Source organism: Stenotrophomonas lactitubi (assembly GCF_002803515.1).
Lineage (GTDB): Bacteria > Pseudomonadota > Gammaproteobacteria > Xanthomonadales > Xanthomonadaceae > Stenotrophomonas > Stenotrophomonas lactitubi.
On record NZ_PHQX01000001.1, the window covers coordinates 2,779,911 to 2,835,723 of the forward strand.

53 protein-coding genes and 1 tRNA gene (2 of these 54 only partly in view) are annotated in these 55,813 nt (G+C 67.4%); 29 read left to right on the plus strand and 25 right to left on the minus strand.

Annotation, left to right across the window (positions count from 1 at the left end):
* On the plus strand, window positions 1-158 hold the 3' portion of the coding sequence (locus CR156_RS13060; RefSeq protein ID WP_006381978.1) for an exodeoxyribonuclease VII small subunit. The gene continues 103 nt to the left of window position 1, outside the view; only the last 158 of its 261 coding nucleotides appear in the window; the start codon falls outside the window, past its left edge; its stop codon occupies window positions 156-158.
* A complete protein-coding gene (locus CR156_RS13065; protein ID WP_100553153.1) occupies window positions 148-1,026 on the plus strand; it encodes a polyprenyl synthetase family protein in 879 nt (292 codons plus the stop codon). Before CR156_RS13060 ends, CR156_RS13065 begins: the two co-directional genes overlap by 11 nt.
* Before the next feature lie 123 nt (window positions 1,027-1,149).
* Here the strand turns inward: CR156_RS13065 and CR156_RS13070 are convergent, their stop codons facing one another.
* Complete coding sequence (locus CR156_RS13070) at window positions 1,150-1,512, minus strand: DUF4870 domain-containing protein (protein ID WP_099818995.1); 363 nt, start codon at window positions 1,510-1,512, stop codon at window positions 1,150-1,152.
* 87 nt (window positions 1,513-1,599) lie between these two features.
* Window positions 1,600-2,967 (minus strand): metalloprotease PmbA, encoded by a 1,368-nt coding sequence (pmbA, locus tag CR156_RS13075; protein WP_100553154.1) that lies wholly within the window; start codon window positions 2,965-2,967, stop codon window positions 1,600-1,602.
* Between the two features lie 68 nt (window positions 2,968-3,035).
* On the opposite strand from pmbA, the gene yjgA reads away from it, so the two are divergent.
* The gene (yjgA, locus tag CR156_RS13080) at window positions 3,036-3,626 is read left to right on the plus strand and encodes a ribosome biogenesis factor YjgA (protein ID WP_100553155.1); all 591 of its coding nucleotides are present in this window, start codon (window positions 3,036-3,038) and stop codon (window positions 3,624-3,626) included.
* 41 nt (window positions 3,627-3,667) lie between these two features.
* Here the strand turns inward: yjgA and tldD are convergent, their stop codons facing one another.
* The 4 genes from tldD to CR156_RS13100 form a co-directional block, all read right to left on the minus strand.
* The gene (gene tldD / locus CR156_RS13085; protein WP_100553156.1) at window positions 3,668-5,113 is read right to left on the minus strand and encodes a metalloprotease TldD; all 1,446 of its coding nucleotides are present in this window, start codon (window positions 5,111-5,113) and stop codon (window positions 3,668-3,670) included.
* A gap of 64 nt (window positions 5,114-5,177) precedes the next feature.
* Entirely contained in the window at window positions 5,178-9,047 is a 3,870-nt protein-coding gene (locus CR156_RS13090) for a YhdP family protein (RefSeq protein ID WP_100553157.1), read from the minus strand.
* Window positions 9,048-9,077: 30 nt separating this feature from the next.
* Window positions 9,078-10,565 (minus strand): ribonuclease G, encoded by a 1,488-nt coding sequence (gene rng / locus CR156_RS13095; protein WP_100553158.1) that lies wholly within the window; start codon window positions 10,563-10,565, stop codon window positions 9,078-9,080.
* Window positions 10,558-11,166: a Maf family nucleotide pyrophosphatase gene (locus CR156_RS13100; RefSeq protein ID WP_100553159.1), complete on the minus strand. Its 609-nt coding sequence runs from the start codon at window positions 11,164-11,166 to the stop codon at window positions 10,558-10,560. Before CR156_RS13100 ends, rng begins: the two co-directional genes overlap by 8 nt.
* A gap of 130 nt (window positions 11,167-11,296) precedes the next feature.
* Here CR156_RS13100 and CR156_RS13105 point away from each other — a divergent pair, with 130 nt between their 5' ends.
* The 4 genes from CR156_RS13105 (at window position 11,297) to arcD (ending at window position 17,464) form a co-directional block, all read left to right on the plus strand.
* Window positions 11,297-12,034 (plus strand): SIMPL domain-containing protein, encoded by a 738-nt coding sequence (locus tag CR156_RS13105; protein WP_100553160.1) that lies wholly within the window; start codon window positions 11,297-11,299, stop codon window positions 12,032-12,034.
* Window positions 12,035-12,255: 221 nt separating this feature from the next.
* The gene (locus CR156_RS13110; RefSeq protein WP_100553161.1) at window positions 12,256-12,906 is read left to right on the plus strand and encodes an energy transducer TonB; all 651 of its coding nucleotides are present in this window, start codon (window positions 12,256-12,258) and stop codon (window positions 12,904-12,906) included.
* Between the two features lie 216 nt (window positions 12,907-13,122).
* Window positions 13,123-15,933, plus strand: coding sequence for a TonB-dependent receptor (locus tag CR156_RS13115; protein WP_100553162.1), 2,811 nt, complete (start codon window positions 13,123-13,125; stop codon window positions 15,931-15,933).
* A 109-nt stretch (window positions 15,934-16,042) separates the two neighbouring features.
* A complete protein-coding gene (gene arcD, locus CR156_RS13120; protein WP_100553163.1) occupies window positions 16,043-17,464 on the plus strand; it encodes an arginine-ornithine antiporter in 1,422 nt (473 codons plus the stop codon).
* A 49-nt stretch (window positions 17,465-17,513) separates the two neighbouring features.
* Here arcD and CR156_RS13125 read toward each other — a convergent pair whose 3' ends face one another.
* From CR156_RS13125 to CR156_RS13165, 9 genes are all read right to left on the minus strand, one after another.
* Window positions 17,514-18,482, minus strand: a complete 969-nt coding sequence (locus tag CR156_RS13125) for an alpha/beta hydrolase (RefSeq protein WP_409349553.1) — start codon at window positions 18,480-18,482, stop codon at window positions 17,514-17,516.
* 150 nt (window positions 18,483-18,632) lie between these two features.
* Window positions 18,633-18,709 (minus strand) — tRNA-Asn (locus tag CR156_RS13130).
* Between the two features lie 22 nt (window positions 18,710-18,731).
* Entirely contained in the window at window positions 18,732-19,202 is a 471-nt protein-coding gene (gene rlmH, locus CR156_RS13135; RefSeq protein ID WP_025879294.1) for a 23S rRNA (pseudouridine(1915)-N(3))-methyltransferase RlmH, read from the minus strand.
* A gap of 63 nt (window positions 19,203-19,265) precedes the next feature.
* A complete protein-coding gene (gene rsfS, locus CR156_RS13140) occupies window positions 19,266-19,679 on the minus strand; it encodes a ribosome silencing factor (protein WP_089236374.1) in 414 nt (137 codons plus the stop codon).
* 58 nt (window positions 19,680-19,737) lie between these two features.
* Window positions 19,738-20,403, minus strand: a complete 666-nt coding sequence (gene nadD, locus CR156_RS13145) for a nicotinate-nucleotide adenylyltransferase (protein ID WP_100553165.1) — start codon at window positions 20,401-20,403, stop codon at window positions 19,738-19,740.
* Window positions 20,404-20,406: 3 nt separating this feature from the next.
* Entirely contained in the window at window positions 20,407-21,444 is a 1,038-nt protein-coding gene (holA, locus tag CR156_RS13150) for a DNA polymerase III subunit delta (protein ID WP_100553166.1), read from the minus strand.
* A 12-nt stretch (window positions 21,445-21,456) separates the two neighbouring features.
* Entirely contained in the window at window positions 21,457-22,032 is a 576-nt protein-coding gene (locus tag CR156_RS13155) for an LPS-assembly lipoprotein LptE (protein ID WP_089236377.1), read from the minus strand.
* A gap of 139 nt (window positions 22,033-22,171) precedes the next feature.
* Entirely contained in the window at window positions 22,172-24,811 is a 2,640-nt protein-coding gene (leuS, locus tag CR156_RS13160; RefSeq protein ID WP_100554167.1) for a leucine--tRNA ligase, read from the minus strand.
* A 105-nt stretch (window positions 24,812-24,916) separates the two neighbouring features.
* On the minus strand, window positions 24,917-25,525 hold the full coding sequence (locus tag CR156_RS13165) for a DUF998 domain-containing protein (RefSeq protein WP_100553167.1): 609 nt from the start codon (window positions 25,523-25,525) through the stop codon (window positions 24,917-24,919).
* 153 nt (window positions 25,526-25,678) lie between these two features.
* Between CR156_RS13165 and trxA the strand changes: the two genes are divergently transcribed.
* From trxA to CR156_RS13190, 5 genes are all read left to right on the plus strand, one after another.
* Window positions 25,679-26,536 carry a thioredoxin gene (gene trxA / locus CR156_RS13170; RefSeq protein WP_100553168.1) on the plus strand — a complete coding sequence of 286 codons (858 nt, stop codon included), beginning with the start codon at window positions 25,679-25,681 and terminating at the stop codon, window positions 26,534-26,536.
* A gap of 107 nt (window positions 26,537-26,643) precedes the next feature.
* Entirely contained in the window at window positions 26,644-28,344 is a 1,701-nt protein-coding gene (locus CR156_RS13175) for a FecR family protein (protein ID WP_100553169.1), read from the plus strand.
* Window positions 28,341-29,975, plus strand: a complete 1,635-nt coding sequence (locus tag CR156_RS13180) for a CHASE2 domain-containing protein (RefSeq protein ID WP_100553170.1) — start codon at window positions 28,341-28,343, stop codon at window positions 29,973-29,975. Before CR156_RS13175 ends, CR156_RS13180 begins: the two co-directional genes overlap by 4 nt.
* Before the next feature lie 90 nt (window positions 29,976-30,065).
* Window positions 30,066-30,518 (plus strand): DUF4442 domain-containing protein, encoded by a 453-nt coding sequence (locus CR156_RS13185; protein WP_032975063.1) that lies wholly within the window; start codon window positions 30,066-30,068, stop codon window positions 30,516-30,518.
* 53 nt (window positions 30,519-30,571) lie between these two features.
* Window positions 30,572-31,291 carry a hypothetical protein gene (locus CR156_RS13190; protein ID WP_100553171.1) on the plus strand — a complete coding sequence of 240 codons (720 nt, stop codon included), beginning with the start codon at window positions 30,572-30,574 and terminating at the stop codon, window positions 31,289-31,291.
* Window positions 31,292-31,298: 7 nt separating this feature from the next.
* Here CR156_RS13190 and CR156_RS13195 read toward each other — a convergent pair whose 3' ends face one another.
* A complete protein-coding gene (locus tag CR156_RS13195; RefSeq protein WP_243381981.1) occupies window positions 31,299-32,570 on the minus strand; it encodes a hypothetical protein in 1,272 nt (423 codons plus the stop codon).
* Between the two features lie 84 nt (window positions 32,571-32,654).
* Here CR156_RS13195 and CR156_RS13200 point away from each other — a divergent pair, with 84 nt between their 5' ends.
* The 10 genes from CR156_RS13200 to CR156_RS13245 all read left to right on the plus strand — a co-directional run bounded on the left by CR156_RS13200 (window position 32,655) and on the right by CR156_RS13245 (window position 42,962).
* Window positions 32,655-33,338 (plus strand): DUF502 domain-containing protein, encoded by a 684-nt coding sequence (locus CR156_RS13200; protein ID WP_100553172.1) that lies wholly within the window; start codon window positions 32,655-32,657, stop codon window positions 33,336-33,338.
* Window positions 33,335-34,120, plus strand: coding sequence for a queuosine precursor transporter (locus CR156_RS13205; RefSeq protein ID WP_100553173.1), 786 nt, complete (start codon window positions 33,335-33,337; stop codon window positions 34,118-34,120). The genes CR156_RS13200 and CR156_RS13205 overlap by 4 nt, the downstream gene beginning before the upstream one ends.
* Before the next feature lie 96 nt (window positions 34,121-34,216).
* Window positions 34,217-36,172, plus strand: a complete 1,956-nt coding sequence (locus CR156_RS13210) for a DUF885 domain-containing protein (RefSeq protein ID WP_100553174.1) — start codon at window positions 34,217-34,219, stop codon at window positions 36,170-36,172.
* 16 nt (window positions 36,173-36,188) lie between these two features.
* The gene (locus tag CR156_RS13215) at window positions 36,189-37,259 is read left to right on the plus strand and encodes a serine hydrolase domain-containing protein (protein ID WP_100553175.1); all 1,071 of its coding nucleotides are present in this window, start codon (window positions 36,189-36,191) and stop codon (window positions 37,257-37,259) included.
* Window positions 37,256-37,660 (plus strand): SMU1112c/YaeR family gloxylase I-like metalloprotein, encoded by a 405-nt coding sequence (gene gloA2, locus CR156_RS13220; protein WP_100553176.1) that lies wholly within the window; start codon window positions 37,256-37,258, stop codon window positions 37,658-37,660. The genes CR156_RS13215 and gloA2 overlap by 4 nt, the downstream gene beginning before the upstream one ends.
* A 452-nt stretch (window positions 37,661-38,112) precedes the next feature.
* Entirely contained in the window at window positions 38,113-38,562 is a 450-nt protein-coding gene (locus tag CR156_RS13225) for a DUF2147 domain-containing protein (protein ID WP_100553177.1), read from the plus strand.
* Between the two features lie 102 nt (window positions 38,563-38,664).
* Window positions 38,665-40,743 (plus strand): methionine--tRNA ligase, encoded by a 2,079-nt coding sequence (gene metG / locus CR156_RS13230; protein ID WP_100554169.1) that lies wholly within the window; start codon window positions 38,665-38,667, stop codon window positions 40,741-40,743.
* A gap of 76 nt (window positions 40,744-40,819) precedes the next feature.
* On the plus strand, window positions 40,820-41,410 hold the full coding sequence (locus tag CR156_RS13235; RefSeq protein WP_025879084.1) for an HAD family hydrolase: 591 nt from the start codon (window positions 40,820-40,822) through the stop codon (window positions 41,408-41,410).
* A gap of 24 nt (window positions 41,411-41,434) precedes the next feature.
* Complete coding sequence (gene rnfB, locus CR156_RS13240; protein WP_100461287.1) at window positions 41,435-41,848, plus strand: Rnf electron transport complex subunit RnfB; 414 nt, start codon at window positions 41,435-41,437, stop codon at window positions 41,846-41,848.
* 739 nt (window positions 41,849-42,587) lie between these two features.
* Window positions 42,588-42,962 (plus strand): hypothetical protein, encoded by a 375-nt coding sequence (locus CR156_RS13245; RefSeq protein WP_100553178.1) that lies wholly within the window; start codon window positions 42,588-42,590, stop codon window positions 42,960-42,962.
* A gap of 83 nt (window positions 42,963-43,045) precedes the next feature.
* Here the strand turns inward: CR156_RS13245 and CR156_RS13250 are convergent, their stop codons facing one another.
* Window positions 43,046-43,393: a RidA family protein gene (locus tag CR156_RS13250; RefSeq protein WP_025879081.1), complete on the minus strand. Its 348-nt coding sequence runs from the start codon at window positions 43,391-43,393 to the stop codon at window positions 43,046-43,048.
* A gap of 193 nt (window positions 43,394-43,586) precedes the next feature.
* Here CR156_RS13250 and mprF point away from each other — a divergent pair, with 193 nt between their 5' ends.
* The gene (mprF, locus tag CR156_RS13255; protein WP_100553179.1) at window positions 43,587-46,151 is read left to right on the plus strand and encodes a bifunctional lysylphosphatidylglycerol flippase/synthetase MprF; all 2,565 of its coding nucleotides are present in this window, start codon (window positions 43,587-43,589) and stop codon (window positions 46,149-46,151) included.
* Window positions 46,152-46,277: 126 nt separating this feature from the next.
* Here the strand turns inward: mprF and CR156_RS13260 are convergent, their stop codons facing one another.
* From CR156_RS13260 to CR156_RS13275, 4 genes are all read right to left on the minus strand, one after another.
* Window positions 46,278-47,606: a virulence factor family protein gene (locus tag CR156_RS13260; protein ID WP_279324081.1), complete on the minus strand. Its 1,329-nt coding sequence runs from the start codon at window positions 47,604-47,606 to the stop codon at window positions 46,278-46,280.
* A gap of 96 nt (window positions 47,607-47,702) precedes the next feature.
* On the minus strand, window positions 47,703-48,320 hold the full coding sequence (locus CR156_RS13265) for a DUF998 domain-containing protein (RefSeq protein WP_100553181.1): 618 nt from the start codon (window positions 48,318-48,320) through the stop codon (window positions 47,703-47,705).
* Window positions 48,317-48,496, minus strand: a complete 180-nt coding sequence (locus CR156_RS13270; RefSeq protein WP_243381985.1) for an oxidoreductase-like domain-containing protein — start codon at window positions 48,494-48,496, stop codon at window positions 48,317-48,319. The genes CR156_RS13265 and CR156_RS13270 overlap by 4 nt, the downstream gene beginning before the upstream one ends.
* A 49-nt stretch (window positions 48,497-48,545) precedes the next feature.
* Window positions 48,546-49,148, minus strand: coding sequence for an HD domain-containing protein (locus CR156_RS13275; RefSeq protein ID WP_100553183.1), 603 nt, complete (start codon window positions 49,146-49,148; stop codon window positions 48,546-48,548).
* A 228-nt stretch (window positions 49,149-49,376) separates the two neighbouring features.
* Between CR156_RS13275 and CR156_RS13280 the strand changes: the two genes are divergently transcribed.
* Window positions 49,377-50,534, plus strand: a complete 1,158-nt coding sequence (locus CR156_RS13280) for a tetratricopeptide repeat protein (RefSeq protein ID WP_100554170.1) — start codon at window positions 49,377-49,379, stop codon at window positions 50,532-50,534.
* Between the two features lie 7 nt (window positions 50,535-50,541).
* Here the strand turns inward: CR156_RS13280 and CR156_RS13285 are convergent, their stop codons facing one another.
* Window positions 50,542-50,877, minus strand: coding sequence for a zinc ribbon domain-containing protein YjdM (locus tag CR156_RS13285; protein WP_099818962.1), 336 nt, complete (start codon window positions 50,875-50,877; stop codon window positions 50,542-50,544).
* A gap of 180 nt (window positions 50,878-51,057) precedes the next feature.
* Here CR156_RS13285 and CR156_RS13290 point away from each other — a divergent pair, with 180 nt between their 5' ends.
* The 3 genes from CR156_RS13290 to CR156_RS13300 all read left to right on the plus strand — a co-directional run bounded on the left by CR156_RS13290 (window position 51,058) and on the right by CR156_RS13300 (window position 53,137).
* Window positions 51,058-52,419 carry an Hsp70 family protein gene (locus CR156_RS13290; RefSeq protein ID WP_100461314.1) on the plus strand — a complete coding sequence of 454 codons (1,362 nt, stop codon included), beginning with the start codon at window positions 51,058-51,060 and terminating at the stop codon, window positions 52,417-52,419.
* Window positions 52,420-52,649: 230 nt separating this feature from the next.
* On the plus strand, window positions 52,650-52,943 hold the full coding sequence (locus tag CR156_RS13295; protein WP_051501656.1) for a YkgJ family cysteine cluster protein: 294 nt from the start codon (window positions 52,650-52,652) through the stop codon (window positions 52,941-52,943).
* A gap of 11 nt (window positions 52,944-52,954) precedes the next feature.
* Window positions 52,955-53,137 (plus strand): hypothetical protein, encoded by a 183-nt coding sequence (locus CR156_RS13300; protein WP_025879072.1) that lies wholly within the window; start codon window positions 52,955-52,957, stop codon window positions 53,135-53,137.
* 49 nt (window positions 53,138-53,186) lie between these two features.
* Here CR156_RS13300 and CR156_RS13305 read toward each other — a convergent pair whose 3' ends face one another.
* The 3 genes from CR156_RS13305 to CR156_RS13315 are packed head-to-tail and all read right to left on the minus strand — an operon-like array spanning window position 53,187 to window position 55,182.
* Complete coding sequence (locus tag CR156_RS13305; protein ID WP_100553184.1) at window positions 53,187-54,068, minus strand: DUF4097 family beta strand repeat-containing protein; 882 nt, start codon at window positions 54,066-54,068, stop codon at window positions 53,187-53,189.
* 11 nt (window positions 54,069-54,079) lie between these two features.
* Window positions 54,080-54,607, minus strand: a complete 528-nt coding sequence (locus CR156_RS13310) for a hypothetical protein (protein WP_100553185.1) — start codon at window positions 54,605-54,607, stop codon at window positions 54,080-54,082.
* On the minus strand, window positions 54,604-55,182 hold the full coding sequence (locus CR156_RS13315) for an RNA polymerase sigma factor (protein WP_100553186.1): 579 nt from the start codon (window positions 55,180-55,182) through the stop codon (window positions 54,604-54,606). The genes CR156_RS13310 and CR156_RS13315 overlap by 4 nt, the downstream gene beginning before the upstream one ends.
* A gap of 126 nt (window positions 55,183-55,308) precedes the next feature.
* Between CR156_RS13315 and CR156_RS13320 the strand changes: the two genes are divergently transcribed.
* Window positions 55,309-55,488 carry a hypothetical protein gene (locus CR156_RS13320; RefSeq protein WP_100553187.1) on the plus strand — a complete coding sequence of 60 codons (180 nt, stop codon included), beginning with the start codon at window positions 55,309-55,311 and terminating at the stop codon, window positions 55,486-55,488.
* A 35-nt stretch (window positions 55,489-55,523) separates the two neighbouring features.
* Window positions 55,524-55,813, plus strand: partial view of a mechanosensitive ion channel family protein gene (locus CR156_RS13325; protein ID WP_080353823.1) — the start only. It continues 304 nt past the right edge of the window; the window shows 290 of its 594 coding nt (coding positions 1-290); its start codon is at window positions 55,524-55,526; its stop codon lies off the right edge, out of view.

Here is a 55,813-nt window from a genome sequence, read left to right on the forward strand (position 1 = left end):
GCCTGGAAGCGTCGCTCAGTGCTTACGAACGTGGTGTCGGTCTGTACCGCCAGTGCCAGCAGGCGCTGGAGCAGGCCGAACTGCGCGTGCGCCTGCTCAGCGATCCGGCCCAGCCCGAAACCGCCGAACCCTTCGATCCGCCCAGCCATGACGGCTGAGGCGTTGTTCGCGCGCTGGCGCGACCGTATCGAAAGCCAGCTCGACGCCGCCCTGCCCTCACCGGCCGAAGCCCCGCAACGCCTGCACCAGGCAATGCGCTATTCCGTACTCGGTGGCGGCAAGCGCATGCGTCCCTTGCTGGTCTATGCCGCCGGCCAGGTGTTCGGCGCCCCGTTGGACAAGCTCGATGCTGCAGCGATGGCGGTGGAGCTGATCCACGCCTACTCGCTGGTGCACGACGACCTGCCGGCCATGGACGACGACGCCCTGCGCCGTGGCAAGCCCACCACCCACATCGCCTTCGATGAAGCCACCGCCATCCTCGCCGGTGACGCACTGCAGACCCGTGCGTTCGGCCTGCTGGCCGATGCGCCGCTGCCGGCGGCATTGCGCGTGGCATGCCTGCAGACCCTGGCCCACGCCTCCGGCGCGGCCGGCATGTGCGGCGGCCAGGCGCTGGACATCGATGCCACCGGCCAGCAGCAGTCGCTGGCAGCGCTCACCCGCATGCATGCGCTGAAGACCGGTGCGCTGATCCGCGCTGCCGTGCGCATGGGCGCGCTGTGCGGTGAAGCGCCCGAACCCGTGCTGGCCCAGCTCGACGGCTTCGCCGATGCGCTCGGCCTGGCCTTCCAGGTCCGCGATGACATCCTCGATGTCGAAGCCAGTTCCGAGCAGCTGGGCAAGACCGCCGGCAAGGACCAGGCCCAGGACAAGAGCACCTTCCCTGCCCTGCTCGGCATGGACGGCGCCAAGGCGCAGCTGCGCGAACTGTCCGCGCACATGCAGCAGGCGCTGGCGGGCTATCACGAAGAAGCCGATGCGCTGCGCGCGCTGGCCACGCTGGCGGTGGAACGCGACCACTGATCACAGCAATGGAGCTGCCGCGCTGCGCGCTCGCCGGGCCTGGCCCGGCGCTACCATACGCGCCGCATACGGAAACGCCCGGCATTGCCGGGCGTTTCTTTTTGCGTCGTTGATCGTTACCGCTTACTTGATCAGGCGCAGCGCGAACGGGTAACGGTAAGCTTCGCCGTTGTTGGCCTTGACCGCAGCGATGATGCTGAAGACCAGGCTGATCAGGCCGACGATCGGCATCAGGATCGCGCCGATGACCACGATGGTCAGGATGATGCACACCACCATTGCGATGGCCACGGTGATCTGGAAGTTCAGCGCTTCCTTCGACTGGTCAGTGACGAAGGCCTTGCTGGCGTCATCCTTGTTGATCAGCCAGATGATCAGCGCGCCGATGAAACCGGTGAAGATGCCCAGCAGGTGCGCTGCCAGGGCCATGGTGCGCTGGTCGGCAGGCACGCTGCTCGCCGCCGGGACGTTCTCGAATTCGCTCACGACAAAACTCCTTTTTATTGGGTGGTCTTGACCGACCGGCGGCAAGCCGGTCGCGTCAGGCGGGCCTAGCTTACGCCATCAATGGCATCAATCATTGCCGGCGATCGTCATCCGTCCCACCAGGATCGAGCCGGTGCGGATATGCGAGCGCGGATCGACGTCGCTGCCGACCGCCTCGATGGCCATGAACATGTCGCGGAGGTTGCCGGCGATGGTGATGCCGTCCACCGGATACTGGATCTGGCCGTCCTCCACGCGGAAGCCGCCGGCGCCGCGCGAGTAGTCGCCGGTCACCCCGTTCACCCCCTGCCCCATCAGCTCGGTCACCAGCAGGCCGTTGCCCATCTGCGCGGCGATCTCCTGCAGCGAACCGGCATTGGCCGCCAGCTGCAGGTTGTGCACGCCGCCGGCATTGGCGGTGGTCTGCAGGCCCAGCTTGCGTGCCGAATAGCTGCCCAGCACGTAACGCTGCAGCACGCCGTCGCGGACCAGGGCCGACGCACGCGTGGCCACGCCGTCGCCATCGAAGGCGGCCGAGCGCAGGCCACGGCGCAGGTGCGGCAGCTCCTCGATCTGCATCCAGTCGGGGAACAGCTGCTGGTCGACGCTGTCCAGCAGGAAGCTCGCCTGGCGGTACAGTGCGCCGCCGGACACCGCCGACAGCAGATGGCCCACCAGGCTGCGCGCTACTTCCGGCGCGTACAGCACCGGCATGCTGCCGGTCGGCAACGAGCGCGGCTGCAGGCGGGCGACCGTGCGCTCGGCGGCGCGGCGACCGACGCTGGCCGGATCTTCCAGGTCCTCGCGGGCCAGTGCGCCGGTGTACCAGCCGTCGCGCTGCATGCCATCGCCGGTGCCGGCAATCAGCGCACAGCCGATCGAATGATGGGTACCGCGCTCGCGGCCGATGAACCCATGCGAATTGGCGTAGACCGACACGCTCTGCATGCTCGACACCGAGGCGCCATCGGAATTGCGGATCTGCGCATCGGCTTCGCGGCCCGCTGCCTCGCAGGCCAGTGCCAGGTCCACCGCCTCGTCGGCCTGCAGCTCCCAGGGGTGCCAGCCGTCCAGTTCGGGGAAGTCGCGGGCCATCAACCCCGCCTCGGCCAGGCCGGCGGCCGGGTCGTCCTCGGTATGGCGGGCGATCGCGCAGGCCTGCTCGACGGTGGCCAGCAGGCTGGCCTCATGCAGGTCGGCGGTGCTGGCACTGCCCTTGCGCTGGCCGAAGTAGACGGTCACGGCAATGCCGCGGTCACGGGTGGACTGCACGGTCTCGACCTCGCCGAGACGGACATTGACCTCCAGCCCGCGGTCCTCGCTGCAGCTGACCTCGGCCTGGCTGGCGCCCAGCGCGCGGGCACGCTGCAGCAGCTGCTGGGAGATGTCGGCCAGCCGTTCCAGCCGGGCCGGGCTGTCGTCGCCGACGGCAACTTCAGGGGCGATCACGTTCAATGCTTTATCCTGTGCGGGTTGGGCCCGGCATCACGCCGGGCGACTTTTTTTGAAATCAGGTATGGACGATGCGCGGACGCGACGAAGAAACCGGTGAATTCCACGACAAGAGCCGCAGCCAGAACCGGCGCGATGCGCTCGACGTCCTGGCCCTGGGCGAGAAGCTGGTGTCGCTGACCCCGGCCCAGCTGGCGCGCCTGCCGATCCCGGAGGACCTGCTGCCGCACATCGCCGAGTGCAAGCGGATCACCGCCCATATCGCGCACAAGCGGCAGCTGGCGTTCCTGGCCAAGCACATGCGCCGCGAGGACGATGCCGCGCTGGACGCGATCCGCGATGCGCTGGACGCCAACAGTGACACCGGCCGCCGCGAAGTGGCGATGATGCACCGTGCCGAAGACTGGCGCGAACGCCTGATGAACGAGGGCGACACCGCGCTGGCCGCACTGCTCAACGATTACCCGCAGGCCGACCGCCAGCAGCTGCGCACGTTGGTGCGCAACGCCCAGGCCGAAAAGGCCAAGAACAAGCCGCCGCGCGCCTACCGCGAAATCTTCCAGGTGCTGCGCGCGCTGATGCTGCCGGCCGCGCTGGGCCTGAAGGCATCCGGTGAGGATGTCGAGGCGGACGCGCCGGTCGACGACACCGACGAGGACTGAGTCCCCGTCCGGCATGGCGGTGGCTGTGGCCATCGCCGTGCTCAGGCCTGGGTACCGCCGACGGTGATGCCCTCGATCAGCAGCGAAGGCTGGCCGACACCGACCGGCACGCTCTGCCCGTCCTTGCCGCAGATGCCCACGCCCTCGTCCAGGGCCAGGTCGTTGCCGACCATGCGCACCTTCTGCATGGTTTCCGGGCCGTTGCCGATCAGGGTCGCGCCCTTCACCGGAGCGGTGATCCGGCCATCCTCGATCAGGTAGGCCTCGGTGGCCGAGAACACGTACTTGCCGCTGGTGATGTCGACCTGGCCGCCGCCGAAATTGACTGCGTACAGGCCCTTCTTCACCGAACGGATCATTTCCTGCGGATCGTGCTGACCGGCGCGCATGTAGGTGTTGGTCATGCGCGGCATGGTCATGTGCGCGAACGATTCGCGACGGCCGTTGCCGGTCGGCGCCACGCCCATCAGCCGCGCGTTGAGGCTGTCCTGCATGTAGCCGACCAGGATGCCGTCCTCGATCAGCGTGGTGCACTGGGTCGGATGGCCTTCGTCATCGATGTTGAGTGAACCACGGCGCCCATCCAGGGTGCCGTCGTCGACGATGGTCACGCCCGCGGCAGCCACACGCTCGCCGATCCTGCCGGCGTAGACACTGGTGCCCTTGCGGTTGAAGTCACCTTCCAGGCCATGGCCGACCGCCTCGTGCAGCAGCACGCCCGGCCAGCCCGGCCCCAGCACTACCGGCATCACTCCGGCCGGTGCCGGCACCGCCTCCAGGTTCACCAATGCCTGCCGCAGCGCCTCGCGCGCGAAGGCTTCCGGGCGGCCATCGGCAAACAGCACTTCATAGCCGTAGCGACCACCGCCGCCGGAATAACCCGACTCGCGGCGACCGTTCTGTTCAACGATCACCTGCACGTTCAAGCGCACCAGCGGGCGCACGTCGGCGCCCAGCACACCATCGGTGCGGGCAACCAGCACGGTATCGACGCCACCGGACAGGCTGACCATCACCTGCTTCACGCGCGGGTCGGCCGCGCGCAGGTAACCGTCCAGGCGCTTGAGCACCTCGACCTTGGCTTCGTTGCCGAGGCCGTCGATCGGGTCCAGTGCCGGATACAGCACGCGCGCATCGCCGCGCAGCAGCGAGCGTCCGGTCTGTGCGCCACCTTCGCGCGAGATCGCACGTGCCGACTGCGCCGCCGCCAGCAGTGCACCGGCGTGGATGTCATCGGAATAGGCAAAGCCGGTCTTCTCGCCGGAAATCGCGCGCACGCCCACGCCCTGCTCGATGGAATGGGCGCCGTCCTTGACGATGCCGTCTTCCACGCTCCAGCTTTCGCGCCGGGCGTGCTGGAAGTACAGGTCGCCAAAGTCCACACCGGGGCCGAGCAGTTGGCCGAAGGTGCGCTCCAGGCCGGCGGTATCCAGGCCACCGGGGCGCAACAGGCGATCTTGGGCAAGCGTCAGGGCGTTGTCAGTCATGGTCTCGATCTGGGGGTGTGAAGGCGGCCAGGCAAGTCCGCCGGGGGAAACGGGGACGCCGGGCTCAACGCGGCGGCGGTGGTTCGGTGACGGTCGGCGGCACGGCCGGCAATGGTTGTATGCGCGGCGGCGGTGCCGGCGCTGGCTCTCGTTCGCGGCTGCGCTCGATCACTTCCACCTTGGGCTCCTTCCACGGGCCGGTCACCTTGTAGGTGCGGGCGCCGATCTCGCCCAGTGGCTTGGACAATACCGCATTGGTGGCGGCGCCCAGCGCCGCACCGACCGGGCCGCCGGCCACCGCGCCGACCACGGTCAGCAGGTTGCCCGCGCGCGGGTTGACGTCGATGGTCTGGTCGAACTGCTGCTTGCGCAGGTCGGCCTCGCCACGGATGGTGATGTTCGCTGCCGGCCCTTCGATCAGCACCTTGTCGGTACGCGCCATGCCCTCGCCGAACTGCACGCTGCCCTCGACCTGGTTGAACGCGAAGCCCTTGGAGAAGAAATCGCGGAAGTCGAACATCAGCCGTCGCGGCAGCTGGGCGACGCTGAGCAGGCCCAGCACGCGGCCGGCACCCGGTTCCAGCTCCAGCAGCTGGCCATTGCGGGCGTTCACATCGAGCTGGCCCTGCAGGTTGCCCAGCTGGAAATCGGAAGGACCACCGGGCCACGACGCCTGCAGCTGGGCGTGGCCGGAGCCGCCGCGCAGCTGGCCGCCGTAGTCGAGGTTCTGCAGCAACCCGCCCAGGTCTTCACTGCGCACCTGCGCATCAAGCGCGGTGCGCGAGCCGCCGCCCTTGCCGAGCCAACGACCACGGATGTCGATCTCCTGGCTGGGGGCACGGAAGCGCAGTTCTTCCACGCTCAGGCCATTGGCAACCGGCCGCGTGCGCAGCACTGCCTGGCCCAGCACGACCTTGCCGAACTTCAGATCGGCGATGTCCAACGCGAACGGCGGCAGTTTGGCCGGGTCCATGTCGTCGGCGCCGGCCTGCACCCGTGCCGGTGCCGCGGTCGCTCCGGGAAGGGTCGGCAACGATTGCCAGTACACCCGCTCAAGCTGGCCGCTGATGGTGCCGCCATCGGCGTTGGGTACGGTCAACTTGCCAGCCAGCGAGGGGCCATCCAGGCGCACGTCCAGCGCCTGCGGGCCGGGATGCAGCTGCAGGCGGGTCTGCTCGAACACGCCGCCGATCAGCATCAGCTGGCCGACCTGCACGTCCACTGCGCGCAGCGGCATCGGATCGCCATCGCCGCCGGCGCCACGGGCCAGGCCGATCCATTCCAGCGCATCCAGCGTCGGGCTGCGGCCATTGATGGTCAGCCCGCTGGGCGGCGGTTCGCGGTCAACACGGTCGCTGCCCAGGGTGACCTGCACGCCGGTCTGGTTGTTGTGGCTGCGCGCGGCCAGCGCCAGACGCTGGCCGAATGCCACGTCGATGCGGCCAGCGCCCATCGGCAACTGCGCGGCCACGGTGGTCGGCAGCGGCTCGCTGGCCGGCTTCTGCAGCGGTGCCGGCAGGTCCAGGCGGGTGCCCACCAGGTCCGAGCGCAGGCGCAGCTCACTCGGCGGCGCGGGCGCACCCGGTGCGACCTTCGGCAGGTTCACCGCGATGGTCCACGGCGAGGTGCCATTGATGTAGGGCTTCAGCCACGCCATTTCCGGTGCGCGGTCGATCAGCACGCCCGCGTCGAGCGTGGCGGCCAGTTCCGATTCGAAGGCCAGCTTGGGGTCACGCACGAAACCACCGGCGCGCAGGCTCAGCCGTCCGTCCTGGCCGAGGTGGCGCACCGCCAGTTCCTCGGCGGCGAAGCCGGCGTTGCTGTAGCGGGCCTGCCCGCGCATGTTGTCGAATTCCAGCTGGAAGCGCTTGTCGACCAGCTTCAGCCCAGCCAGGTCCACCGTGCCCTGCAGGTGGCCGCCGCCCTGGTCATGGTGCAGCGGTTGCAGCAGATCGAAATGCACGTTGGCCGGGCCGCTTGCCGCGAGGTTGTCCAGGGTGTCGCCGTATTCCTTGTGCAGCGGGCTCTGCCGCAGCATTGCCAGCAGCTTGCCGGCATCGCCCTGGCTGTCGGCGCGCACGTACAGCGGCTGCTGGCCGAAGTCCTGGATGCCGGCTTCGAACTTCTGTACCGCTACGCCGGCCAGATCGCCGCGGCCCTGCATGTGGAAGCCTGGGCCGATGAAGGCGACATCGGCGTCCACCTGGCTCATCAACGGCCAATCATGCTGGAAGCGGATGTCACCGTTGGTGATGTGGCCGGTGGCCTCGAAGCGGCCGTCGTTGTTGTCGAACGGCCAGTCGTCCAGATCACCGCTGACCAGGCCGATGCCGTTGCGCACCTGGCCACCGGCCAAGGCCATGTCCAGCCAGTCGGTGGCGCCCTTGCTCATTTTGGAATGGATCCAGAAACGTTTGGCGGCGGTCATCGGCACGTCGTCCAGCTTGGCCGCCAGCTGCATCCACGGCCGGGTGCCATCGCCCTGGAACCAGAGGCCACCGCGCACGTCGGCGGCGTAGTCGGTGCCTTCCACGCGCATCGCCGGGGTGCCGATGCGCCAGCCACCGGCCTCGTCGCGCCAACCGACGATCTGCCCGGCCAGGTGCAGGTCATGGCGCACGCCGAAACCGGTCGGCCAATCGAACTGCAGCTGACGTTGCGGTTGCAGCTGCAGGCTGAAGCCATCGGCATCGCCCTCGAAGCGGCCGCCCAGGCCGCGCAGGCCCGGCGAGTTGCCAACGCTGGCAAAGCCCAGCGACTGCAGTTCGCCCTGTACCCACAACGGGCCATCCTGCTGGCCGCGCACCTGCAGCTGCGCCACGTCCAGCTGCGGCTTGGCCAGGTACAGCCAATGGCGCAGGCCCGCATCCAGCCGGTCGCTGAGTGCCAGCGCGCGCAGCGCGAGACCCGCCTGCGCCGCCCCGGCCTGCACCTGCATCTGCTTGCCCATCCGCACTTGCAGGCCGTCCAGCTGCTGCTGGCTGCCCTCGGCCTGCAGGCGCAGGCGCGGCACCTGCAGCGCCCACCCGTCTGCGGTCCGCTGCCAGCGCAGGCGCGCCTGCAGCCGTTGCAGCTGCATCTGCGGACCCGCGATGCCGGGCATCGGTGCGCCTTCGATACGCAGATCGCGCAGGTCCGAATCGGTGGTCAGCGCCACCGGCGCGAAATCACGCAGGGTCAGCCACAGGTTGAGTTCGCCCTTGCCCTCGCGCAGGCGCATCCCACCGGCCGCCAGCAACGGCGACCAGGCGCGGAAATCAACCGGGTCGGCACCGAGCCAGGCCTGGCCGTTGCCGCGCTGGCGATCCAGGTCCAGCACCGCCGTCAGCGGCAAGGCGTCGATCTGTGCCCAGGCACGCACGCCCACCCGCAGGCGGTCGCCATCCACGCGCAGGCGCAGATCGATGCGTGGCAGGTTGGCGTCGACGCCCAGCGCAGGTGCATGCACGCCCAGGCGGCCGCCTATCACCTGCAGTTCGCCCAGCCGGCGCAACGCGTCCAGTGGATCGCCGCCAGCACTGGACTGCGGCAGGCCACGCACCGACCAGCGGCCATCGGCAGCCTGCTGCAGATCCAGTGCCAGGCCGCGCAGGCGCAGTTCGGTCAGCGAGCGGCCCGGCAGCAGGCCGCTGTACATCGACACCAGCACCTCGGCTTCGCCGATGGCCAGGCCCTGGCCCGCGCCGATGCGCAGGCCCTTCAACTGCAGCAATGGACCGCGTCGGGTCCAGGTAGTGTCCAGGCGTTCAAAGCGCACCGGTTGTCCGGCGCGCGCGCTCAGCCAGGCCGCGATCCTGTCCGGATGGCGCTCAGCCAGCGGCAGCAGCTGGCTGAGGGTACCGACCAGCAGGGCAAGCCCGACCAGGCCGACCGCGCATGCGGCGATGAAATGACGGCGGATCCTTCGCAGTCGCAGGCGCGGCGGCGCGCTCATCGGCCACCGAAAGCAGACAGTCGGCCTGGATCAGAGCAGAACAACATCGAACTGCTCCTGCAGGTACTGCTCATCCGCCTGGAAGCGGATGCTCTTGCCGAGGAACTCCTCCAGCTCGGCCACCGCCGTGGATTCCTCATCGGTGATCCGCGCCACCACCTTGCTGGAGGCGATCACCAGCAGGCGCGCGGCATCGAACTGGCGCACCGCACGGGTGATCTCGCGGAAGATTTCATAGGTCACCGTTTCGGTGGTCTTGATGGTGCCGCGGCCACTGCACTGCGGGCAGGTCTCCGACAGCTGGCGCTCCAGGCTTTCCACCGTGCGCTTGCGGGTCATCTCCACCAGCCCCAGCGGCGAGAAGTCGTACACCGTGGTCTTGGCATGGTCGCGGGCCAACGCCTTTTCCAGCGTGCGCAGCACCTGGCGGCGATGCTCGGCATCATCCATGTCGATGAAGTCGATGATGATGATGCCGCCCAGGTTGCGCAGGCGCAGCTGCCTGGCCACCGCCTGCGCGGCCTCCAGGTTGGTGCGGAACACCGTCTCTTCCAGGTTGCGCTGGCCGAGGAACGAGCCGGTATTGACGTCGATGGTGGTCATCGCCTCGGTCTGGTCGATCACCAGATAGCCACCCGACTTCAGCGGCACCTGCTTGTCCAGCGCACGGCCGATCTCGTCCTCGACCCCGAACATGTCGAAGATCGGACGATCGCCGCTGTACAGCTCGATCTTCTCGGCCAGCACCGGCATGTACTTGGCCACGAAGGCCTGCAGCTGGGCGAAAGTCTCCTTCGAGTCCACCTTCACCTTGTCCACGTCCTTGCGGATCAGGTCGCGCACCGAGCGCAGCGGCAGGCTCAGGTCTTCATAGATGTTGCTGCACGACGCCGCCTCGCGGCCGCGACGCTCGACCACGTTCCACACCCGTGACAGGTAGGCGATGTCTTCGGCGATGGCCTCGGCCGGCTGGCCCTCGGCATTGGTGCGCACGATGTAGCCGTAGCCGCCGTGCTGGGCCGACAGTTCGGTCACCAGCGTCTTCAGCCGTGCGCGCTCGCCTTCGTCCTCGATACGCGCCGACACGCCCACCACCTTCGATTGCGGCAGCAGCACCATGTAGCGCGAGGGAATGCTGATCTGGGTGGTCAGGCGTGCGCCCTTGGTCCCGATCGGATCCTTCACCACCTGCACCACGATGTCCTGGCCGTCGCGCAGCAGTTCCACGATCGGCACGCTGGACGGCGGCGGCAGGGTCGTGTTCTCGGTATCGGCACTGGCCACCGGCGCCGGCCGCACCACGTCGTTGGCGTGCAGGAACGCGGCGCGGTCCAGCCCCACTTCGACGAAGGCCGCCTGCATGCCCGGCATGACCCGCTGCACCTTGCCCTTGTAGATGTTGCCGACCACACCCCGGCGCCAACCGCGCTCGATGTGCAGTTCCTGCAGCATGCCGTTCTCGATCACCGCGACCCGGGTTTCGCGCGGGGTCACATTGACCAGGATTTCCTCAGACATCGGCAGCCTCCCTGGCGGCATCAGCAGTTGGGGCCAGCACGCCGCAGCGGGCCAGCAGACGATCGGTATGCAGCAACGGCAGCCCCATGACACCGGAGTAGCTGCCGGAAAGGTGTTCGATCCAGCGCTCGGCGCCGCCCTGGATGGCATAGGCGCCCGCCTTGTCCAGCGGCTCGCCGGTGGCGACGTAGGCGGCGATGTCGGCGGCACTGATCGGGGCGAAAGTGACTTCGGAAACGACCAGTTCGCTGTCCAGCCCCTGCGCGTCCACCACCACCACGGCGGTCATCACCTGATGGGTGCGCCCGGCCAGCCGCGCCAGCATCGCCCGCGCGTCGGCGGCATCGGCCGGCTTGCCGAATACGTCGCCATCGAGCACCACTTCGGTATCCGAGCCCAGCACCCGCGCCTGCGGGTCCTCGGCCAGCACCCGCGCCAGGCCGGCGCGCGCCTTGTCGGCGGCGACCCGGCACACATAGTCCTGGGCACTTTCAGAGGCCGCGCGCTGCTCGACGACCTCCAGGTCCAAGGCCTGGAAAGGGCGTCCGAGTCGGGCCAGCAGCTGGTTGCGTCGGGGGGAGCGGGAAGCAAGATAGAGCATCGACACAGCATAACCTGACGCCGGTACCTGAATCGTCGGACAATCCTTCCCCGGCGCCTGCAACCCCGAACGGACTCACAGCGCGTTCATCGCTACGACACCACCCTCACCGCCACAACAAGGAGATCCCATGCGCCGCACCGCCACCCCGCTGCTGCTTGCCCTGTCCCTCGCTCTTGGAGCTTCGATGACCGCCCATGCCGACCCGTCGTCGCCGTCGATCGCCGCTGCGGCCGAAGGCACGCTGCTGAACATCTCGGCCAACGCCGAAGCCACCCGCGTGCCGGACGTCGCCACCCTGTCGGCCGGCGTGGTCACCCAGGCCGCCGACGGCAACAGCGCGATGCGCCAGAACGCCCAGCAGATGGACAAGGTACTGGCCGCGATCAAGGCCGCCGGCATCGCCGAGCGCGACGTGCAGACCAGCGGCGTCAGCCTCAACCCGCAGTACCGCTATGCCGACAACGAAGCACCGAAGATCACCGGCTACCAGGCCAGCAACACCGTCAGCCTGAAGGTCCGCGACATCGCCAAGCTCGGCAAGGTGCTGGACGCGCTGGCCGCGCAGGGCGCCAACCAGATCAACGGCCCGCAGTTCGAGATCGACCAGCCCGAACCGGTCTATGACGAAGCCCGCCTGGCGGCACTGAAGAAGGCCCAGGCCCGCGCCCAGACCTATGCGAAGTCGCTTGGCCTGCAGGTGCGCCGTATTGTCAGCATCTCCGAGAACGCTGGTGGCGGTTTCCGCCCGCCGATGATGATGCGATCGATGGCAGCGGGCGCGGCGATGGACAAGGCCACCCCGGTCGCCCCGGGTGAGTCGACCGTCTCGGTCAACCTGGACGTGGTGTTCGAACTGGGCCGCTGAAGCCCCTGCCCGCTTCCTGCAACGGCGCCCTGCGGGGTGCCGTTTTCGTTTCCGTCGTCGCCGTGCCCGCCCCGCTAGATGAAGGCCAGCTCAACGCTGCCGCCCCTGCCTCTAGGCAGTGGTAGAGGCGGCGCGCTAATGATTGACTGCCAGCCGCGTGCGGCAACCCCGATGGCGGCCCTGGTGCGTTGAGGACTTCGACACTGGCATGGAGGTGGACCATGGTTCGTACGTATCCCGTAGTACCCCTGCACTTCGATCCTGCCCGCGTTGCCGCCTGGAGTGCGGCCATCGCCCTGCATCTGCTTGCGTTCCTGATGTTGCTGATTCCGGCGACCTACCAGGCCGTCACCGCACTTCCCCGCGACCAGACCACGATCCGGTTCATTCCGAAGGAAGACCCGAAGCCGCCGGTACCGCTGCCGACCGAACCCGAAAAGGTGGAGGTGGTGCACAAGCGGCAGGCCACGCCGGTGCCCGCACCGCTGCCGACGCCTACCGCCACCGTCGAGGAGGCCCAGGGCATCATCCTGCCGGCCGCCGAGCCGACAGTGGTGCAGACGGCGCCGACGATCGCCCCGTCCACGCCGTTGGCCGGTGCCCAGCTGCAGTACCGCAGCAACCCGCCGCCCAGCTACCCGATCCAGGCCCTGCGCAACCACGAGCAGGGCACGGTGCTGCTGCGGGTGGAAGTGGACCCCAGTGGCCAGCCGGTGAATGTCAGCATCGAACGCAGCAGCGGTTCCCGCAGCCTGGACCAGGCCGCGCGCCAGCAGGTGCTGCGCCACTGGCGTTTCGTGCCGGCCGAGCGTGATGGCATGGCCGTTCCGGCGATCGGCATGGTGCCGGTGCAGTTCTCCCTGCCCGACTGAGTCAGAGGCCGGCCCGGCAGCGCGCCGGGCCGGCCACAACGGTGAATGGGCCGGAACAGGGCCAATCTGCCCGGTTATTTGAACTTCGTTGGAAAACCGTTACGAATTTAGTAAAACTTCACACCTCCGTCACCTGCCGGAAACCTAGATTGACGCGTCCCGGGACACACCGGAGACAGCCCTCAATGCTCGAGTTTTCCAGTCAGGAGAGAAGCTGTGAAACACCCGATCCAACGGCCCGCCAGCCGCCGCCGCAACCACCTGGCAACATCCATCACCCATATCCTCACCGGCGGCGCCCTGCTGCTCGCCGGCGCCGTGGCCTCCTCCTCTGCATTCGCACAGGAACAGGCCACCAACCTTGACCGGATCACCGTCACCGGTTCGAACATCCCGCGCACAAACACCGAGACACCGTCACCGGTGCAGGTGGTGACCCGCCAGGAGATCGATCGCACCGGCAAGACCACACTTGCCGAGTACCTGCAGACCATCACCGCCGATGGCGCCGGCTCCATCCCCAAGACCTTCGGCAACGGCTTCGCCGGTGGCGGCGCCGGCATTTCGCTGCGCGGCCTGGGCGCCGGCTCGACACTGGTGCTGTTGAACGGCCGCCGCATGGCCACCTACGGCCTGGCCGATGACGGCCAGAAGGTGTTCACCGACCTCAGCACCATCCCCCTCGATGCCGTCGAGCGCGTGGAAGTACTGAAGGACGGCGCCTCGGCGATCTATGGTTCCGATGCCATCGCAGGCGTGGTCAACATCATCCTGCGCAGCGACTTCCAGGGCGCGATCCTGCGTGCCTCCTACGGCACCTCCGGTGATGGCGACGGCGATGCCAAGAAGGCCACCCTGACCGCCGGTACCGGCGATCTGGCTACCGACGGCTGGAACGCTTTCTTCAGCCTGGATGTCGGCAAGACCGACGCCATCAAGATCAGCGACCGCAAGAACCGCAAGTGGATCGGTACCGGCGATACCCGCCCGTGGGGCTACGACGCAGCCGACTCGCAGTTCCTGGGCGGCGCGTATCTATCCAAGGGCACGGCAGGCGGCGTCGGCCCCAATGGTTCGGTCTTCGACGACCGCAATGTAACCAAGGACAATCCTGCCTTCCTGGTTGCGCTGCCGGGCTGCGCGAACCTCACCACCATTCCGGGCCAGACGGATGCAAGCGCGCAGGCGCAAGGCTGCCTGTGGGATCCGGCGCAGCAGTATCGCGACCTGACTCCTGAAGAGAAGTACATCAACGTGTTCGGCCGTGCCAGCTTCGCTTTCGGCGAAGGCGGCGAGATCTACACGGAGATCGGCTACTCGAAGAAGGAAACGATCTTCAGCAACACCCCGTCAGGCGCTGCGGGTACCTGGGGCTATCCAGGCGGCGTCGTCACCGCGAACAGTGGCTCCAAAGCCACCGTGCTCGGCCCGAACCATCCTGACAACCCGATTCCCGGCCAGGCCTCCAGGCTGCGCTATTCGGCGTGGGATGTCGGTCCGCGCGTGACCAACAACACCAACGAGTTCAACCGCTTCCTGGTGGGCGTCAAGGGCAACTGGGGTGACTGGAGCTACGACACCGCCTACCTGCATTCGGCGACCGACCTGGTCAACAAGCGCACTGGTTTCCTGCGCTACAGCGCCGTGCAGTGCGCGCTGGGCAATCCGAACTGCGCAGGTGGCGTGTGGCGCATCGGCGACAATGCCAATCTGAATTCGCAGGCGTTGTACGACTACATCTCACCAACCATCAGCGCCCGTGCGAAATCCGGCCTGGACATGTTCGACTTCACCGTGTCGCGCAGCCTGATGGACCTGAAGGGTGGTCCACTGGGCCTGGCAATCGGCACGGAATGGCGCAAGACCAGCAACAGCCTGACCCCGCAGACCTACACCGACACGGGTGACATCATCGGTCTGGGTTACTCGGCCTACGACGGCACCCAGAACGTGTATGCCGGTTACGTCGAACTGTCCGCACCGGTGCTGGAACAGCTGGAACTGTCTGGTGCCCTGCGATACGACAAGTACGAAAGCGGTGAAGGCAAGGCCACGCCGAAGCTCGGCGTGAAGTGGACTCCTGCCGACTGGATCGCACTGCGTGCCAGCTATGCTGAAGGCTTCCGCGCACCGAACCCTGCCGAAAATGGTGACGGTGGCCTGGCTGCATTCTCGAACGCATCCGACCCGGTTCGTTGCGCCATCGACGCCGGCGAATGTACCGCCCGTACGGTAGCGATCATCACCCGCCCGAACAAGGATCTGAAGCCGGAGGAATCCAAGAGTTACTCGGTGGGCATCGTGCTGCAGCCGACGTCCTCGACCTCGTTGACCGTCGATGCGTGGCAGATCAAGCGCACCAACGAAATCGCCCAGGGCAGCACGACGGCAGCGATCCGGGCCGGCAATGTGGTGCGTGACATCAACAACATCGGCGGCGTTCCCAACAGCGGCAACATCCTCGCGGTCAACACGGCCTACGTGAATGCCAACTCTTCACGTGTTCGCGGCATCGATACCGATATCCGCCAGACCTTCGACATCGGTCCGGGCCAGCTGGAAATGGACCTGCAGTGGAGCCACGTCCTGAAGTTCGAGCGTACCGAAGGCGATGAGACTGTCGACTATGCCGGCACCCACGGCAATTGCGACGTCACCAACTGCATCGGCACCCCGAAGGACAAGATCAACTTCGGTACCACCTGGCGACAGGGACCTTGGAGCGTCAGCGGCATTGCCAACTACATCGGCAAGATGGACAACACCGACAAGCGCGGCGGCACGTATCAGGCGTTCTATGAAGATGGAACGCCGGTGAAGAAGATCTCTTCGTTCACCACCTTCGATCTGTCCGGTCGCTGGAACATCACCGAAGCCTTCGAGCTCAATGCCTCGGTGGCCAACGTGTTCGACCGTATCGCCCCGCTCGATCCGACCACCTACGGCGGCGTGAACTACAACCCGATGCACTTCTCCGGTGCGCTGGGCCGTTACTTCACCGTCGGTGCCAAGTACACGTTCAAGTAATCCTGCTGCAGCGTCACCCGCAAAGGCCCGGGCTCTCGCCCGGGCCTTTGCTTTTTTCCGCACGCGACAGCGTCCATCATGGGCACCCCGGACAGCTGCAGCGCACGTGATGCCCTCTTCCAACCAACGCCTTGGCCTGGCCGCACTGACCGCACTGGTGGTCGGTTCGATGGTCGGCGCCGGCATCTTCTCGCTGCCGCAGAACGTGGCGCGCAGCGCCGGCCCGGCCGCCGCACTGATCGGCTGGGCAGTGAGCGGTGCCGGCATGCTGATGCTCGCCTTCGTGTTCCAGGCCCTGGCCAATCGTCGCCCCGACCTGGACACCGGCATCTATGCGTATGCGCGCGCAGGCTTCGGCAACTACATCGGCTTCTCTGCGGCCTGGGGCTACTGGGTCGCTTCGGTGCTCGGCAACGCCAGCTTCTTCGTGCTGATCTTCAGCGGCATCGGCCACTTCGCGCCGGTGTTCGGTGAAGGCAATACACCGGCCGCCATCGCCGCATCGTCCGTGTTGCTGTGGACCGTGCACCTGCTGGTGCTGCGCGGCCTGCGTACCGCCGCGATCATCAATGGCCTGGTCACCGTGGCCAAGCTGGTGCCGATCGCGCTGTTCCTGGTTCTGGCGGCCGGTGCATTCCGCATGGACGTGTTCCGCGCCGACTTCTTCGGCGCTCCCGCGCTGGGGGACATGGGTCAACAGCTGCGCGGAATGATGCTGGTCACCGTGTGGGTGTTCATCGGTATCGAAGGCGCCAGCATCTACTCGCGCCGGGCCACACGACGCGCCGATGTCGGCCGCGCCACCGTGATCGGCTTCCTCGGCGTGTGGCTGCTGCTGGTGCTGGTCAGCCTGCTGTCGATGGGCGTGCTGTCGCAGGCCGAGCTGGCGGGCCTGCCCAATCCCTCGATGGCCTATGTGCTGCGTGCGATCGTGGGCGAATGGGGCGCAACGGTGATCATCATCGGCTCGATCATCTCGGTGCTGGGTGCACTGCTGGCATGGGTGCTGCTGTGCGCCGAAGTGCTGTTTGCCGCCGCTGGCGATGGCACGATGCCGGCATTTCTCGGCCGCGAGAACGCGCGCGGCGTACCTGCCAATGCGCTGTGGCTGAGCAACGGACTGATCCAGCTGTTCCTGCTGCTGGTGCTGTTCAATTCGGGCAGCTACACAAGCCTGGTGCTGCTGGCGGCGTCGATGAGCCTGGTGCCGTACTTCCTGTCCAGCGCGTTCGGCGTGAAGCTGGCCTGGCAGGGCGAGGCGTACGCCAGCGCGGCCGGTGCCCGCTGGCGCGACTTCATCGTCGCACTGCTGGCCAGCGTCTATGCGCTGTGGCTGGTGTATGCCGGTGGCCTGGACAACCTGCTGCTGTCGGTGCTGCTGTATGTGCCGGGCGTGGTGCTGTACGCGTTGACCCGGCACCAGCGCGGCGAGCGGATTTTCACGCGCTGGGAGTGGGTATTGTTCGGCGCGATCCTGGTGGTGGCGATCACAACGCTGGTGGCATTCTGGAAAGGCCAGCTGACGCTGTAGAGCCGAGCACGCGCTCGGCTTCGCGCAGGCAGCCGAGCATGGCTCGGCTCTACAACCGGCGTTTCGTCAGCATGCCGATGTCGTGCATCCAGCGTTCGGCCAGGCTGGGCCATGCCGACACCGGCGCATCTTTCAGGCGCAGGCCGAACGCGTGACCGCCACGCGCGAACAGATGCATTTCAACCGGCACACCGGCCTCGATCAGTGCGCGCTGATAGGTCAATGCATGACGGACATCGTCCGTCGGATCATCGGCGGCCTGCACGATGAACGTCGGCGGTGCCTTGGCATCGACCACGATGTCTTTTTCCAGCGAATCATTCTTGCGCACCCAGAGATGCCCCGGATATAGCAGCATCGCGAAATCCGGTCGGCTGGACTGCGCATCTGCCGCATCCAGCGATGCATAGCTGCGCTGCACATGCGTGCTCAACCCGGCCACCACATGGCCGCCGGCCGAGAAGCCGATCACGCCCAACCGTTGCGGATCGATGTTCCAGTGCGCGGCCTGCGCACGCAGCAGGCCCATTGCCCGTTGCGCATCCTGCAATGCCATCGGCACGGCGGGAATGTCGCGGCAGTTGCATTCGCGATTCCAGTTCGGTCCCGAGGCTGGTACGCGATACTTCAGCAGCGCGCAGGTGATGCCTTGTGCGGTGAGCCAACCACAGATCTCGCTGCCTTCCAGGTCGATCGCCAGCACGTTGTAGCCACCGCCCGGTACCACCATCACTGCGGTGCCGGTAGGCGCGCCTTTCGCCGGAAACACGGTGAGCGTGGGCACGGCTACGTTCTGCAGCATCATCCAGTGCTCGCCACTGGCCCTGGAGACGGTTTCGCTGACCTGTTCGGGGCCTTTCAGCTTCGGCGGCGCCATCACCTGGCCGTCGGGCCAGAGAGGAAATTCAGTGGTACCGGCCGGCGGTTGCCAGGTGGTTGGCGCGGCGGCAGATGCGGTAAATGGCAGCAGGACCATCAGCAGGAGAAATGCAAAGCGAAACGCGCGCATCGTCAACATCCACGTGATGGACCTGCAGTGTAGAGCCGAGTCCGCTCGAAAGATCGCGCGCAATGCATCCACGCATGGCGTGGATCTACCGCCGCACGCGACTGCACGGCACGACGCAACAAAAAAGGCCTGCATCTTGCGATGCAGGCCTCTTGAAAGTGGCGCCCGAAGTTGGACTCGAACCAACGACCCCCTGATTAACAGTCAAGTGCTCTAACCGGCTGAGCTATTCGGGCAGACCGCCAGTATAACGACTCTTCACGCGCGATGGTAGGGGTGATTGGCCAACATCGCAGCGGCGCGATACAACTGCTCGGCCACCACCAGCCGCACCAGCATGTGCGGCAGCGTCAGCGGGCCGATCGACCACTTTTCATCGGCCAATGCAGACACTTCCGGCGAATGGCCTTCCGGCCCTCCAATCAGGAACGCAAGGTCCCTGCCCTGCCCGCGCCAGTGTTCCAGGCGCTGTGCCAGCTGTTCGGAACTGAGCTGGCGGCCCGGCACGTCCAGTGCAACGACATAGGCATTCTTCGGCAACGCAGCGATCACGCGTTTGCCTTCGTCTTCGGTGGCGCGACGTGCGTCCCGCCCTTTGCCGCGCAGGCCGGGCTCGATCTCCACCAGCTCGAAGGGCAACCAGTGCGAGAGCCGCTTCTGGTACTCGGCAAACCCCTGCGCCACCCAACTGGGCGCGCGTTCGCCGGTGGCGATCAGGCGGGCTTTCATCAACATTCCTCCAAAACGTCGACGGCGCCATCGGCGCCGTCGAAAACCGCATCAACGAATGGCTCAGGCCACTTCGTCGTCGTCGTAGGACGGCGGCTGGTCGCCAACGGTCCACAGGCGCTCGAGCGCATAGAACTCGCGCACACGCGGCAGCATCACGTGCACGATGACGTCGCCGAGGTCGACCAGCACCCATTCGGCTTCACGCTCGCCTTCGACACCCAGCGGCATGACGTCGATCTTCTTGGCGAAGCGCACGACTTCGTCGGCGATGGACTTCACATGGCGGGTCGAAGTACCCGACACGACCACCATGTAGTCGGCGACGCTGGACTTGCCGCGTACGTCGATCTCGACCGGGTCCTTGGCCTTCAGGTCTTCGGTGGCTTGACGGACGCTGGCCAGCAGTTCCGGCACGGAGGGCGCGGGGCTGGGCAGATCGACCTTGATGGTCTGGGGCTGGGTCTGGTTGCTCAAAGCGGGTCGACTCGATAAACGTGGGGGCGATTATACGGCCACAGCGCGGCAACCGTATTCACGAGGTGGCAGAGCGGTACAGGCCGTGGCCAGAAACATAGTCGGCCACCGCCGGCGCCAGCATGGCCCGCCAGGGGCCGCCCGCGGCGATCTGGGTGCGCACGGCACTGGCCGATTCCTCGCGCAGCGGGTGGTGCAGGCGCAGGATGCGGCCGGCCGGGCTGGCAAACAGCGCCTGCTCGTTGTCGGCCCAGCGCCCCTCGGTGGCCTGACCCAGCGCGCCGTCGACGCTGGCCCGCAGCGGACTGCCCGGACGCTCGGCGACGATGAAATGGGCCAGCCCGAACAGCGACTGCCACTCATGCCAGCTGGGCAGGCCCAGCAGGCTGTCGGCCCCCACCAGCCACGCCAGCGGGCGGCTGGGGCCAAGTTCGGCCCGCAGTTCGCGCAGGGTATCGACGGTATAGGACGGCCTGCCGGGAAAGCGCGCCGCCCGATCCAGCTCACGGCGATCCAGCAGCAGGCCCGGTTCATCGCCGATGGCCAGGCCGAGCATGGTGCAGCGTTGTTCTGCGGTCGCGCCCGGCACCGCGCGGTGCGGCGGGTCGGCGGCAGGCAGCATGCGCACCGCCACCTGCAGTTCATCGCGCGCAGCGCGCGCGATCGCCAGATGGCCCAGATGCACCGGGTCGAAGGTGCCCCCGTAATAGATCCGCAGGCTCATGGATCAGGCCCGGGCGAGCAGCCGTACCGCGCGCGCCTCGGCCACCGCCACCAGCAGGCGCTCAAGCGCGAGCCAGGCATCGCCGTCGGCGCGCCCCTTGGCGATGCGGTCAACCAGCCCTGCTTCGGCCACGAAACGCTCCCAGCGCTTGCCTTCCGGATGCCGCTGCAGCGCACGCTTGTAGGGTGCCTGCCGCGATTCCCAGATACCGCGGGATTTCATCTCCGCAGCCAGATTGCCGCCACGTGCCTGTACCCGTGCCAGGCCGGCACCGGCCAGCAGTTCGCGGATCACGATCGGCATCAGCGCGGCCACGGCCTCGCCTTCGCCGCGCAGGCCGGCCAGCATCCTCAGCACCGCCTGTGGCTGGCCGGAGAACGTTGCCTCCACCAGCCGGAAGACGTCGTAGCGGGCGGCATCAGCCACCAGCGATTCCATCCGTTCCACGTCCAGGGTCTGGCCATCGGCCAGCAGTGCGAGCTTGTCGATCTCCTGCGCAGCGGCCAGCAGGTTTCCTTCCACGCGCTCGGCCAGGCGCTGCACGGCGGCAGGTTCGGCACGCAGGCTTCTGCTGCGCAGGCGCCGCTCGATCCAGTCCGGCAGCTCGTGTGGCTTGATCGCCCAGGCCACCGACAGCACGCCGACACGGTTCACCGCCTCGGCCCACTTGCTCTGGTGGGCCTTGCTCCATTCATTGGCGGTGATCATCAGGATCACGTCCGGCGCCGGATTGGCGCAGAACTGGCTGATCACCTCGCCACCTTCCTTGCCCGGCTTGCCACTGGGCAGGCGCACTTCCACCAGGCGGCGCGCACTGAACAGGCTGGGGGCGTGAAAACTGGCGTCGAGCTGGTTCCAGTCGAAATCGCGGCCATCGGCATCGAACACTTCGCGCTCGTCGATGCCGGCCGCGCGTGCACGGGCCCGCACGGCGTCGGCCGCCTCCAGCACGCGCAGTGTTTCCGGACCGGCGATCAGATAGACCGGCGCCAGCGCCGTGTCAGCGCCCTGCCCGGCCAGCTGTTCCGGTCGCAGTTCCATCAGGCGCCCGGCTCAGTGCTTGACGGCGGGTGCGGGCTCGACCGGATCGTGCTCGACCGGCTTCGGCGCCGACAGGCTGCCGCCCTTTTCCAGTTCGGCGCGGACCACGCTGTCGATGCGGCGGATGATCGAGGCCGACATTTCCCGGCGCAGTTCATCTGCCAGGATCTCGCGTTCGGTGGTGGTACCGGTGGCGTCGGTCGGCGGCGACACGTAGTCGCGCGACAGTTCGATCACCTGCTGCGGCACCAGCTCGCTGCCGTCTTCGCGGCGGAAGATGAAGATCACCGCATAGCGCAGGCTGTATTCCTGTGCGCGGCCCTGCGAGTCGATCGCGATGGGCAGGTCGCCCCAGCGTTCGGACAGGACCTGCAGCTGGGCATTGGGGCCCTTGCTGTCCTCATCGGCCAAGCGCGCACCGGAGGCCAGCAGGCTGCGGTTCAACAGCTTGACCAGCTCGCTGTAGGGCGCGGTGGACACCACCTTCACCGGCGCCGTGTCGGTCGGCAGCATCAGCTTGTTGCGCAGGTGGAAACCACAGCCGGCGAGGCCGAGGACGAGAACGAGGGCAAGCAGGATTCGGGTCATGGAGACAGTCTGGCGGAGCCGGGCGATCACGGCAACAGACAGGGTGCCCGAGGCCGCGTGAACGCAGGGCCATCGGCCGGGCACGCCCGGCGTGGCGACAACGCACCGGCCACCAGGACGGCGGCCGGTGCCGGGTACATCAGGCAGCGACGATGTTCACGATCTTGCCGGGGACGATGATGATCTTGCGCACCGTCAGGCCTTCCAGGAACTTGGCCGCGTTCGGCTCGGCCAGGGCCAGCGCTTCGATCTGCTCGCGCGCGGCATCGGCGGCGACCTCGATGGTGCCACGCAGCTTGCCATTGACCTGCACGGCCAGGGTCAGCGCATCGCGCACCAGCGCGCTGCTGTCGGCCTGCGGGAACGGCTGGTCTTCCAGCAGCGTTTCGCCATGGCCCAGCACCTGCCACAGGGCGTGGCTGGCGTGCGGGGTGATCGGGTTGAGCAGCAGCACGATGGCCTGCAGTGCTTCCTGGCGCACGGCGCGCCCCTGTTCACTGCCGTCCTCGAACTTGGCCAGCGCGTTCATCAGCTCCATCACCGCGGCAATGGCGGTGTTGAAGCTGTGACGACGGCCGTAGTCGTCACCGACCTTGCCGATGGTCTCGTGGGTCTTGCGGCGCAGGGCCTTCTGGCTGGCATCCAGCGCGGCCGCGTCGAGCACCGGTGCGGCACCGTCGGCAGCGTGCTTCTGCACCTGTGCCCACAGGCGGCGCAGGAAGCGGGCCATGCCGTCCACGCCGGCTTCGTTCCATTCCAGCGACTGTTCCGGCGGTGCAGCGAACATCGAGAACAGGCGCACGGTGTCGGCGCCGTACTTGCCGACCATCGCCTGCGGGTCCACGCCGTTGTTCTTCGACTTGGACATCTTCTCGGTACCGCCGACCACCACCGGCTGGCCGTCGGCGATCAGCGTGGCGCCGGTGATGCGGCCGCGCTCGTCGCGCTGCACTTCCACATCGGCCGGGTTGATCCAGTCCTTCGAGCCGTCCGGATTCGGGCGGTAGTAGGTCTCGGCGATCACCATGCCCTGGCACAGCAGGTTGCGCGCAGGCTCGTTGCTGTCCACCATCCGCGCGTCGCGCAGCAGCTTGTGGTAGAAGCGGAAATACATCAGGTGCAGGATCGCGTGCTCGATGCCACCGATGTACTGGTCCACCGGCAACCAGTAGTTGCCGCGCTTGTCGACCGCATCGCGGGCACCCGGCGAAGTGTAGCGGGCGTAGTACCAGCTCGACTCCATGAAGGTATCGAAGGTGTCGGTCTCACGCTCGGCCGCGCCACCGCATTCCGGGCAGGTGGTCTTGCGCCATTCCGGATCGGTCTTGATCGGCGAACCGGTGCCGGCGAACGCCACGTCTTCCGGCAGCACCACCGGCAGCTGGTCTTCCGGCACCGGCACCGCGCCACACTTGTCGCAGTAGATCACCGGAATCGGGCAACCCCAGTAGCGCTGGCGGCTCACGCCCCAGTCGCGCAGGCGGTAGTTCACCCGGCGCTGGCCCTGGGCCTTGCGCTCGAACCGTTCGGCCAGCGCCTCGAAGGCGCCCTGGAAGTCCAGGCCGTCGAACTCTTCGGAGTTGACCAGTTCGGTCTCGCGGGTCTTGTCGCCGTACCAGTCCTGCCAGCGCGTCGCGTCGTAGGCGCCCTCGTCCTTGCGCAGCGACTTCAGCGCGATGACCTGGCGGATCGGCAGGTTGTACTTGTTGGCGAATTCATTGTCGCGCTGGTCGTGGCCCGGTACGGCCATCACCGCGCCGGTGCCATAGCCCATCAGCACGAAGTTGGCGACCCACACCGGCACCTGGGCACCGGTAACCGGATGCACGGCGCGCAGGCCGGTATCCATGCCGCGCTTTTCCTGGGTTTCCAGCTCGGCCTCGGACACGCCACCCTGCTTCATTTCCGACAGCAGCGCAGCCAGTTCCGGGTTGTTCTTCGCGGCATGCAGCGCCAGCGGATGTTCGCCGGCGATCGACACGAAGGTCACGCCCATCACGGTGTCCGGGCGGGTGGTGAACACGCGCAGCGGATCCAGTGCGGCGCCATCGACGTCACGCACGTCGAACTGGATTTCCAGGCCTTCGGAGCGACCGATCCAGTTGCGCTGCATGGTCTTGACCGAGTCCGGCCAGCCGTCCAGCTCATCCAGGCCATCCAGCAGTTCCTGGGCGTAGTCGGTGATGCGCAGGAACCACTGCGGGATCTCGCGCTTTTCCACCAGCGCGCCGGAGCGCCAGCCACGGCCGTCGATGACCTGCTCGTTGGCCAGCACGGTCTGGTCGACCGGGTCCCAGTTCACCACCGCGTTGCGGCGATAGGCCAGGCCCTTGCGCATCAGGCGGGTGAACATGCGCTGCTCGTGGACGTAATAGTCCGGGCGGCAGGTGGCGAACTCGCGCGACCAGTCGATGGCATAGCCCAGCGACTGCAGCTGGCTGCGCATGTGGTCGATGTTCTTGTAGGTCCAGGCGGCCGGTGCGGTCTTGTTCTTGATCGCGGCGTTTTCCGCCGGCAGGCCGAACGCATCCCAGCCCATCGGCTGCAGCACGTTGTGGCCGGTCATGCGCTTGTAGCGGCTGATCACGTCGCCGATCGTGTAATTGCGCACGTGGCCCATGTGCAGCGCACCGGACGGATACGGAAGCATCGACAGGCAGTAGTACTTCGGCTTGTCCGAGGCTTCATCGACCTCGAAGGCACGGGTAGCATCCCAGTACTGCTGGGCGGCGGATTCAACCTGCTGCGGATCGTAAACGTTGGGTTCGACGCTGGTCATGTAACACGCGGTTGCGGCGGCAAAGCGGTACAGCGTACCGCAGTGCGGCAAATGGCTCCAATCCTGCCTGCCGGGCCGGCGCGCGGCGGGGCAGCAGAAACCGTCTCAGCGCCTGCGCGACAGAGGCAGGGCCAAGGCCAACCACAGCGCCCAGCAGGCAAAGGCCAGCCGCTGCGCCAGCGCCGCCGGCAGTACACCCGGCAGTCCAAACGCGAGCAGACCAGCACCGATCCCGCAGCCCAGCGCCAGCAGGCCCAGCCTGCGCCCGCCGGAATGCCGCAGTCGTGCCGCCCCCAGCATCACGCTGCCGGCGACAAAGGCCAGTGCCCAGACCATCCACACGCTGGCGTGCAGCTTGCTGGCCGGGCCCTGCATATCCATCTGGTCCTCGAAATCCAGCGGCAGCAGGCCCATCGCGATGAAGGCAAGCGCGGCCAGCAGCAGCATCTGGCTGCCCACGCGTGCCGTCCAGGCGGCGTCCACCGGCAGTTGCCGGCGCAGGCGCTCGGCCACGACCACCGCCAGTGCACCCGGCAGCACCAGGCCCAGCAGGTTGAAACCCAGCGCATGGGGAATGCCGTGCGCGCCCAGCCAGGTCACCGGATGCAGTGCCTGCGAATAGTCCGGCAGCGCCGCACCGAAGCCGACCACCGACAGCACGAACAGGGCTGCGGCGAGCACGCCCACCCAACGATCCAGCCGAACCACGGACATCGCAGCCACTCTTCAGAAGAACATCAGGACATTGTCGCGGCAGGCGGCACCTCCGCCAAGCTGTCCAGGATTTCACGACGGGTATGACCGCAGGGTTGAGACCGACATGGTTCGTCACCATAGAATCGGTCTCCAGATGCCGAACGATGCCCCATGACCGAGACGACCTACGTATTCGACGCCACCACCGCTACCTTCGAGGCGGAAGTGCTGCAGAAGTCGCTGCAGACGCCGGTCCTGGTGGACTTCTGGGCGACCTGGTGCGAACCGTGCAAGACCCTCGGCCCGATGCTGGAGAAGTTGGCCGGCGAATACAACGGCGCCTTCGAGCTGGCCAAGGTCGATGTGGACAAGGAACAGCAGATCGCCGCGGCCTTCCAGATCCGTTCGGTGCCCACCGTGTTCCTGGTCAAGGGTGGACAGCTGGTGGACGGCTTCCCCGGCGCCCTGCCGGAAGGTCAGCTGCGTGAATTCCTGGCCCAGCATGGCGTTGTGCCGGCCGATGTCGGCGACGCCATTGCCGAGGACGAGGCCCCGCTCGACCCGCAGGCGCAGGTGGACGTGCTGCGCGCGCAGATCGCTGCCGAGCCGGACAAGGACGAGCTGAAGCTCGACCTGGCCCTGGCCCTGCTGCAGGTTGGCGGCGTGGACGAGGCCGCTACCCTGATCGACGCCCTGCCCGCCAACCTGGCCACCGACGACCGCGCCGTGCGTGGCCGCGCCCGGCTCTCCTTCGCCGCCGCGCTGAAGGACGCCCCGCCCGCCGAGGTGCTGGATGCGCGCATCGCCGCCGACGGCAAGGATCTGCAGGCGCGTCACCTGCGCGGCGTACAGCTGCTGCTGGCCGGCGAGGATGAAGCCGCACTGGAACAGTTCCTGGAGATGCTGCGGATCGACCGCGGCTTCCAGGAAGGACTGCCGCGCAAGGCGCTGATCGATGCCTTCAACGTCATCGCCGACGAAGACCTGGTAGGCCGCTCGCGGCGCCGGATGGCCTCCCTGCTGTTCTGAACGGCAACGGCACCGTTCAGAATCCCTGCACTGAACGCGGGCAATAATGCCCGCGATGGTGGCCTCCAGGGCCGCCACGATCCGTTCGGGGGGATGAGGTCGGGGCCATGGGGTCTTGCAGCTGCGCCCCCGCTTTGCCGGGACAGCATTCCGTGACCGTTGGCCGCTCGTCGTCTTTCATCATCCGTTTCCTGCGCACACTGTTGTGTGCCCTCTTCCTGTTGCCGGCGCTCGCCGGCGCGCAGGACTGGAACTATCGGGTCCGCCCCGGCGATACCCTGTGGGACCTGGGCGCTGCCTACCTCAAGCCGAGCGTGGGCTGGCAGCAGCTGCAGCAGCACAACCGCATCGACAATCCATACCGGCTGCCGCCGGGCGAACTGCTGCGCTTCCCGATCGGCTGGTTGCGCATCGAACCCGCACCGGCGCGGGTACTGGCCGTGCGTGGGCAGGTTGAACTGAGCGCGGCCGATGGCAGCAGCAGCCGCGCCGTGCGCGCAGGCGAAGAGCTGCACATCGGCGATGCGATCCAGACGAAGGCCGATTCCAGCATCACCCTGGAATTTGCCGACGCGTCGCGGTTGCAGCTGCGCGAATACTCACGCCTGCGCCTGGACCAGCTCAGCCGCTATGGCCGCACCGGCATGGTAGATACCCGCCTGCGCCTGCAGCAGGGCCGCGCCAGCAACCGGGTCACCCCTGCGCGCGGGCCGGCCTCTCGCTACATCATCGATGCACCGACGGCCACCAGCAGCGTGCGCGGGACCGTGTTCCGGGTCAGTGCCGGCGACGACGCCCAGACCGGTGCCACCGAAGTACTGGAAGGCAAGGTGCAGGTCGGCAACCCGCATGGCCAGCGTCTGGTGCACCCTGGCCAGGCCAGCCGCAGCGCGGGCAGCGGAACGGCACCCGAAGCGGTTTCCGGTCTGCTGCCGGCACCGCACCTGCGTGCCGATTCGACCCGCCTGGGAGCCTTGCCGGCCCAGCTCGCCTGGGAACCGGTGACGGGTGCCGATCACTACCGGGTGGAAGTCGTGCAGGCCGCAACTCCGGAAATCCTGTTGTTTGCGGCCACCACCACCGACACCGGGCTGGTGATCGGCGAGCTGCCACCGGGGGCGCTGCGCCTGCTGCTGCGCGCAGTGGATGCACAGGGTGTGGAAGGTCTCGATGCCAGCGAGGATTTCCTCCTCGGCGACCAGCCGCCACCGCCGCTGACCATTTCCCCGGTGCAAGGGCAGACGGTCAACAGCGACCGGCCGCGCTTCCACTGGAGCCAGGCGCCCGGTGCCAGCAGCAGTGTGCTGCAGGTGGCCGACGAACCGCAGTTCCTGCAGCCGCTGCGCGAGCAGAGCACCGATGGCACCGACCTGCGCCTGGGCGAGCCGCTGCCTCCCGGCCAGTACTACTGGCGGATCGCTTCGCGTGATGGCCAGGGCCATCAGGGTCGCTACGGCCAGGCACTGACGCTGCAACTGAGCAATGAACCAGTGGACCCGGCGCTACAGCCGCCCGAAGCCACCGATGGCGAGCTGACGCTGCGCTGGCAGGCGGGAAGCGATGGCCAGCGCTACCGGGTGCAGGTCGATCGTCGCGGTGATTTCAACGCGCCGCTGGTCGATAGCACCGTTGACGAACCGCAGGTCAGCCTCAAGCGCCCGTGGCGCGGCATGCTGCACATCCGCGTGCAGTACATCGACGACGACGGCCACGCAGGCCCGTTCTCGCCTGCCCAACAGGTCAAGCTGCCGTGCCGCCTGTGCTACGGCGCGGGCGGCGGTGTTCTGCTGCTGTGGCTGTTGCTGTGAGGCGCTCGCCACTGCCGTGGTCGCGACGGATCCTGCTGGCCGTGCTGGCAGGTGTAGCGACTGCGGTGGTCAGCCACGGCCAATGGCTGTGGCGGCAGGATGAGACGGCGTACGACCTGATGGTCGGCAGCTGGGATTACCGCCCCGACCCCAGCGTGCTGATCGTCGCCATCGACGAGGGCAGCCTGCAGCGGCTGGGCCAGTGGCCGTGGCCGCGCTCATTGCATGCGCGCCTCCTGGACCGCCTGACCGACGCCGGTGCCGAGCGCGTCGCGCTGGATCTCATGCTGTCCGAGCCCGACCGTCGCGATGCGCGCCAGGATGCCGAGCTGGCAGCGGCGATCCGTCGCAATGGTCGCGTGGTGCTGCCGGTGCTGGCCGCGCCGGCCGCTGGCGACCGCATGGCTGAGGAGATGCTGCCGATCCCGCTGATTGCTGCCAGCGCGGCCGCCATCGGCCACAGTGACGTTGAAGTGGACGGCGATGGTGTTGCCCGCGGGGTCTACCTGCATGCCGGCATCGGCCAGGCACACTGGCCTGCGCTCGGCCTGGCGTTGACCGGTCTGCCGTCGCAGCACGCGCAGGGCCTGCCCGACCCCGATCCCGCGCTGGACTCGCCCTATCAATGGCGCCGCAACGACTACGTGCGCGTGCGCTATGCCGGGCCGCCGGAACGCTTGCCGCAGGTGTCCTACGCCGATGTCCTTGAGGGGCGCGTGGATGCATCGATGCTGCGTGGCAGGCGCATCGTGGTGGGCATGACGGCCAGTGGCATCGCCCCTCGCCTGTTGACTCCCACCACCCGCGAATACTGGATGAGCGGCAGCGAGTATCAGGCCAACATCGCCTCGATGCTGCTGCAGGACAAGCAGATAGACGTGTTGCCCCGCGCCTGGCAGGACGCCCTGGCCGGCCTGCTGGTGGCGATGTGTGTACTGCTGCTCGGGCTGCGTCTGCCCTGGGTGGTTGCCCTGTGCTCACTGCCGGCCGCGCCGCTGCTGAGCTGGCTGCTGCTGCGCACCAGCAGCCTCTGGTGGGCGCCGGCCAGCGCGCTGCTCGGCGTCGTGCTGGTACTGACTGTGTGGGCGACCTGGCGGATCGCCTCCTGGCACCGCCAGGCCAACCGCGATGCGCTGACCGGACTGGGCAACCGCCTGCGCTTCGAACAATCGCTGCAACAGGAATGCGACGCGGCACGCCGCAGTGGCAAGCCACTGACCCTGGCCCTGATCGATGTCGACCACTTCAAGCACCACAACGATCGCCATGGCCACCAGGTTGGCGATCGTGTGCTGTGCGAAGTGGCCCGCCTGATCCAGGCGCATGCCCGGCGCCCCCGTGACATGGCTGCCCGCTACGGCGGTGACGAGTTCGCACTGGTGCTGCCCGACACGCCGGTTGAAGGCGCACGGCAGGTGATCGAAGACCTGATCTCCTGCATACGCGCCCTGCCACCGCCCGGCGATGGCAGCGAGACGGGTGTCACCCTGACCATCGGCGTCTACACCCGCGTGCCGGACAGCGACCTGCAACCGCATCATTTCGTCGAAGGCGCCGACAACGCGCTTTACCGGGCCAAGGACAATGGCCGCGACGGTTATGTGATCGACGGCGGCACGCCCGGGCCATAGCGGCCGGCAGGCCTGATGTGGATGCCACGGGCTACAACATACGCATGCGAATGGTTAGACTGGGATCCCTGCCCCCTGCCCGGTTCCCGCATGAAAGCCAGCACGTTCCGCTTCGGCATCAATCTGTGGCCACCGTTCCTGTTCACCGGCATCCATGTCACCCGGATCACCCCCGACTACCGGCAGATCGACGTGGAACTGCGCCTGCGTCCCTGGAACCGCAACTACGTCGGCACCCACTTCGGCGGCAGCCTGTTCGCGATGACCGATCCGTTCTGGATGCTGGGCCTGATGCACACCCTTGGCCGTGACTATTACGTCTGGGATCGTGCTGGTGCGATCGATTTCCTCAAGCCCGGCCGCGGCACAGTACGCACGTCCTTCCGCATCGACGACGCCCTGTTGGATGAACTGCGTACGGCGGCGGCCGGTGGCGAAAAAGTGCTGCGCTGGTTCAGCAACGACGTGGTCGACGAAGCCGGCGAGGTCGTCGCGCAGGTACGCAAGCAGGTCTATGTGCGCTTGAAGCCACACGCACGGTAAAGCGGGCAGGCTGGCGCCCCGCTATCCTCTGCAGCCCTGCCATGGAGGCTGCAATGCGCCTTTTCGTCCTTGCTGCGGCGCTGACCGCCCTGCCCTTCGCCGCCAGCGCACTGGACGTGCCGCCGGTGCGCTACCCCATCCTGCCGGCGCACGCCGCTACGGCCGAGGCTTTCGTACCGGCCGGCTGGGCGCTGGAATACCGGATTGAAGGCGACCTCGACCAGGATGGGCGCGCCGACCTTGCGCTGGTGCTGCGCCAGCAGGACCCAAGCAACATCATCGAGCACGATGGGTTCGGGCCGTCGCCGTATGACAGCAACCCGCGCATCCTCGCCATTGCCTTTGCGCGACCGTCGGGTTACGTGCTGGCGGCGCAGAACCACACGCTCATTCCACGCCCGGACTCGCCCGTGCTCAGCGATGCGCTGGCCGAAGGCACCGGCGTGTCGATCCAGCGCGGCGCACTGCGGGTGGGCCTGTACTCGTTCTCCAGCGCGGGCAGCTGGTCGACGAGCACCACCACGTTCACGTTCCGCTGGCAGGAAGGCCACCTCGCGCTGATCGGCTACGACCGCGACTCGATGATGCGCAATTCCGGGCAGACCGAAGGCCTCAGCGTGAACTTCTCCACCGGCAAGGTGAAGCTGACCGAAGGCAGCATGCAGGACGACAAGGAGCAGGTGCGCTGGCAGACCCTGGCTGACCGCAAGCGCTGGACGCTGGACAGCGTTGGCGATGGCTGGGCGTTCAATCCGCTCGGCGACGGCGACTGAGTCCGGGTCAGTCCGCCCGCAACGGCATCGACAGATACGGGCCCTCGCCTTCGCGCGCCGGGCCACGCCGCAATAGCTGCAGGTGGCGACCGTCGGCAGACAGTTGTGGCATGCGGGTGTCCGAACGCCACTGCGCGGGCAACCGCGCCAGTGCCTCGTCGGCTGGCCCGGCCTGTTGCCGCAGCCAGCGCTGCGCGCCGAGCAGGCGGATCATCGCCGCTGCGTCCTGGCTGCGCGCCGCGTACTGCGTGTAGGACGGCCCGGCGATGGCGCTCAATGTGCATCCCAGCGGATTGGCCACGCAGCCCACATCCCATCGGGGCGGTGGCGGGACAAGGAGCGGGACGTCGGCCGCCAGCGCCGTAGCTGCAGCAGGCCGGCATGCCCAGCCGAAATTGCCGGCGACCCGGGCCAGGGTGTGGTCGCGATCCAGCAGCAGGCGGCTGCCTGCTGTCTGCGTGGACGCCTCGATGGCCGCCTTGTTCATCGCAAATTCGCCCTGCATCGCTTGACACAGGCTCTGCTCGTCGGCGTCCAGCGGCTGCAGCGCCACCTCGCAGGAGGCGGGCAGCACGTAATCCGGTGATTGCTCGACCAGCATGTCGCCCAGCAACGCGGCATGGGTCCTCACCACGGCGGCACCCATCATGCTGTCCACCAGCGTGCTGCCGGTGCGCATCATCCGCCGCCCGAACTGAACCGATCTGCAGCCTGCCTCGACGGCACCGGCAACATCGCCCTGCAGATAGGCCAGTGCCTGCGCACTGGTGCCATCCAACAGCGGCGTGTACGCCGGCAGCGGCAGGAGTTCGCTTTCGAAGGGCTGGAACGGGGAATCGAAACGATCGTAGTCCGCCATCCGCGCCAGCCGCTCGTGCAGGCCGGCATGCCCGGCGTGAGCGTCAGCGAAGCGCTGCGGATCAGCGCGCACCTGTGCCAGGCAGCCGACGGGCCCGACGGCACAACGACCTGCCCCATCCAGAGTCAACGGTGCGTGTTTGGCGGCCAGCGCCGACGCGTGCGACGCCTGCGATGGCGAGGCCTTCCAGCGCTGCACATCGTCGGCCAACGCCGCCTCGCGCTGGGCCTGGTCCAGCCCATCGAAGGGCAGCGTCCACAGCAGGGCGAAGCCGTTGCGACCTTCGTTGGGTTGCACGGCCTCAAGCAGACGCCTGTCTTCCCGCTGGGCGGCCGACAACGGCCAGAACCTCGACAGCAGCCATGCCGCGACGGCCATCACCACCAGGGCCAGCATTGCCCAGCCCAACCACCGCAGCATCTTCAACACAGCATCCTTTCCCTGCATGGCCAGCACCGCCAACGGACAGCGTAAACGAGCGGCCGCGACCGCTACAATGCGCGCATGTCGCTCGAAGCCCCCGCCCTGGTTCCCCGCCCCTCCCTGCAGCGCCTGTTCCTGACCGGCCTGCTGACCCTGTTGCCGATCTGGCTGACTTGGGTGGTGGTCAAATTCGTGTTCGTGCTGCTGTCGGGCATTTCCAGCCCGCTGGTAGTGCCGCTGTCCGAACAGATCGCGACCAACTTCCCGCATTACCTCGGCTGGGTCCGCGCCGAATGGATCCAGAACACCATCGCCCTGCTGGCCACGCTGCTGGTGATCCTGGCGGTGGGCGTGGCCAGCCGCCGCGTGGTCGGCCAGCGCCTGCTGCGCTGGGTCGGTGCGGTCATCAAGCGCATTCCGCTGGCCAGCATCATCTATGACAGCGCCAAGAAGCTGCTGGACATGCTGCAGACCGAGCCGGGCAGCACCCAGCGCGTGGTGCTGATCGACTTCCCGCATCGCGACATGAAATCAGTCGGCCTGGTCACCCGGGTCATCAAGGAACAGGGCACCGACCGCGAACTGGCGGCCGTCTACGTGCCCACCACGCCGAACCCGACCTCGGGCTATCTGGAGATCGTGCCCGTCGAACTGCTCACCCCGACCGACTGGACGGTGGACCAAGCGATGAGCTTCATCATTTCCGGCGGTGCAGTGGCGCCCTCCAGCGTTCCGTTCACCCGCGCTGGCGATCGTTCCGAATGAGCGAGGCGTCGCACGCGCGCCCGCTGCAGGACCGCGCGGTCCTGCTGTTCATCGTGCTGGCCGCGTTCTTCTGTGGCAACGCCGTACTGGCCGAACTGATCGGGGTGAAGATCTTCGCCCTGGAAGACACCCTCGGCATCGATCCGCTGAACTGGAACCTGTTCGGCCAGACCGGCTCGTTGAGCTTCACCGCCGGCACGCTGCTGTGGCCGGTGGTGTTCATCATGACCGACACCATCAACGAATTCTTCGGCAAGCGCGGGGTACGTTTCATCTCGTGGCTGGCGGTGGTGCTGATCGCCTACGGTTTCCTGTTCGCCTTCGCTGCGATCTCGCTGGCACCGGCCAACTGGTGGGTGACCTCGATGGATGCCCACGGCGTGCCCGATTACCAGGCCGCGTTCGCGGCGGTGTTCGGACAGGGCATGTGGACCATCGCCGGTTCGCTGGTGGCATTCCTGTTCGGCCAGTTGATCGACGTGGCGGTGTTCCATCGCATCCGCCAGGCCACCGGCGAGCGCCATGTATGGCTGCGCGCCACCGGTTCCACCGCGGTCTCGCAGCTGGTGGATAGCTTCGTGGTGATCTGGATCGCCTTCGTGCTCGGCCCGCAGCACTGGCCGACATCGCTGTTCCTGGCGGTGAGCAGTGTCAACTATGTCTACAAGATGGGCTTTGCGATCGCCCTGATTCCGTTGCTGTACCTGATGCGGCGTGCAATCACCCGTTATCTGGGCGAACACCGCGCCGCCGACCTGCGCGCTGCGGCCGCGGCTGACTGAAGCCCCAGCGGCGCGCAAGCTGACTGCGCCCTCACGCTGGCCGTACGCGCGCGGATCGTGCAAGCTCCACGGTCTGTGTTCCACGGAAGCTTCTTGATGCCGTATTCCCCCCGCGTCCTGGCCGCCGCCATCGCCGCGTTGTTCCTGTTCAGCGCCGTTCCGCCGGCCGAAGCAGCGAAGAAGAAGGGCAGCCGCCCCGCCGCCGCGCAGACCCGCCAGGCAGCCAAGCCGAAGGCCCGCGCCGGCACACGTGCCACCCCGCCGGCCCGCGGCAGTTCGGCGCGCCGCGCCGCGCCGCGCCCGGTCGCCCCGGCCCGCGCAGTGCCCAAGCAGGTGCAGCTGGAGCGCTTGTACGACGAATACTGGGATGCCTCAATGCGGTTGAACCCGCTGCAGGCGACCTTCCAGGGCGAGCCGCGCTACAACGACCAGCTGCCCAATATTCTTTCCGCCGCCTGGCGCCAGCAATCGCACGACTTCACCACCGAATGGCTGGGCAAGGTCGAGAAGATCGGCAGCGACGGCCTGCAGGGGCAGGACCTGCTCAGCTACGAGATCTTCGTGCGCGACGCCCGCGCCTCGCTGGCCGCCGAACGCTATCCGAGCTGGATGATGCCGATCAGCCAGTACTACAACGTCGGCAGCATCATGGCCATCCTCGGCGCCGGTGCTGGCGCGCAGCCGTTCAACACGGCCAAGGACTACGACACCTGGTCGCGCCGCTCGCTGGGCATTCCCGATCTGTTCGACCAGGCCATCGCCAACATGCGCCAGGGCATGAAGGCCGGCGTGGTGCAGCCGCGCGACCTGATGGAAAAAGTACTGCCGCAGCTGGACGCGGTGATCAAGCCGACCGCCGAAGAGAGCATCTTCTGGTCGCCGATCCGGACCATGCCGGAGTCCATCTCCGCCGAAGACAAGGCGCGCATCAGCGCCGAGTACAAGCGCATGATCGAACTGCGCATCATGCCGGCCTACCGCGCCCTGCGTGGCTTCATCGCCACCGAATACCTGCCTGCCACGCGCAGCAGCAGCGGCCTCGGCGCACTGCCCGATGGGCAGGCGTGGTATGCCAACCTGATCGTGCAGACCACCGCCAGCCAGCAGACCGCCGCGCAGCTGCACGCGCTGGGCGAACAGCGTGTGCAGGAGCTGCAGGCGCAGATCACCACGGTGATGCGCGATGGCAAGCTGCGCAGTTCGCAGGCCAAGCTGCTGCGCAGCATGCGCAACGACCGCCAGTTCCAGTACAGCGACGCCAACGCGCTGCTCAACCGTTACCGGCAGGTGCAGCAGCAGGTCGATGCACGCCTGCCGCTGGTGCTGGACACCCTGCCGAAGGCGCCGCTGCAGATCCATGCAGTGGAACCGGAGCGCGCCATGACCGCCGCCGCAGCCTCCTACCAGCCGTCGCCCCCGGGGCAACCCGGCGTGCTGTTCGTCAACACCCGCGACCTGCCCAGCCGCAAGCGCTGGAACGTGCCGGTGCAGTACCTGCATGAAGCCATTCCCGGCCACCACGTGCAGCTGGGCCTGCAGCAGGAACTGACCAAGCTGCCGCGCTTCCGCCGCCTCGGCGGTGACCTCGCCTTCGTCGAAGGCTGGGGCCTGTATGCGGAGACCCTGGGCGAAGACCTCGGCGCGTACACCGATCCGTACGACCGCATCGGCTACCTGTATTCGCGCCTGCTGCGCGCCGCGCGCGTGGTCGCCGACACCGGCGTGCATGCGCAGGGCTGGAGCAAGCAGCAGGCCGTGACCTATCTGCAGAAGACCGTGGACATGAGCAGCGACGACGCCAACGCCGAGGTCGAACGGATCATGGCCCAGCCTGGCCAGGCGCTGTCCAACGTGGCGGGCCTGACCACGATCATCGCCCTGCGCGACAAGGCCAAGGCACGCCAGGGTGCAGCGTTCGACCTGCGTCGCTTCCATGCCGAAGTGCTGAAGGACGGTTCGATGCCACTGGATGTACTGGACCACAAGATCGAACGCTGGCTGGCCCAGCCGGCCACGGCAACACCAGCACCAGCACCCGCACCCGCACCCTGACCGTCACGGAGCTGCCATGCGCCCTGCCGCCCTGCTGTGTATCGCCGTCCTCGCTGTGCTGCCGTCGATCACCCTGGCGGCGGCACCGCTGGCGCCGCCGGATGCAGGCATCGATGGCCTGATGCAGGCCTACGATGGCCAGGTGCCGGGTGCGGCGGTGCTGGTGCTGCACGACGGGCAGCCGGTATTCCGCCGCGGCTACGGGTTGGCCGTGGTCGAAGATGGCAGCGCAGTGACGCCGGCCAGCAACTTCCGCCTGGCCTCGGTCAGCAAGCAGTTCACCGCTGCGGCGGTGCTGTTGCTGATCGAGGACGGTCGCCTCGCACTGGACCAGCCCGCGCGGCGCTGGCTGCCGGAACTGCCGCCCGCCGCTGCCGCCATCACCTTGAGGCAGTTGCTGTCGCACACCAGCGGCCTGCTGGACTACGAAGACCTGATGGACCCTGCCGACACCCGGCAGGTGCACGACGCCGATGTGCTTGCCCTGCTCGCCCGCGAAGATCGGCTCGCCTTCGCACCCGGTACGCAGTACCGCTACAGCAACAGCGGCTACGCATTGCTGGCGCTGATCGTCGGCCGCGCCGCCGGCAGCGACTTTGCCAGCTTCCTGCAGCAGCGCATCTTCCGGCCACTGGGCATGGCGCATACCGTCGCCCACCAGGACGGTGTCGATGTTGTGGCGCAGCGTGCCTATGGCTACAGCGAGGTTGACGGCCACTGGCAACGCACCGACCAGAGCACGACCAGCGCCGTACTCGGCGACGGCGGCATCTACGCCTCGCTGGACGACCTCGCGCGCTGGGATGCGGCCCTGTACGACGACCGCCTGCTGTCGGCCGCATCACGCAAGGCGATGTTCAGCCCGGCCACCGCCACCACCGAAGCGGACGTACCGCACTACGGTTTCGGCTGGCGCTTGAACGGCCGCATGCAGTGGCACAGCGGCGAAAGCATCGGCTTCCGCAACGTGATCCTGCGCTACCCGGACAAACACCTGACCGTGATCGTGCTGAGCAACCGCAACGCCCCCGAACCCTATCCGCTGGCGCTGAAGATCGCCCAGCGCTGGCTGGACACCCTGCAATGACCCCCGAAACCACCGGCCTGCTGGGCATCCACCATGCCGCACTGATCTGCAGCGACTACGCGCGCTCGAAAGACTTCTACGTGCGCGTGCTGGGCCTGCGCATACTGGCCGAGAACCACCGCGTCGCACGCGACTCGTGGAAGCTGGACCTGGCCCTCCCCGATGGCGGCCAACTGGAGCTGTTCTCCTTCCCCTCGCCGCCCGCACGGCCCAGCCGCCCCGAAGCCCAGGGCCTGCGCCACCTCGCGTTCCGGGTGGCTGCGCTGGAACCATTCATCGAACGCCTGGCCAGCCACGGCGTAGCCTGCGAACCGATCCGCGTGGACGAATACACCGGCCGCCGCTTCACCTTCTTCGCCGACCCCGACGACCTGCCGCTGGAGCTGTACGAGATCGGTTGAGCGATCCTCAATCGCGAAGTTCATCCACGCATGGCGTGGATCTACGTGTCGACCAAGGTCGACACCTACCAAGAGCAGGCCGTGCCATTCCGACAGGTGTTCATCCATACATGGCATGGATCCAAGTGTCGACCAAGGTCGACACCCACCAACAGCAGGCCATGCCATTCCGACAGATCGCAGGACTCTGTCGAAGGCGGGGTGGGTCCGGTTGCGGGGGCGTGAGCCGCATGGATGCGGCGACCGAGCTTGCATGGACGTACTTGCAGCGTCCCCCGCAACCGGACCCACCCCGCCATCCCACAGAACAGCCGCTTTTGCCGTTGCTCCGGCCGTTGCCTCTGCGGGTGCCGGGCGCAGCCCGGCCAAGCCCCCCTTCCCCATACCCCGCCGAATGGGTATACAGTCGACCCGTACCGGCATCGTGCCGGAATGAACCCTGGGAGGGGACCATGCGCAAGACCTTCAAGACCCTGCTGCTGGCGCTGCCGCTGTGCCTGGCCGCGCTCTCCGCGCAGGCCGCCGACAGTGCCGCCGGCCGCTGGAAGACCATCGACGACAAGACCGGCAAGGTGAAGTCGATCGTCGAGATCAGCCAGGCCGCCAACGGCACGCTGACCGGCCGTGTGGTCGAGATCCTGCATTCGGACAAGGGCCCGAACCCGGTCTGCGACGGTTGCGAAGGCGCCAACAAGAACAAGCCGGTGCGCGGCATGACCATCCTCTGGAACCTGGCCCAGGACAAGGGCAGCACCAGCAAGTGGTCCGGCGGCACCATCCTCGACCCGGGCAACGGCAAGACCTACAAGTCCAAGCTGGAACTCCAGTCCGGTGGCACCAAGCTGGATGTGGCCGGCTGCATCGCCTTCATCTGCCGCACGCAGACCTGGGTGCGCGAGTAAGCGCACCGGTCCTGCACGGCCCCCAGTGACCCGGCTCCGGCCGGGTCACCGCGTTGCGGGCATGCGATAATCCCCGGTTCCCCCTGGCTGCACCCCGTGACCATGACCCGTACCGCGCTCGTCACCACCGCCCTGCCCTACGCCAACGGCCCGCTGCACCTGGGCCACCTGGTCGGCTACATCCAGGCTGACATCTGGGTGCGTGCGCGTCGAATGAGCGGCGGCAAGGCCTGGTTCGTGTGCGCCGACGACACCCACGGCACGCCGATCATGCTGGCTGCGGAGAAGGCCGGGGTCACCCCGGAAGCCTTCATCGCCAACATCCAGGCCAGTCACGAACGCGATTTCGCCGCCTTTGGCGTCGCCTTCGACCATTACGACTCGACCAATTCGGCGGCCAACAAGGCACTGACCGAGGCGTTCTACCTGAAGCTGGAAGCCGCTGGCCACATCAGCCGTCGTTCCGTGGCGCAGTTCTACGACCCGGCCAAGGGCATGTTCCTGCCCGACCGCTACGTCAAGGGCATCTGCCCCAACTGCGGCAGCGCCGACCAGTACGGCGACAACTGCGAAGTCTGCGGCGCCACCTATGCGCCGACCGACCTGAAGGAACCGCGCTCGGTGATCTCCGGGGCCACCCCGGAAATGCGCGATTCGGAGCACTTCTTCTTCGAGGTCGGCCACTTCGACGGCTTCCTGCGCGACTGGCTGGCCGGCGATGTCGCCCTGCCCGGCGTGAAGGCCAAACTCGGTGAATGGCTCAATGCCGAAGGTGGCCTGCGCGCGTGGGACATCTCGCGCGATGCGCCGTACTTCGGTTTCGAGATTCCCGGCCAGCCGGGCAAGTACTTCTACGTCTGGCTGGACGCGCCGATCGGCTACCTGTCCAGCTTCCAGACGTTGTGCGGCAAGATCGGCGAGGATTTCGAAGCGCACCTGCGTGCCGGCACCAGCACCGAGCTGCATCATTTCCTCGGCAAGGACATCGTCAACTTCCACGGCCTGTTCTGGCCGGCGGTGCTGCACGGCACCGGCCACCGCGCGCCGACGCGCCTGCACGTCAACGGCTACCTGACCGTCGATGGCGCGAAGATGAGCAAGTCGCGCGGCACCTTCGTGATGGCGCGTACGTTCCTGGATGCCGGCCTGGAGCCGGAGGCGCTGCGTTACTACTTCGCCGCCAAGTCCGGTGGCGGCGTCGACGACCTCGACCTGAACCTGGGCGACTTCATCGCCCGCGTCAATGCCGATCTGGTCGGCAAGTTCGTCAACCTCGCCAGCCGCTGCGCCGGTTTCATCAGCAAGCGCTTCGATGGCCAGTTGGCCGCGCAGCTGCCCGACGCGGCGCAGTACCAGCGCTTCGTCGATGGTTTGGCGCCAATCCGTGAAGCCTACGAGCGCAACGACCCGGCCGCGGCGATCCGCCTGACCATGACCCTGGCCGATGAAGCCAACCGCTACATCGATGACGTCAAGCCGTGGGTGATCGCCAAGCAGGAAGGCGCCGACGCGCAGCTGCAGGCGGTGTGCAGCCAGGGCCTGAACCTGTTCCGCGTGCTGGTCACCGCCTTGAAGCCGGTGCTGCCGGCCACCGCCGCGCAGGCCGAGGCCTTCCTGGCCGCGCCGGTGAATGACTGGACCGCGCTGGCGCAGCCGCTGCTGGGCCACCGCATCACCGAATACACCCCGCTGTTCACCCGTATCGACCCGAAGAAGATTGACGCCATGATCGACGCCTCCAAGGACACCCTGACCGCTGCCGCTGCAGCCCCCGCAGCGAAGGTGGAAGCCGCCAAGCCTGCCGCACCGGTGGTGGCCAAGGACGAAGCAAAGAGCGCTGACGCGCCGGCCTACATCGGCATCGACGACTTCGCCAAGCTCGACCTGCGCATCGGCAAGGTGCTGGTGTGCGAGTTCGTGGAAGGTTCGGACAAGCTGCTGCGTTTCGAACTGGATGCGGGCGAACTCGGCAAGCGCCAGATCTTCTCCGGCATCCGCGCCAGCTACGGCGAGCCGGAAGCGCTGGTCGGCCGCAGCGTGGTGTTCATCGCCAACCTGGCCCCGCGCAAGATGCGCTTCGGCCTGAGCGAAGGCATGATCCTGTCGGCCGGTTTCGATGGCGGCGCGCTGGCGCTGCTGGACGCCGACAGCAGCGCGCAGCCGGGCATGCCGGTGCGTTGATGCAACACGGGCGCGGCCCCGGCCGCGCCCGGTCATGAGCACCGCGAAGGGAGGTACCGTGATGGGAGATGCTGCGTTGGAACTGGCGCTGTTCGACTTCGACCACACCGTTACCACCTGCGACACCTACGGCCGCTTCCTGCGCCGGGTTGCCACCGCCGAACAGCTGGCACAGGCCTGGTGGAAAGTCGGCCCCTGGCTGCTGGCCTACAAGCTGAAGCTGATCTCCGCCGAGCGCATCCGCGCACGGGTGACCCGGTTGACCTTCAGCGAGCGCCACGCCGATGACATCGAGACGCTGGCGGCGGGCTTTTCCCGCGAGTTCCTGCCCGATGTCGTGCGTCCGGAAATGCTGGAGCAGATCCGTTGGCACAAGGAGCAGCAGCACACCGTGGTGGTGGTGTCCGGTTCACTGGACCTGTACCTGCGGCCGTGGTGCGAACAACTGGGCCTGCAGCTGATCTGCAATCGACTGGAAAGCGAAAGCGGACGCCTGACCGGCCGCTACGCCGGTGGCGATTGTGGCCCGCGCAAGGTCGAGCACATCCGTCGCCAGTTCGATCTGTCACGCTACACACGCATCCATGCCTACGGTGACAGCGCCGAAGATCGGCCGATGCTGGCCCTGGCGCACGAGCGCTGGTACCGCGGCAAACCCCTGAAGTAACCACACGCGCAGCCTTCGCCACGCATGAGCCTGATTCCGCCCCTGACCGAACGCCTGGACCGCTTGCTGCCGCAGACCCAATGCGGGCAATGCGGCTACGACGGCTGTCGCCCGTATGCGCAGGCGATGGCCCGTGGTGAGGTGGGCGTGGATCGTTGTCCGCCGGGCGGCGATGCCGGGGCGCGGGCGTTGGCGCAGGTGCTGGGTGTGCCGGCGCTGCCGTTTGATCGCAGTCGTGGCGAGCACAAGGCGCCGCAGGTGGCGTTGATCGTGGAGGCTGACTGCATCGGGTGTACGAAGTGCATACAGGCATGCCCGGTGGATGCGATCGTCGGCGGGGCGAAATACATGCATACGGTGATTGCGGATCTGTGCACGGGGTGCGAGTTGTGTATTCCGCCGTGTCCTGTGGATTGCATCGAGCTGGTGTTGGTGTAGTTTTTTTTTTGCGACGCGGCGGCGTCGCGTTGCGCGTTTTCAAGCAACAGCAACGGCAACAGCCGGAGCGTCGGCTGGCTGGGTTTGATGGTCTGGGCTGGTGGGCGGGGGCAAGCGGGACACGCCGTGAACCCATCCATGGGGGCTCGATGGCGCCATCCATGGCGCCAACGGTCCCGCTTGCCCCCGCCCACCAGCCCTCGACAGATATCCGTCACGGACGGTCGAGCAACTGCAATGCTATGGCTGGGGTGTTGGTAGGTGCGGACCTTGGTCCGCACCATCTGTCCGACGTCATGGACCTTCGTCGCAAACGACCTGCCCTGTGTGCACTGGCAACTATCGAATCACGATGCATGTCGCAGATTGCTCGATCATTCGCGACCCTTGCGCCAGCTGCGCTTGAGGCTGTTCAACAGCATGCAAAAATGCTGAAAGCGTCTTGATGGTGCGAGCAATGCAACGCGTCTGATTGGCATTGCGCAGCAGCAGGTTTACAGATGGTGAGCCACCGGAAAAGGGTGGCCGGGCTTCGAAAACCCGTTTTGTCGAACGTTGTTTACGCTTGCCAGCCGGCGTCACCTTGCGTGGCGCCGGCTGGCAATCCGTCTGCCGGCTATGGCGGGCGGGGCGTGGGGGTCTTCGGGCCAGCCGGAGCGTTCGACACCGGTTTTCGAGCCACGTCTCCGTCCGCCACCTTTGAGTGGCGGCTACCGTCTGTCCTGCACGGAGCCTTGCCATGAACGCATCGGATTTCCCCCATCTGCACGCTTACCTCGGCCCGGCAGACGCCGGCGAGGACACTGAACCGTCACCAGCGCATGATCCCACTACGCTGGTTGCAACCTTGCGCCGCATCGGCACCGGCGCGGCGGCCGATGGCCAAGCGTGGCCGGAACGGCATCAACTTCCCAGCCGGTGCATGGCACTGGCCGATGCCGACTGCGCGCTGGCCGGGCTGCGGGTGGTGCAGGAGGTCATGCTGGCCGCCGAACGCGCCCGGCAGAATGGGGCGCCGGAAGAATACGTCGGCGACCGGGTCATGGAAGGCTTGATGCTTGCCTGCGTGGCCTTGTGCGCGCAGGCAAGCTCACGACTGCAGCCGCCGCTGTAACGGATGTTGCAGCGTCAGCCCCCCCGGCAAACGGGGTCAGATCCCTTTTCCGGAGTAAAAGGGATCTGACCCCTGTCCGGTCATTACGGCACGGCCGCCGTAACGATGATCTCGACCTTCCATTCGGCGTGCGCAAGCTTGGCTTCGACGGTGGCGCGGGCCGGGGTCGCGCCCTCCACCACCCACTCGTCCCACGCCTTGTTCATGCCTTCGAAGTCAGCCATGTCGGCCAGGAAGATCTCCGCACGCAGCACGTGCTGGCGGTCACTGGCCACCAGCGCCAGCAACTTGTCGATCTCGGCCAGTACCTGCCGGGTCTGCCCGGTGATGTCCTGGCTGGTGTCTTCCGGAATCTGGCCGGAAAGGTAGGCAACCTTGTTGTACACGGTCATCTCGGACATGCGCGGTCCGACGTCGTAACGCTCCATCATGGGCGTGGCTCCTGCGGGTGGTCTGAACTGCATTCTCACCCAGCCGGCGTGGGAAGTGTGTGCCCGGTGCGGCCACTGAATACCGCCACCGGCGGCACAGCCGTACCGCTGGTCAAACCGCGCTGGCAGGCGCACGATGCGCGACGCCCTGCGTTGACACCGCCCTCGCCCTTACTGACGCACCCTTGCGCCGATGACCGCCCCTACCGATTCCGTCCCTGCCGCCGCTGCCCCGACCTGGAAGCGGGTCGTCACCATCGTCGTTCCATTGCTGATCCTGGCGCTGGCCCTGCACGGGCTGGCCGGGGAATTCGATGAGCACGGCTATCGCGCGATCCGCCAGGCCTTCCGCCAGCTCAGCGGTGCCCAGATCGCGCTCACCGTGCTGCTCGGCCTGGCCAGCTACGCGTGCCTGATCGGCTTCGATGCAATCGGCCTGCGCCGCAGCGGCATCCGCGTGCACCCGGCACGGATCGGCATCACCGCGTTCCTGGCCCACACCCTGGGCCAGACCGTGGGCTTTGCCGCACTCACCGGTGGTGCCGTGCGCCTGCGTGGCTACCGCAGTGCCGGCCTGGACCTCGCGCAGATCGGCCAGGTGGTGCTGATGAGCACGCTGGGCTTCATCTTCGGCGCGTGGCTGCTGATCGGTGTGGCGCTGTGCATGGAGCCGGCCGCTGCCGCGCTTGCGCTGCCGCTGGACCCTGCGGCGGTGCGCGTGGTCGGCATCGTCGCGCTGACCGCCTTTGCGGCCACCTTCATCCTGGTCGGCCGCGACGGTCGCCAGTTCCGCATCTTCGGCCATGGCCTGTGGCTGCCCGACCGACGCACCATGCTGGGTGTCACCGTGCTCAGCGTGGTCGAACTGGTGTTGGCCAGTGCCGCGTTCTACGTGCTGTTGCCGGATTCCACACCGACCGGCCTGCCTGGTTTCGTCGGCCTGTATCTCGTGGCCGTGCTGGCCGGCCTGGTCTCCACAGTGCCGGCCGGCCTGGGCGTGTTCGAGTGGAGCCTGCTGAAGCTGCTGCCGCAGGTGGCGCCCGCGGCGGTGCTGGCGGCGGCGTTGATCTACCGCGTCAGCTACTACGTGCTGCCGCTGCTGCTGGCCACCGTGCTGGCACTGGCACCCGCGCTGCGGCAACCGCTGCAGGCCAGCGCAGGGGCAACCCGCGCCGGCTGGTACGCGCTGCGTCCGTGGTTGCCGCAGATCATCGCGCTGGCCGCCTTCAGCGTCGGCGCCGCGCTGGTCATCGACGGCACCCTGCCCACGCCACGGCGGCACCTGATCAATGCCTCGCTGCCTATCCTGGAAACCTCGCACCTGATCGGCAGCCTGGGCGGCGTCGCCCTGCTGCTGATCGGCCAGGGCCTGGCCCGCCGCAGCCACGCGGCCTGGATGCTGGCGATGGCGATCTGCGTGATCGCGCCGCTGCCGATCTGGCTGCGCGGCGGCCAACCGCTGATCGCCCTGTCGGCGTTGCTGGTGGCGATGGCGCTGTGGGCGGCGCGGCGCGAGTTCTATCGCCAGGGCGCGCTGCTGGACGAAGCCTGGTCGTGGCCATGGCTGCGCAACCTCGGCCTGGTGCTGGTGGCGGTGACGTGGCTTCTGTTCTTCACTTACAGCCATGTCGAATACCAGAACGAGCTGTGGTGGCAGTTCGCGGTGTCCGGCAATGCGCCGCGCGCGCTGCGTGCGCTGCTGCTGGTGGCGATGGCACTGGTGATGTTCGGGCTGGCGCGGTTGCTGCACAGCACGCGCAGCCCGCTGCCGCCTGCCGACGACGCAACCCTGCAGGCGCTGGCACCGGTGCTGGCAGGTGCTACCGATACCCAGGCCTGCCTGGTGCTGACCGCCGACAAGGCGGTACTGCGCGATGCGGAACACAAGGGCTTTGTGATGATGCAGCGCTACGGCGGCTCGCTGATCGCGATGGGCGATCCGGTCGGGCCGCCCGAGGTGGCGCGTGCATTGATCTGGCGCTTCCGCGAGGAAGCCGACCGGCTCGGCCTGCGCCCGGTGTTCTACCAGGTGGGTGAAGCGTATTGGCAGACCTATCTCGATCTCGGCCTGGGTCTGGTCAAGCTGGGTGAAGAGGCCATGGTGCCGCTGCACGACTTCGGTCTGGAAGGCCGCGAGCGTGCCGACCTGCGGCAAGCCTGGAACCGCGGCAAGCGCGGTGGGCTGTCCTTCCGCGTTGCACCGGCGGAAGAGATCCCTGCCCTGCTGCCACGCCTGCATGCCATTTCCAACGCGTGGCTGGACGACAAGTCCGGCGACGAGAAGGGCTTCTCGCTGGGCAGCTACGACCCGGACTATCTCGTGCGTTTCCCGATCGCCCTGGTCGAAGCCGAAGGCCGGATCGTGGCCTTTGCCAACCTGTGGCAGGCACCGGCCGGCGCTGAACTATCAGTGGATCTGATGCGTCACGTCAGCGACGCACCGAAGGGCACGATGGATTTCCTGTTCATCGAGCTGTTCCTGTGGGGGCGCGCGCAGGGGTATGCGCGATTCTCGCTGGGCATGGCGCCGCTGTCCGGCCTGGCCCAGCACCGCCTGGCCGGTCGCTGGAACCGCCTGGCCGGCCTGCTCGCGCGGCATGGCGAGCGCTTCTATGGCTTCAGTGGCCTGCGCAGGTTCAAGTCGAAGTTCGATCCGCAGTGGCGACCGCGCTACCTGGCCGCGCCCGGCGGCATGCACCTGCCGGCCGCGCTGCTGGATGCCACGCGGCTGATCTCGCTGGACCCGCGGCGGAATTGAGGTCACGATCCGCCGGGCATGGCCCGGCGCTACCTGCCGCCCGGTAGGTGTCGACCTTGGTCGACACACTTCCTGCCGTGATGGTCCAAGCCGCAGCGCCGACCAAGGTCGGCGTCTACCAGGGGCCTACGCGCCGCCCTTGAGGATCACCTCGGCCAAGCGATCGTAGTCGCCGCCGAAGTGATGGTCGCCCGGCAGCTTGACCTTGTGCACGCCATCGTTGCCCGGCAGATCGGGGCATAGCGCGTCCTCGTCCTTGTCGCCGTATACGCACAGGGTCCTGTCCGCCGGCAGCTTGGCCACTTCCGGCGCGATCGGCAGACCACCGCCGCCACCGCCCAGCCAGTTGCTGACATGGAATTCAAAGTCAGCGTTCTTGCCCACCGACAGCAGCACGATGCGCTCGAGGCTGGCGCGGGTGCCTGCATCCAGCTGGTTGATGGTGGCCGGCAGCACATCGGCACCCTGCGAGAAGCCGATCAACATCACCTTGTCGCGCTGCCATTGCTGGCGGTAGTGGCCGATGATCTTCTGCAGATCGACAGCGAATCCCTGCGGCGTGCGTTCGCTCCAGAAGTAACGCAGCGAATCGAGGCCAACCACCGCCACGCCATGTTCGGCCAGGGCACCCGCTACATCCTTGTCCAGGCCGGCCCAGCCACCATCGCCGGAAACGAACACCGCCAACGTGTCACCGCTGCCCTGCGCCGGCACCTCCACTACCGGCAAACCCTTCAGGGCATCCGGCGGCGGTGCCAGCGCGACCCCGGCCTGCGCGCCGATCACCCGGGCCGCTGCCACCAGCCCCGGTGTCGCATCGCCGGCGACGGTGCGCTTGAATTCACGGGCCATCGCAACCTGCTGCACAAACGGGCCTGCACTGTTGGTTGAACACCCCGGCGCACCGGCCGCGTTCAACCACGGGAAATTCAGTTCACTGGGCTGCAGGCGGTCGTGCTTCACGCCATCGCCGCAGACCATGCGCTCGTGCATGTGGGCCGGGCAGAAACCCGAGGTCAACAGGCCGGCAAAGACCTGGGTGTCGGCCTGTGCTGCCAGCGCATAGGCCAGCTCGGCGCCTTCGCCGCTGCCGCCAACCAACGGCAGGTGATACCCCGGCAGATGCAGGAATGCCTGCACCCAACGCGAGAAATTCTCGACATCGCCCGCCCCGAACGCGCAACTGCTGTTGCCTTCGCGCTTGAGCACGCCGCGCAGGTGGGCCACATCCACCGATGCGACCAGCGCACCATCGGCACGCAGCGCTTCGATCGGGCTGCGGCCGGCATCAGCGCCGTCATGGAACCAGATCACCACCCGTTGTGGTGCCCCGGCCGGCACATGCACCGGTACCTGATCGAAGCGTCCGTGGCTGACCTGCTGCACTGCCGCCACCGCTGGCAACGCCGCCAGCGCCAACACCAGTCCCATCGCCCTGCCCAGCCCTGCACGCATCGTTTCGCATCCCGTTGGAATGCGCACACGATACGCCGCCGCTGCGTGCACGGCACGTACCGGCACAGGCGTCCCGCAACACAGCGGGTGGTCGATTCAGCGGGTGCCGGCGGCACGCCCGCGGCGATACAGCGCCAGCGCCAGCCAGATCAACCAGCCGACGATCACCGCGATCACCAGTTTCTGCCCCAGCCCGCGCGGTGGGCCACCACGCCAGAGCACGTGCATCCACAGCAGCACGAAGGCCAACCATGCCCAGCCCCACAGCAGCGCCGCATTGCCTCGCCAGCCCGGCTCACGGCGCAGGTACCAGGCCTGCAGCAGCATGCCCACGCTGGCGCACAGGAAGGCGGTATTGGCGGCCAGCCCGTGGATCAGCGGTGCCAGCAACGGTGTTGCCTCGGGCAGCCAGCTGTCACCGATGGCAACGGTGGCGAGGCCGCCGGCAGCCACGCAGAACAGCAACGGTGCCGCTGCGCTGCGCCGTGGCCCCACGCTGTACCGGTACAACGCGATGCCGAGCACGGCGATGGCCATTGCCAGCAGGCAGTAGGCCGTGCGCAGCGCCAGGCCCCACGGCCCATGCAGGTACAGGCTCAGGGTAGCCTTCACCCAATCCAGATCCGCACGCGCGAACTGCGTCCACAACGCGGTCGCCACGAACAACAGCAGTGCCACCAGCGCCAGCATCGCGGCTGGACGGGCACGACTCATGGGTCGGCGTCCGGATGCCGTGCCTTCCACTCAGCCAGCACCTTGCGGTAACGCTGCAGCTCCTCGGTGTACAGGTCGAGCACGCACAGCGGGCAGCCACTGCCGCAGCATTCGTTGGGGCCGGGTTCTTCCGGCGGCAGCGGACGGGGATCGGCAAGGGTATCGGAGACGGTCACGGCTGGAAACAGCACCACGCGGTTGCAGGTGGATAGTGTAGCGGCGCGCTCAAGCGCCCAGTTGACGGCGCAGGTTGGCCCGCGCGGCAGCATCAAGCCGCTGGTCGAAAAAGTCGCTGAGGAAGATCCGCGGCGCACGCAGCAGCCCCTGCAGGAAGCGGCGGCGCCCGGCGCGGTACAGGAAGCCCGGCACCACGCCCTTGTACTCTTCGGCCACGCCACGGTCGTAGGCGGAGAACACCGCTTCCGGCGCCGCCAGGATCGCCATGTCGCAATCCAGGAACAACGCGGCTTCGGCATCGACATCGGCCGGGCCCAGCGCGCCATGGCGGGCGGTAAGCAGGATCAACTGCTCGACCCGGCCGGCGTCCACCGATGCCAGCTCAGGTGAGTCCGCGATGGCCTGCAGGGCCAGCGCTGCCGACTTTGCCTCGTTGTCCTTGCGCCCGGCCTGGTAGACCGCATCGTGGTACAGCGCCGCCAGGTAGACCTCGGCCGGCTGCTGCCAGCCCGGCCCCTCGGCCACCACCTGGCAATGCTGCAGGACCGCGCGCACGTGGCCGAAGTGGTGGTAGCCGCGCGGCGGCGTCGCATAGGCATCCTGCAGTGCCTGCCAGTGCGCGGGAGCGAGGGTCAGCGGGGCGAAGTCCATGCGTGGATGATCCCGCCCTTGGCAACGCCGGGCAAGCTGGCTGTTTTTTCACCATCATTTCACGCGCCGCGCCAGGCAAGGCCCGGCAGCAGTTGTCCACAGGTTTGTCGCGCGCTGGTCCACACCGGCTGTGGATGATCGACGCGCTGATCGCCAGTGGATGCGGACCGCCACATGCAGGTCTACACTGGCTGCAGGCGGGAGCGCCCGCCGCTGCCGGAAACCGTCATGCGCCGTCTTGCCGCTCGATGCTTTCTCCTGTCACTGGCCGCGCTCGGCGCGCCAGCCCTGTCCGCGCAGGATGCGCCGGCTCCTGCGCCCGCCATCCCGACCATCTCCACCGTAAAGGTCACCGCCGCCAGCGTGCCGACGCCCGAACAGGTGTTCGCGATCCCGCCGGCGATGCGCGAGATGCTGCAGAAGCAGGTGATCAACCGCAGTTACTCGCGCGATCAGCGCCTGCAGGCGCTGGTGGAAATGATCTTCAGCCAGCACGGCCTGGACCTGCAGTACGACGCCGATGCGACCTACACCGTCAGCGAGATCTGGCAGCACCAGCGCGCCAACTGCCTGGCCTTCACCCTGCTGTTCGTCACTCTCGCCCGTGAGGCCGGCATCCAGGCGCGGGTGCAGGAAGTCGGCCAGGTAGTGTCGTGGTACCAGGACCAGGACCAGGGCGTGGTCTACAACGTCGGGCACGTCAACGCCGGCGTGGATGTCGGCGGCCGCTACGGCACCGTCGACCTGGACCGCAACGTGCTGTACGACCGCCATGGGCCGCAGCCCATCAGCCGTGAGCGGGCACTGGCGCACTACTACAACAACCGCGGCGCGGAACATCTGGCCGACGGCGACCTGAGCGGCGCGCGTGCATTCTTCGATGCCGCGCTGGCGCAGGACCCAAGCTTCGCCTCGACATGGAACAACATCGGCGTGCTCGACAACCGCCTGGGTGACGACCAGGGAGCTCGCATCGCGCTGGACACCGCCCTGCGCCTGGACGGCCGCCAGAGTGCGGCGCTGAACAACGCCAGTGCGCTCTATCGCAAGCTCGGCATGACCGCGCAGGCGCAGTCGATGCAGAAGAAACTGCAGTCGGTGCAGCGCGAGGATCCGTTCGCGCAGTACATGCAGGGCGCCCAGGCCGAACGCGCTGGCGACCTGGACAAGGCGATCACGTACTACCGGCGGGCGGTGAGTCTGTACGACACCGCGCACCAGTTCCACTTCGGCCTGGCGCGGGTGTATTTCCTGACCGGCCGGCTGCAGCGTGCAGACCGCGAACTGCTGCGGGCGCAGGAACTGGGCGGTTCAACCCAGCAGGCCCGCTACCAGGCCAAGCTGGACAGCCTGGCCCGCTGGCGGGCGCAGCAGGCCAAGCGCTGAGGCGCGATCAGGCCTTCTTGAGGAAGCAGGTCTTCAGCACCAGCCCCTTGATCTTGTCCGAGTTGCCTTCGATGTGTTCGGCATCGTCTTCAACCAGGCGGATGTTGCGGATGACGGTGCCCTGCTTGAGCGGGATCGAAGAGCCCTTGACCTTCAGGTCCTTGATCACGGTGACAGTGTCGCCGGTCTGCAGGGTATTGCCGTTGCTGTCACGCACGACCAGGGTCGAGCCAGCACCTTCTTCGGCCGTCCACTCGAAGCCGCAGTCGGCGCAGATCCACAGCGCGCCATCGGCATAGGTGTTTTCCAGGGTGCACTGCGGGCAGGCGGGAACAGAAGACATCGCAAGTACCTCAAAATGAATCAACAGCCGCCATTGTAACCGCCCGGCCTTTTCGTTCATTTTCCGGCGGCGGCCCGGGTGGGGGGCTGGCCCGCCCCGCACAAGGGAGGCACCGGAACTTGCAGCGCGCGGCAAACTCCAGCAGAGTGCGCGGCCCCTGATCGTCCCCGGACCTCCCCCATGCGCCTCGGCATCGACTTCGGTACCAGCAACTCCGCCGCCGCCATCGTGCGTGATGGGAAGCTGCTGCCGATCCGCTTCGGCGAGGCCGAACAGTTCCGTACCAGCGTGTACTTCCCCGGCGTGGTACCCGACCCGGACGATTTCCAGCTCGACGCCGGGCAGGAACACGAACTGCAGCAGCTGATCGACAGCGCCGCCCGTGCAGCCCGCGCCGCTGGCCAGGAACGCACGCCACAGGCCCTGCGCCGCGAGGCATTGCGCGCCCTGCGCCGGGAGTGGATGGAGGCTCGCGCTGGAAAGGAACGCAGCGCCAGCGACCTGCTGCAGAACGCGGTCTATGGCGACGATGCGCTGGAAGCGTACTTCGAGGAGCACGAAGGCAACCTCGTGCAGAGCCCGAAGTCCATGCTCGGCTACAACCTGCATCCGCGCGCGCGCCAGACCATCACCGGCATCGCCGCGCACATCCTCGAACACATCCGCTTGACCGCCAGCGCCCAGCTCGGCCAGCCGCTGCGCAGCGCCCTGCTCGGCCGCCCGGTGCAGTTCCGCAGTTCGATCGGCGAGGCCGGCAACGACCAGGCCCTGGACATCCTGCGCGAAGCGGCCAGCCAGGCCGGCTTCGACCAGATCGACTTCCTTGAAGAGCCCGCTGCCGCGGCCATGCATTACCACGCTGAAAGCAGCGATCGCCATCAAGCGGTGATCGTCGATATCGGCGGCGGCACCACCGATATCGCGCACGCCGAAGTGGGCGGCAGCGAAGCGCCACGCATCCATCGCGCCTGGGGTATCGCCCGTGGCGGTACCGATATCGACCTGGCCCTGAGCCTGTCCGGTTACATGCCGCTGTTCGGCCGTGGCATCACCCGCGTGCCCACCCACCACTACGTGGAAGCGGCCACCGTGCAGGACATGACCCGCCAGCGCGAGTTCCGCCAGCACAGCTACGACAACGTCGACGCTCCCTGGGGCGCGCGCCTGCAGGCACTGCAGGACACCGGCAACACCGCCCGCCTGTACCGCGATGTCGAGCGCGCCAAGATCGCCCTCAGCGGCACCAGCGAGCATCGTAGCACGCTGGACTACATCGCGCGCGACCTGCACGTGGACAACAGCGCCGACGGTCTGGCCGCTGCCGCCCATGGCTACCTGACCCAGATCCGCGAGCTGCTCGCCCAGGTCCGCAATGACATCGGCGGCGACCCGGACGCGGTGTTCCTGACCGGCGGCATGTCCCGCGCCGGCTACCTGCGTCAGGCCGCTGCCGAGGCGTTCCCGGGCGCCCGGATGGTCCACGGCGAGCCCTCGCTGGGAGTCGTCCAGGGCCTTGCGCTGGCGGCAGCCAGCCGGGATTAACAAAACGTTACGCGGTCTGAGCTACCCTTGGCCGGCTAGAAAACCCCTGCACCTTCCGCTGGCCTCGCCGGTGTGTGTACCCATGGTGCAGCCTGACCCGCCCAGCGGGTCTGGCGACCATGCCCTCTGGCTCGATCATGGTCCGCGTACTACCCGAGCCGCCATCGAGACCCGCTTTGGGCACCCGCCAGGCCCCTGTGGCCGTACAACCTGACGCTGAACCAGCACCCATCGACTGCCGCCGTTGTGACGCGGTCTGTTGCCGGTTGCCGGTCCTGCTGCAGCCCGGCGACCACGTGCCCGGCCAGTTCCTGTCGCGCGACGCCCACGGCCGTGCCGTGATGGCGCGCAACGAGGAAGGCTGGTGCGCGGCGATCGATCCGTATCACCTGCGCTGCACGATCTATTCGCAGCGCCCGGCGATCTGCCGCCAGTTCTCGATGGGCGGCGACGACTGCCGCCGCGAGCGGCAGGACTACCTGCGCCAGGCTGAGTCCTGCGCGCTTTCCTCCCCTTCCACCTGACAGGAGCAACCATGCCCCGCAAGGCAAAGACCCCCGCGAAGGCCAGCAACAGCATCCGCAGCGAACGCAAGGGCGCATCCGCCAGCACCGTGGTCAACAGCGACTCGATCGCCTCCGACCTGGCCGCGTTCCGCAAGAGCGGTGGCAAGATTGAAGTTCTCGGTACCACCTGGGCGCTGAAGAAAGCCAGCTGACCCACCCCCGACCGCGGCGGCGCTGCCGCCGCGGCCTGCCGGACCGCGCTCAGCGGTCCAGGCGTACCTGCACACTGCCCGAGTGCGACTGCACGCGGATATCGCCGTCGCCGCTGCCCAGGCGGGCATCCAGGCTGCTGCCCGGCCCATAGCGCGGCCGCTCGACCTTGCCGGCGTCACTGTTGATCGACCCGCTGAAGCTGTTCACCGACAGCTGCGCCGACACCGTGCGCGGCAGGCGCAGGCTGACCGATGCACTGACCGACTCCACGTTGATGCGTCCGCCCGGCGCCAGCGCCGTCGCCGACAGGTCGATGCTGCCCGACACGGTTTCCACCGCAAGCCGCTGCACGCGACCGGCGTCGACCTCGACCCGGCCGGACACCGTCTGCGCACCGATATCGCCCGACACGCCGCCGCCGGCTTCGATGCGGCCACTGACCGTGTTCACGTCCAGCTTCGGCGTCTGCAGTCGCGCATTGACACTGCCACTGACCGTGTTGAGTTTGCTGTCGCCACTGCGACCGGACGCGCTCAGGCTGCCGCTGACCGTATCGGCCTGCAGGCGGCGCACGTCAATGCCGCTGATGTCCTGGTCGGCACTGACCGTGCTCAGCAGCAGCTCCACCGAGCGCGGCACGCTCAACACCAGCGTGGCACCGCCGTTGTTGCTGCGGCGGGGATACTCGATCTCCCAGCGCACCCGGTTGGCACTCTTTTCCTGGCGCAGCTGCAGGCCATCGCTGAGCGTGCCGGTAAGCTGCACGTCGTTGCGGTCCCAGCCACGCACGCTCACCTTGCCGGCCACATTGCTCAATTCGATACGACCGCCCGCAGCCAGCGTGTGGCGTTCATCGATGCGGGTGTCGGCCAGTGCCATGGCCGGCACCAGCAGCAGCGCGACACAGCAGGACATCAGGGTTCGGGTCATCGGGGGTCTCCTCAGGTCGTCAAGCCGGATTCGGCGGCATAGGCCGCCTGCCGGGTCAGTTCCAGCCGCAGCGCGTAAGTGCGCTTGAGCTGTCCAAGCAGGTGCGGCGCACGCGGGTCCTGCGCCATCGCGGCGCGGATCTGTTCCGCGCTGCGATCCAGTTCATGCAGCGCGGGCTGCCACTCCGGCGCGGTGCCATCAGGCAGCGATGCCACTGCCTGCCGGTACTGTTCGGTCATCGCATCGGCCTGCAGCTGCAGGCCACTGGGTGCAGGCAGCGCCTCGGGTGCATGCCGCCACGGTGCCACCGCGTAGAGCGCGAGGCTGGCCGCCAACGCCGCGCCAACCGGCAACCACCAGCGTCGACGGCTGCGCAGTGGCAACGCCACCACGTTGTCCTTCGGCACCTGTGCGGCAACCGGTTCGCGGGGTGGCAACCGCGCCGACAGGCGTTCCCAGCCATCCGCCGGTGTGCTGCGTTCAGTGGGAAGGGCGCGCAGGCGCGCCAGCAGGTCGTGATCGGGGTCGTGCGTACTCATGTCATGTCTCCCAGGCGCGCGCGCAGCAGGCCACGCGCGCGATGCAGCTGTGCTTTGGAACTACCGACCGCCATCTGCAGCTGGCCGGCGATTTCATGGTGTTTCCAGCCTTCGATATCGTGCAGCACCAGTACCGCACGTGCGCGCGGCGGCAGGGTCGCCAACGCACGTTCCAGATCGCGTTCGGTGCCGGCGCAGCCATCATGCACCGCCATCTCTGGTATCCCACCGTCAACGTCGTCCAGGCTGTCGTGGTCATGCCCGGCGGCACGCCCGCGCAGCTCCATCAACGCGGCGTTGACCCCCAACCGATGCAGCCAGGTGGACAGGCTGCTCTCGAAACGGAAGCCGGGCAGTGCCTTCCATGCCTGCAGGAACGCCTCCTGCAGTGCATCCTCGGCACGTGCCTGCTGGCCGCCACACAGGCGCCACAACGAGGCAAACACCCGCGGCGAGTGGCGCCGATACAGCAGTTCGTAGGCACCGGTATCGCCAGCCGCCGCCGCACGCACCAAAGCGGCTTCGTCGACGGCGTCGGTGGCGGCAGGCGGCGCGGGCATGGTCGTGTCGAGCATATCCGTTGGATGCGGCCAGCCGGAAAAAGGTTTAGATCTGCCGACGCGCTTTCTGCTTGCAACCTTTTCGCGGCTGGCTGCATCCATCACAGGTCCCCCGCAGGCCTTCCCGGCCAGGAGCCTCCCATGTCCAGTCCTTCCTGCGCCGCCCTGCTGGCGATCGTGGCCTGCATGCTGCTGCAGGCGTTCGGCCTATCCCTGCACTGGCGTGCCGAGAGCGGCCGCGCCTGCCTGCAGCAGCACAAACAGGATCTTGTCTGCCTTGCCTGGGCACAGGCGGTCGAAACGTCGACACGCGCCGGGTAACATCAAGACCCGTTTCCGTCGCATGTTGTCGCCCCATGATGTTGTCGCTGAAGGACCACCTGCCCGCCTGGACCCACCCCTGGCTGCATGACATCGGGATCGCCCTGCAGATCCTGATCACCCTGCTTGCCGCCTGGCTGCTGCGGGTGCTGGCCCGGCGCCTGATCCGCCGCTTCGCCGATCACTACACGCTGCCACCGGAAATGGTGATGGGTGCGCGCCGGATCACCAGTTTCGTGGTCTATTTCAGCGCGGTGCTGTACATCCTCAGCCTGCTCGGCGCCTCGCCCTCGGTGTTGTGGACGGCCTTCACCGGTTTCGCTGC

What these genes read in the sequence shown, in the direction of transcription:
- CR156_RS13125 (WP_409349553.1), bottom strand. Translation starts at nt 18,482, where the DNA reads ATGTTGACGATGCGCGCGTTTCGCTTTGCATTTCTCCTGCTGATGGTC.
- CR156_RS13225 (WP_100553177.1), top strand. Translation starts at nt 38,113, where the DNA reads ATGCGCAAGACCTTCAAGACCCTGCTGCTGGCGCTGCCGCTGTGCCTG.
- CR156_RS13285 (WP_099818962.1), bottom strand. Translation starts at nt 50,877, where the DNA reads ATGTCTTCTGTTCCCGCCTGCCCGCAGTGCACCCTGGAAAACACCTAT.
- CR156_RS13290 (WP_100461314.1), top strand. Translation starts at nt 51,058, where the DNA reads ATGCGCCTCGGCATCGACTTCGGTACCAGCAACTCCGCCGCCGCCATC.
- arcD (WP_100553163.1), top strand. Translation starts at nt 16,043, where the DNA reads ATGCCCTCTTCCAACCAACGCCTTGGCCTGGCCGCACTGACCGCACTG.
- CR156_RS13210 (WP_100553174.1), top strand. Translation starts at nt 34,217, where the DNA reads ATGCCGTATTCCCCCCGCGTCCTGGCCGCCGCCATCGCCGCGTTGTTC.
- tldD (WP_100553156.1), bottom strand. Translation starts at nt 5,113, where the DNA reads ATGACTGACAACGCCCTGACGCTTGCCCAAGATCGCCTGTTGCGCCCC.
- CR156_RS13265 (WP_100553181.1), bottom strand. Translation starts at nt 48,320, where the DNA reads ATGAGTCGTGCCCGTCCAGCCGCGATGCTGGCGCTGGTGGCACTGCTG.
- CR156_RS13100 (WP_100553159.1), bottom strand. Translation starts at nt 11,166, where the DNA reads ATGCTCTATCTTGCTTCCCGCTCCCCCCGACGCAACCAGCTGCTGGCC.
- CR156_RS13190 (WP_100553171.1), top strand. Translation starts at nt 30,572, where the DNA reads ATGCGCCTTTTCGTCCTTGCTGCGGCGCTGACCGCCCTGCCCTTCGCC.
- nadD (WP_100553165.1), bottom strand. Translation starts at nt 20,403, where the DNA reads ATGAGCCTGCGGATCTATTACGGGGGCACCTTCGACCCGGTGCATCTG.
- CR156_RS13275 (WP_100553183.1), bottom strand. Translation starts at nt 49,148, where the DNA reads ATGGACTTCGCCCCGCTGACCCTCGCTCCCGCGCACTGGCAGGCACTG.
- CR156_RS13260 (WP_279324081.1), bottom strand. Translation starts at nt 47,606, where the DNA reads ATGCGTGCAGGGCTGGGCAGGGCGATGGGACTGGTGTTGGCGCTGGCG.
- gloA2 (WP_100553176.1), top strand. Translation starts at nt 37,256, where the DNA reads ATGACCCCCGAAACCACCGGCCTGCTGGGCATCCACCATGCCGCACTG.
- CR156_RS13310 (WP_100553185.1), bottom strand. Translation starts at nt 54,607, where the DNA reads ATGAGTACGCACGACCCCGATCACGACCTGCTGGCGCGCCTGCGCGCC.
- CR156_RS13245 (WP_100553178.1), top strand. Translation starts at nt 42,588, where the DNA reads ATGAACGCATCGGATTTCCCCCATCTGCACGCTTACCTCGGCCCGGCA.
- CR156_RS13305 (WP_100553184.1), bottom strand. Translation starts at nt 54,068, where the DNA reads ATGACCCGAACCCTGATGTCCTGCTGTGTCGCGCTGCTGCTGGTGCCG.
- leuS (WP_100554167.1), bottom strand. Translation starts at nt 24,811, where the DNA reads ATGACCAGCGTCGAACCCAACGTTTACGATCCGCAGCAGGTTGAATCC.
- CR156_RS13105 (WP_100553160.1), top strand. Translation starts at nt 11,297, where the DNA reads ATGCGCCGCACCGCCACCCCGCTGCTGCTTGCCCTGTCCCTCGCTCTT.
- CR156_RS13155 (WP_089236377.1), bottom strand. Translation starts at nt 22,032, where the DNA reads ATGACCCGAATCCTGCTTGCCCTCGTTCTCGTCCTCGGCCTCGCCGGC.
- CR156_RS13315 (WP_100553186.1), bottom strand. Translation starts at nt 55,182, where the DNA reads ATGCTCGACACGACCATGCCCGCGCCGCCTGCCGCCACCGACGCCGTC.
- CR156_RS13215 (WP_100553175.1), top strand. Translation starts at nt 36,189, where the DNA reads ATGCGCCCTGCCGCCCTGCTGTGTATCGCCGTCCTCGCTGTGCTGCCG.
- mprF (WP_100553179.1), top strand. Translation starts at nt 43,587, where the DNA reads ATGACCGCCCCTACCGATTCCGTCCCTGCCGCCGCTGCCCCGACCTGG.
- holA (WP_100553166.1), bottom strand. Translation starts at nt 21,444, where the DNA reads ATGGAACTGCGACCGGAACAGCTGGCCGGGCAGGGCGCTGACACGGCG.
- CR156_RS13300 (WP_025879072.1), top strand. Translation starts at nt 52,955, where the DNA reads ATGCCCCGCAAGGCAAAGACCCCCGCGAAGGCCAGCAACAGCATCCGC.
- rnfB (WP_100461287.1), top strand. Translation starts at nt 41,435, where the DNA reads ATGAGCCTGATTCCGCCCCTGACCGAACGCCTGGACCGCTTGCTGCCG.
- CR156_RS13250 (WP_025879081.1), bottom strand. Translation starts at nt 43,393, where the DNA reads ATGATGGAGCGTTACGACGTCGGACCGCGCATGTCCGAGATGACCGTG.
- CR156_RS13165 (WP_100553167.1), bottom strand. Translation starts at nt 25,525, where the DNA reads ATGTCCGTGGTTCGGCTGGATCGTTGGGTGGGCGTGCTCGCCGCAGCC.
- yjgA (WP_100553155.1), top strand. Translation starts at nt 3,036, where the DNA reads ATGCGCGGACGCGACGAAGAAACCGGTGAATTCCACGACAAGAGCCGC.
- metG (WP_100554169.1), top strand. Translation starts at nt 38,665, where the DNA reads ATGACCCGTACCGCGCTCGTCACCACCGCCCTGCCCTACGCCAACGGC.
- CR156_RS13175 (WP_100553169.1), top strand. Translation starts at nt 26,644, where the DNA reads ATGGGGTCTTGCAGCTGCGCCCCCGCTTTGCCGGGACAGCATTCCGTG.
- rlmH (WP_025879294.1), bottom strand. Translation starts at nt 19,202, where the DNA reads ATGAAAGCCCGCCTGATCGCCACCGGCGAACGCGCGCCCAGTTGGGTG.
- CR156_RS13200 (WP_100553172.1), top strand. Translation starts at nt 32,655, where the DNA reads ATGTCGCTCGAAGCCCCCGCCCTGGTTCCCCGCCCCTCCCTGCAGCGC.
- CR156_RS13185 (WP_032975063.1), top strand. Translation starts at nt 30,066, where the DNA reads ATGAAAGCCAGCACGTTCCGCTTCGGCATCAATCTGTGGCCACCGTTC.
- CR156_RS13320 (WP_100553187.1), top strand. Translation starts at nt 55,309, where the DNA reads ATGTCCAGTCCTTCCTGCGCCGCCCTGCTGGCGATCGTGGCCTGCATG.
- CR156_RS13110 (WP_100553161.1), top strand. Translation starts at nt 12,256, where the DNA reads ATGGTTCGTACGTATCCCGTAGTACCCCTGCACTTCGATCCTGCCCGC.
- CR156_RS13280 (WP_100554170.1), top strand. Translation starts at nt 49,377, where the DNA reads ATGCGCCGTCTTGCCGCTCGATGCTTTCTCCTGTCACTGGCCGCGCTC.
- trxA (WP_100553168.1), top strand. Translation starts at nt 25,679, where the DNA reads ATGACCGAGACGACCTACGTATTCGACGCCACCACCGCTACCTTCGAG.
- CR156_RS13195 (WP_243381981.1), bottom strand. Translation starts at nt 32,570, where the DNA reads ATGCTGCGGTGGTTGGGCTGGGCAATGCTGGCCCTGGTGGTGATGGCC.
- CR156_RS13205 (WP_100553173.1), top strand. Translation starts at nt 33,335, where the DNA reads ATGAGCGAGGCGTCGCACGCGCGCCCGCTGCAGGACCGCGCGGTCCTG.
- CR156_RS13090 (WP_100553157.1), bottom strand. Translation starts at nt 9,047, where the DNA reads ATGAGCGCGCCGCCGCGCCTGCGACTGCGAAGGATCCGCCGTCATTTC.
- rng (WP_100553158.1), bottom strand. Translation starts at nt 10,565, where the DNA reads ATGTCTGAGGAAATCCTGGTCAATGTGACCCCGCGCGAAACCCGGGTC.
- CR156_RS13065 (WP_100553153.1), top strand. Translation starts at nt 148, where the DNA reads ATGACGGCTGAGGCGTTGTTCGCGCGCTGGCGCGACCGTATCGAAAGC.